68 protein-coding genes and 2 tRNA genes (1 of these 70 running past the window's edge) are annotated in these 52,589 nt (G+C 64.6%); 21 read left to right on the top strand and 49 right to left on the bottom strand.

The window, feature by feature from the left end; translation table 11 throughout:
* The 42 genes from NKH01_RS29880 to NKH01_RS29675 form a co-directional block, all read right to left on the bottom strand.
* A protein-coding gene (locus NKH01_RS29880; RefSeq protein WP_353023836.1) for a hypothetical protein crosses the window boundary here: on the bottom strand, window positions 1-912 show its 5' portion. Its footprint begins 498 nt before the window's first position; only the first 912 of its 1,410 coding nucleotides appear in the window; the start codon lies at window positions 910-912; the stop codon falls past the left edge of the window.
* A 128-nt stretch (window positions 913-1,040) separates the two neighbouring features.
* Window positions 1,041-1,808 (bottom strand): phage tail protein, encoded by a 768-nt coding sequence (locus NKH01_RS29875; RefSeq protein WP_353023834.1) that lies wholly within the window; start codon window positions 1,806-1,808, stop codon window positions 1,041-1,043.
* Window positions 1,809-1,820: 12 nt separating this feature from the next.
* The gene (locus NKH01_RS29870; RefSeq protein ID WP_353023832.1) at window positions 1,821-2,543 is read right to left on the bottom strand and encodes a putative phage tail protein; all 723 of its coding nucleotides are present in this window, start codon (window positions 2,541-2,543) and stop codon (window positions 1,821-1,823) included.
* On the bottom strand, window positions 2,536-3,612 hold the full coding sequence (locus tag NKH01_RS29865) for a baseplate J/gp47 family protein (RefSeq protein WP_353023830.1): 1,077 nt from the start codon (window positions 3,610-3,612) through the stop codon (window positions 2,536-2,538). The genes NKH01_RS29870 and NKH01_RS29865 overlap by 8 nt, the downstream gene beginning before the upstream one ends.
* Window positions 3,584-4,123, bottom strand: coding sequence for a phage GP46 family protein (locus NKH01_RS29860; RefSeq protein WP_353023829.1), 540 nt, complete (start codon window positions 4,121-4,123; stop codon window positions 3,584-3,586). Before NKH01_RS29860 ends, NKH01_RS29865 begins: the two co-directional genes overlap by 29 nt.
* Entirely contained in the window at window positions 4,123-4,572 is a 450-nt protein-coding gene (locus tag NKH01_RS29855; protein WP_352704903.1) for a phage baseplate assembly protein domain-containing protein, read from the bottom strand. The genes NKH01_RS29860 and NKH01_RS29855 overlap by 1 nt, the downstream gene beginning before the upstream one ends.
* Window positions 4,569-5,630 (bottom strand): phage baseplate assembly protein, encoded by a 1,062-nt coding sequence (locus tag NKH01_RS29850; protein ID WP_353023827.1) that lies wholly within the window; start codon window positions 5,628-5,630, stop codon window positions 4,569-4,571. The genes NKH01_RS29855 and NKH01_RS29850 overlap by 4 nt, the downstream gene beginning before the upstream one ends.
* 11 nt (window positions 5,631-5,641) lie before the next feature.
* Window positions 5,642-6,778, bottom strand: coding sequence for a DNA circularization N-terminal domain-containing protein (locus tag NKH01_RS29845; RefSeq protein ID WP_353023825.1), 1,137 nt, complete (start codon window positions 6,776-6,778; stop codon window positions 5,642-5,644).
* Window positions 6,778-8,577, bottom strand: a complete 1,800-nt coding sequence (locus tag NKH01_RS29840; protein ID WP_353023823.1) for a phage tail tape measure protein — start codon at window positions 8,575-8,577, stop codon at window positions 6,778-6,780. The genes NKH01_RS29845 and NKH01_RS29840 overlap by 1 nt, the downstream gene beginning before the upstream one ends.
* A 139-nt stretch (window positions 8,578-8,716) precedes the next feature.
* Complete coding sequence (locus NKH01_RS29835) at window positions 8,717-9,022, bottom strand: hypothetical protein (RefSeq protein ID WP_353023821.1); 306 nt, start codon at window positions 9,020-9,022, stop codon at window positions 8,717-8,719.
* Between the two features lies 1 nt (window position 9,023).
* Complete coding sequence (locus tag NKH01_RS29830; RefSeq protein WP_353023819.1) at window positions 9,024-9,389, bottom strand: phage tail tube protein; 366 nt, start codon at window positions 9,387-9,389, stop codon at window positions 9,024-9,026.
* A 39-nt stretch (window positions 9,390-9,428) separates the two neighbouring features.
* Entirely contained in the window at window positions 9,429-10,943 is a 1,515-nt protein-coding gene (locus tag NKH01_RS29825; RefSeq protein WP_353023817.1) for a phage tail sheath subtilisin-like domain-containing protein, read from the bottom strand.
* On the bottom strand, window positions 10,943-11,149 hold the full coding sequence (locus NKH01_RS29820; RefSeq protein ID WP_353023815.1) for a hypothetical protein: 207 nt from the start codon (window positions 11,147-11,149) through the stop codon (window positions 10,943-10,945). The genes NKH01_RS29825 and NKH01_RS29820 overlap by 1 nt, the downstream gene beginning before the upstream one ends.
* A 3-nt stretch (window positions 11,150-11,152) precedes the next feature.
* On the bottom strand, window positions 11,153-11,908 hold the full coding sequence (locus NKH01_RS29815) for a hypothetical protein (protein WP_353023813.1): 756 nt from the start codon (window positions 11,906-11,908) through the stop codon (window positions 11,153-11,155).
* Window positions 11,905-12,336 carry a hypothetical protein gene (locus NKH01_RS29810; RefSeq protein ID WP_353023811.1) on the bottom strand — a complete coding sequence of 144 codons (432 nt, stop codon included), beginning with the start codon at window positions 12,334-12,336 and terminating at the stop codon, window positions 11,905-11,907. Before NKH01_RS29810 ends, NKH01_RS29815 begins: the two co-directional genes overlap by 4 nt.
* Window positions 12,333-13,355 carry a major capsid protein gene (locus tag NKH01_RS29805; protein ID WP_353023809.1) on the bottom strand — a complete coding sequence of 341 codons (1,023 nt, stop codon included), beginning with the start codon at window positions 13,353-13,355 and terminating at the stop codon, window positions 12,333-12,335. The genes NKH01_RS29810 and NKH01_RS29805 overlap by 4 nt, the downstream gene beginning before the upstream one ends.
* A 51-nt stretch (window positions 13,356-13,406) precedes the next feature.
* Window positions 13,407-14,072 (bottom strand): head decoration protein, encoded by a 666-nt coding sequence (locus NKH01_RS29800; protein ID WP_353023807.1) that lies wholly within the window; start codon window positions 14,070-14,072, stop codon window positions 13,407-13,409.
* Between the two features lie 36 nt (window positions 14,073-14,108).
* Complete coding sequence (locus tag NKH01_RS29795) at window positions 14,109-14,639, bottom strand: hypothetical protein (protein WP_353023805.1); 531 nt, start codon at window positions 14,637-14,639, stop codon at window positions 14,109-14,111.
* Window positions 14,640-14,641: 2 nt separating this feature from the next.
* Entirely contained in the window at window positions 14,642-15,565 is a 924-nt protein-coding gene (locus NKH01_RS29790; RefSeq protein WP_353023803.1) for a S49 family peptidase, read from the bottom strand.
* Window positions 15,556-15,843, bottom strand: a complete 288-nt coding sequence (locus NKH01_RS29785) for a hypothetical protein (protein WP_352810051.1) — start codon at window positions 15,841-15,843, stop codon at window positions 15,556-15,558. The genes NKH01_RS29790 and NKH01_RS29785 overlap by 10 nt, the downstream gene beginning before the upstream one ends.
* Window positions 15,843-17,453 (bottom strand): phage portal protein, encoded by a 1,611-nt coding sequence (locus NKH01_RS29780; RefSeq protein ID WP_353023801.1) that lies wholly within the window; start codon window positions 17,451-17,453, stop codon window positions 15,843-15,845. Before NKH01_RS29780 ends, NKH01_RS29785 begins: the two co-directional genes overlap by 1 nt.
* Window positions 17,435-19,549, bottom strand: a complete 2,115-nt coding sequence (locus NKH01_RS29775; protein ID WP_353023799.1) for a phage terminase large subunit family protein — start codon at window positions 19,547-19,549, stop codon at window positions 17,435-17,437. Before NKH01_RS29775 ends, NKH01_RS29780 begins: the two co-directional genes overlap by 19 nt.
* Window positions 19,546-20,175, bottom strand: coding sequence for a hypothetical protein (locus tag NKH01_RS29770; RefSeq protein ID WP_353023797.1), 630 nt, complete (start codon window positions 20,173-20,175; stop codon window positions 19,546-19,548). The genes NKH01_RS29775 and NKH01_RS29770 overlap by 4 nt, the downstream gene beginning before the upstream one ends.
* 142 nt (window positions 20,176-20,317) lie before the next feature.
* Window positions 20,318-20,854 (bottom strand): phage tail protein, encoded by a 537-nt coding sequence (locus NKH01_RS29765; RefSeq protein ID WP_353023795.1) that lies wholly within the window; start codon window positions 20,852-20,854, stop codon window positions 20,318-20,320.
* A 94-nt stretch (window positions 20,855-20,948) separates the two neighbouring features.
* Complete coding sequence (locus tag NKH01_RS29760; RefSeq protein ID WP_353023794.1) at window positions 20,949-21,785, bottom strand: hypothetical protein; 837 nt, start codon at window positions 21,783-21,785, stop codon at window positions 20,949-20,951.
* Window positions 21,786-22,141: 356 nt separating this feature from the next.
* Window positions 22,142-23,944: a DNA primase family protein gene (locus NKH01_RS29755; protein WP_353023792.1), complete on the bottom strand. Its 1,803-nt coding sequence runs from the start codon at window positions 23,942-23,944 to the stop codon at window positions 22,142-22,144.
* 17 nt (window positions 23,945-23,961) lie between these two features.
* Window positions 23,962-25,206: a P4 alpha zinc-binding domain-containing protein gene (locus tag NKH01_RS29750; protein ID WP_353023790.1), complete on the bottom strand. Its 1,245-nt coding sequence runs from the start codon at window positions 25,204-25,206 to the stop codon at window positions 23,962-23,964.
* A gap of 1 nt (window position 25,207) precedes the next feature.
* Window positions 25,208-26,428: a phosphoadenosine phosphosulfate reductase domain-containing protein gene (locus NKH01_RS29745; RefSeq protein ID WP_353023788.1), complete on the bottom strand. Its 1,221-nt coding sequence runs from the start codon at window positions 26,426-26,428 to the stop codon at window positions 25,208-25,210.
* Window positions 26,425-26,808 (bottom strand): hypothetical protein, encoded by a 384-nt coding sequence (locus NKH01_RS29740; RefSeq protein WP_353023786.1) that lies wholly within the window; start codon window positions 26,806-26,808, stop codon window positions 26,425-26,427. The genes NKH01_RS29745 and NKH01_RS29740 overlap by 4 nt, the downstream gene beginning before the upstream one ends.
* Window positions 26,805-27,563 carry an HNH endonuclease signature motif containing protein gene (locus NKH01_RS29735; RefSeq protein ID WP_353023784.1) on the bottom strand — a complete coding sequence of 253 codons (759 nt, stop codon included), beginning with the start codon at window positions 27,561-27,563 and terminating at the stop codon, window positions 26,805-26,807. Before NKH01_RS29735 ends, NKH01_RS29740 begins: the two co-directional genes overlap by 4 nt.
* Window positions 27,564-27,619: 56 nt before the next feature.
* The gene (locus NKH01_RS29730; RefSeq protein WP_352810033.1) at window positions 27,620-27,859 is read right to left on the bottom strand and encodes a hypothetical protein; all 240 of its coding nucleotides are present in this window, start codon (window positions 27,857-27,859) and stop codon (window positions 27,620-27,622) included.
* Window positions 27,859-28,104, bottom strand: a complete 246-nt coding sequence (locus tag NKH01_RS29725) for a hypothetical protein (protein ID WP_353023782.1) — start codon at window positions 28,102-28,104, stop codon at window positions 27,859-27,861. The genes NKH01_RS29730 and NKH01_RS29725 overlap by 1 nt, the downstream gene beginning before the upstream one ends.
* Window positions 28,092-28,385, bottom strand: coding sequence for a hypothetical protein (locus NKH01_RS29720; protein ID WP_352649871.1), 294 nt, complete (start codon window positions 28,383-28,385; stop codon window positions 28,092-28,094). The genes NKH01_RS29725 and NKH01_RS29720 overlap by 13 nt, the downstream gene beginning before the upstream one ends.
* On the bottom strand, window positions 28,378-28,677 hold the full coding sequence (locus tag NKH01_RS29715) for a hypothetical protein (protein WP_353023780.1): 300 nt from the start codon (window positions 28,675-28,677) through the stop codon (window positions 28,378-28,380). The genes NKH01_RS29720 and NKH01_RS29715 overlap by 8 nt, the downstream gene beginning before the upstream one ends.
* The gene (locus tag NKH01_RS29710) at window positions 28,670-28,930 is read right to left on the bottom strand and encodes a hypothetical protein (protein WP_353023778.1); all 261 of its coding nucleotides are present in this window, start codon (window positions 28,928-28,930) and stop codon (window positions 28,670-28,672) included. The genes NKH01_RS29715 and NKH01_RS29710 overlap by 8 nt, the downstream gene beginning before the upstream one ends.
* Window positions 28,927-31,638, bottom strand: coding sequence for a DNA methyltransferase (locus tag NKH01_RS29705; RefSeq protein ID WP_353023776.1), 2,712 nt, complete (start codon window positions 31,636-31,638; stop codon window positions 28,927-28,929). The genes NKH01_RS29710 and NKH01_RS29705 overlap by 4 nt, the downstream gene beginning before the upstream one ends.
* Entirely contained in the window at window positions 31,635-31,835 is a 201-nt protein-coding gene (locus NKH01_RS29700; RefSeq protein ID WP_353023774.1) for a hypothetical protein, read from the bottom strand. The genes NKH01_RS29705 and NKH01_RS29700 overlap by 4 nt, the downstream gene beginning before the upstream one ends.
* Window positions 31,832-32,356 (bottom strand): hypothetical protein, encoded by a 525-nt coding sequence (locus tag NKH01_RS29695; protein ID WP_353023772.1) that lies wholly within the window; start codon window positions 32,354-32,356, stop codon window positions 31,832-31,834. Before NKH01_RS29695 ends, NKH01_RS29700 begins: the two co-directional genes overlap by 4 nt.
* Complete coding sequence (locus tag NKH01_RS29690) at window positions 32,353-32,856, bottom strand: GcrA family cell cycle regulator (RefSeq protein ID WP_353023770.1); 504 nt, start codon at window positions 32,854-32,856, stop codon at window positions 32,353-32,355. The genes NKH01_RS29695 and NKH01_RS29690 overlap by 4 nt, the downstream gene beginning before the upstream one ends.
* Complete coding sequence (locus tag NKH01_RS29685; RefSeq protein ID WP_353023768.1) at window positions 32,853-33,344, bottom strand: hypothetical protein; 492 nt, start codon at window positions 33,342-33,344, stop codon at window positions 32,853-32,855. Before NKH01_RS29685 ends, NKH01_RS29690 begins: the two co-directional genes overlap by 4 nt.
* A 118-nt stretch (window positions 33,345-33,462) precedes the next feature.
* A complete protein-coding gene (locus NKH01_RS29680; protein WP_353023767.1) occupies window positions 33,463-33,672 on the bottom strand; it encodes a hypothetical protein in 210 nt (69 codons plus the stop codon).
* Complete coding sequence (locus tag NKH01_RS29675; RefSeq protein ID WP_353023765.1) at window positions 33,669-33,974, bottom strand: hypothetical protein; 306 nt, start codon at window positions 33,972-33,974, stop codon at window positions 33,669-33,671. The genes NKH01_RS29680 and NKH01_RS29675 overlap by 4 nt, the downstream gene beginning before the upstream one ends.
* Here NKH01_RS29675 and NKH01_RS29670 point away from each other — a divergent pair.
* Window positions 33,955-34,470, top strand: a complete 516-nt coding sequence (locus NKH01_RS29670; protein WP_353023763.1) for a hypothetical protein — start codon at window positions 33,955-33,957, stop codon at window positions 34,468-34,470. The two genes, NKH01_RS29675 and NKH01_RS29670, sit on opposite strands and share 20 nt — an antisense overlap.
* Window positions 34,471-34,987: 517 nt before the next feature.
* Window positions 34,988-35,125 (top strand): hypothetical protein, encoded by a 138-nt coding sequence (locus tag NKH01_RS29665; protein ID WP_353023761.1) that lies wholly within the window; start codon window positions 34,988-34,990, stop codon window positions 35,123-35,125.
* A 143-nt stretch (window positions 35,126-35,268) separates the two neighbouring features.
* On the opposite strand, the gene NKH01_RS29660 is transcribed toward NKH01_RS29665, so the two are convergent.
* Window positions 35,269-35,520 (bottom strand): hypothetical protein, encoded by a 252-nt coding sequence (locus NKH01_RS29660; RefSeq protein WP_353023759.1) that lies wholly within the window; start codon window positions 35,518-35,520, stop codon window positions 35,269-35,271.
* A gap of 227 nt (window positions 35,521-35,747) precedes the next feature.
* Between NKH01_RS29660 and NKH01_RS29655 the strand changes: the two genes are divergently transcribed.
* From NKH01_RS29655 to NKH01_RS29575, 17 genes are all read left to right on the top strand, one after another.
* Entirely contained in the window at window positions 35,748-36,005 is a 258-nt protein-coding gene (locus tag NKH01_RS29655; RefSeq protein WP_353023757.1) for a hypothetical protein, read from the top strand.
* Window positions 35,998-36,516 (top strand): hypothetical protein, encoded by a 519-nt coding sequence (locus NKH01_RS29650; RefSeq protein WP_353023755.1) that lies wholly within the window; start codon window positions 35,998-36,000, stop codon window positions 36,514-36,516. Before NKH01_RS29655 ends, NKH01_RS29650 begins: the two co-directional genes overlap by 8 nt.
* Window positions 36,513-37,247: a hypothetical protein gene (locus NKH01_RS29645; RefSeq protein ID WP_353023754.1), complete on the top strand. Its 735-nt coding sequence runs from the start codon at window positions 36,513-36,515 to the stop codon at window positions 37,245-37,247. The genes NKH01_RS29650 and NKH01_RS29645 overlap by 4 nt, the downstream gene beginning before the upstream one ends.
* Window positions 37,244-37,447 (top strand): hypothetical protein, encoded by a 204-nt coding sequence (locus NKH01_RS29640; protein WP_353023752.1) that lies wholly within the window; start codon window positions 37,244-37,246, stop codon window positions 37,445-37,447. The genes NKH01_RS29645 and NKH01_RS29640 overlap by 4 nt, the downstream gene beginning before the upstream one ends.
* Entirely contained in the window at window positions 37,447-37,692 is a 246-nt protein-coding gene (locus NKH01_RS29635) for a hypothetical protein (protein ID WP_353023750.1), read from the top strand. The genes NKH01_RS29640 and NKH01_RS29635 overlap by 1 nt, the downstream gene beginning before the upstream one ends.
* Entirely contained in the window at window positions 37,692-38,165 is a 474-nt protein-coding gene (gene ssb, locus NKH01_RS29630) for a single-stranded DNA-binding protein (RefSeq protein ID WP_353023749.1), read from the top strand. Before NKH01_RS29635 ends, ssb begins: the two co-directional genes overlap by 1 nt.
* A 10-nt stretch (window positions 38,166-38,175) precedes the next feature.
* On the top strand, window positions 38,176-38,499 hold the full coding sequence (locus tag NKH01_RS29625) for a hypothetical protein (protein WP_353023747.1): 324 nt from the start codon (window positions 38,176-38,178) through the stop codon (window positions 38,497-38,499).
* A gap of 108 nt (window positions 38,500-38,607) precedes the next feature.
* Entirely contained in the window at window positions 38,608-38,952 is a 345-nt protein-coding gene (locus NKH01_RS29620) for a YfdP family phage-associated protein (protein WP_352649891.1), read from the top strand.
* A gap of 29 nt (window positions 38,953-38,981) precedes the next feature.
* Entirely contained in the window at window positions 38,982-39,944 is a 963-nt protein-coding gene (locus NKH01_RS29615) for a DUF2303 family protein (protein WP_353023745.1), read from the top strand.
* Window positions 39,941-41,071, top strand: coding sequence for a DNA polymerase III subunit beta (gene dnaN, locus NKH01_RS29610; protein WP_353023743.1), 1,131 nt, complete (start codon window positions 39,941-39,943; stop codon window positions 41,069-41,071). Before NKH01_RS29615 ends, dnaN begins: the two co-directional genes overlap by 4 nt.
* Entirely contained in the window at window positions 41,071-41,715 is a 645-nt protein-coding gene (locus NKH01_RS29605) for a hypothetical protein (RefSeq protein WP_353023741.1), read from the top strand. Before dnaN ends, NKH01_RS29605 begins: the two co-directional genes overlap by 1 nt.
* Window positions 41,708-42,289, top strand: a complete 582-nt coding sequence (locus NKH01_RS29600; RefSeq protein ID WP_353023739.1) for a hypothetical protein — start codon at window positions 41,708-41,710, stop codon at window positions 42,287-42,289. The genes NKH01_RS29605 and NKH01_RS29600 overlap by 8 nt, the downstream gene beginning before the upstream one ends.
* A 4-nt stretch (window positions 42,290-42,293) precedes the next feature.
* On the top strand, window positions 42,294-43,298 hold the full coding sequence (locus tag NKH01_RS29595; protein ID WP_353023737.1) for a phage Gp37/Gp68 family protein: 1,005 nt from the start codon (window positions 42,294-42,296) through the stop codon (window positions 43,296-43,298).
* Window positions 43,295-43,801, top strand: a complete 507-nt coding sequence (locus NKH01_RS29590) for an ASCH domain-containing protein (RefSeq protein ID WP_353023735.1) — start codon at window positions 43,295-43,297, stop codon at window positions 43,799-43,801. Before NKH01_RS29595 ends, NKH01_RS29590 begins: the two co-directional genes overlap by 4 nt.
* Window positions 43,798-44,163, top strand: a complete 366-nt coding sequence (locus NKH01_RS29585; protein WP_353023733.1) for a DUF4326 domain-containing protein — start codon at window positions 43,798-43,800, stop codon at window positions 44,161-44,163. Before NKH01_RS29590 ends, NKH01_RS29585 begins: the two co-directional genes overlap by 4 nt.
* Window positions 44,160-44,411: a hypothetical protein gene (locus tag NKH01_RS29580; RefSeq protein ID WP_353023731.1), complete on the top strand. Its 252-nt coding sequence runs from the start codon at window positions 44,160-44,162 to the stop codon at window positions 44,409-44,411. Before NKH01_RS29585 ends, NKH01_RS29580 begins: the two co-directional genes overlap by 4 nt.
* Window positions 44,404-45,618 carry a hypothetical protein gene (locus NKH01_RS29575; RefSeq protein ID WP_353023730.1) on the top strand — a complete coding sequence of 405 codons (1,215 nt, stop codon included), beginning with the start codon at window positions 44,404-44,406 and terminating at the stop codon, window positions 45,616-45,618. The genes NKH01_RS29580 and NKH01_RS29575 overlap by 8 nt, the downstream gene beginning before the upstream one ends.
* A gap of 71 nt (window positions 45,619-45,689) precedes the next feature.
* On the opposite strand, the gene NKH01_RS29570 is transcribed toward NKH01_RS29575, so the two are convergent.
* Together NKH01_RS29570 and NKH01_RS29565 are read right to left on the bottom strand one after the other, a co-directional pair.
* Window positions 45,690-45,763 (bottom strand) — tRNA-Gly (locus NKH01_RS29570).
* A 67-nt stretch (window positions 45,764-45,830) separates the two neighbouring features.
* Window positions 45,831-45,915: transfer RNA gene (locus tag NKH01_RS29565), tRNA-Tyr, on the bottom strand.
* 201 nt (window positions 45,916-46,116) lie between these two features.
* Here NKH01_RS29565 and NKH01_RS29560 point away from each other — a divergent pair.
* Window positions 46,117-46,965: a TrmH family RNA methyltransferase gene (locus tag NKH01_RS29560; RefSeq protein ID WP_023717511.1), complete on the top strand. Its 849-nt coding sequence runs from the start codon at window positions 46,117-46,119 to the stop codon at window positions 46,963-46,965.
* An 86-nt stretch (window positions 46,966-47,051) separates the two neighbouring features.
* On the opposite strand, the gene NKH01_RS29555 is transcribed toward NKH01_RS29560, so the two are convergent.
* From NKH01_RS29555 to gcl, 3 genes are all read right to left on the bottom strand, one after another.
* Window positions 47,052-47,939 carry a 2-hydroxy-3-oxopropionate reductase gene (locus NKH01_RS29555; protein ID WP_353023728.1) on the bottom strand — a complete coding sequence of 296 codons (888 nt, stop codon included), beginning with the start codon at window positions 47,937-47,939 and terminating at the stop codon, window positions 47,052-47,054.
* 228 nt (window positions 47,940-48,167) lie between these two features.
* Window positions 48,168-48,965 (bottom strand): hydroxypyruvate isomerase, encoded by a 798-nt coding sequence (gene hyi, locus NKH01_RS29550; RefSeq protein ID WP_352484572.1) that lies wholly within the window; start codon window positions 48,963-48,965, stop codon window positions 48,168-48,170.
* 23 nt (window positions 48,966-48,988) lie between these two features.
* Window positions 48,989-50,770, bottom strand: a complete 1,782-nt coding sequence (gene gcl / locus NKH01_RS29545; RefSeq protein ID WP_353023726.1) for a glyoxylate carboligase — start codon at window positions 50,768-50,770, stop codon at window positions 48,989-48,991.
* A gap of 202 nt (window positions 50,771-50,972) precedes the next feature.
* On the opposite strand from gcl, the gene bhcR reads away from it, so the two are divergent.
* Window positions 50,973-51,830, top strand: a complete 858-nt coding sequence (bhcR, locus tag NKH01_RS29540) for an HTH-type transcriptional regulator BhcR (RefSeq protein ID WP_353023725.1) — start codon at window positions 50,973-50,975, stop codon at window positions 51,828-51,830.
* Between the two features lie 42 nt (window positions 51,831-51,872).
* Here the strand turns inward: bhcR and NKH01_RS29535 are convergent, their stop codons facing one another.
* Window positions 51,873-52,229, bottom strand: a complete 357-nt coding sequence (locus NKH01_RS29535; RefSeq protein ID WP_023717507.1) for a hypothetical protein — start codon at window positions 52,227-52,229, stop codon at window positions 51,873-51,875.
* Between the last annotated feature and the right edge of the window lie 360 nt (window positions 52,230-52,589).

The following is a 52,589-nucleotide window of genomic DNA, read 5'->3' as shown; positions in this document are numbered from 1 at the left end:
CGCCGCGCCCTTGGGCACTCGCGCCAGAACCTTCGGCGCCGTCGCATAAAGCAGGTCGCCCGCCACCAGGCCGGCCGGCGCCGCCAGGAACAGTTTTTGCCCGGCGCCGTCGCCGATGACCAGGATGTTGTCGTCGGTATCCCAGCGGATATCGCCTTCGGCGGTCGGCAGCGGGTTTGAGCCTTGCCGCAGGACGCTGCTGAGCGCCGCGCCGCTGGCCCTGAAAAAGCCCAGCATGCGCCAATTGCCGGAGCCGAGCGACTGCACCCACGCGGTATCGCCGGCCTCGGTCGCAAGGTCGGCGCCGCCGAGCAGAATCATGCTGGTGGCGTTATGGGTCAGCGTCAGCGCTGCGGCAAAGGTCAGGCGGCGGATGGCGCCGGCCTGCGCCGAGCCGAAGGACGAGATCGCGTCGGTGCCGGTGATGCGGACATTGATGCCTGTGGCATCGCCGAGATCGGTGGTGGCGGCGCTGGCGATGTCGGTCGACATGGCAGACAGATTGTCGGCGGCATCGATCAGGCTCGCAGCACCCGTGCCGCCATGGTCGATATCGATCAGCCCGTCATTATTGGCGTCATAGATGGCCTTGGCCATCATGCCGTAGCCGCCGACATCGACGCCGGACAGGATGTCCGTGACGGCCGCACCAAGATAGAGCTCCAGCACGGTCTTCAGCAGCGCCGGGTCGGCCGGGTCGAGGGTCGCGAGATCGACGCCGGATGCGATCAGCACGACGCGCAGATTGGCGATGATGCGGTTCCAGTCATCGGCGGTCAGCTTGGTCGAATCGCCATAGGACAGGCCGTTGCGCGCCCAGGAGAAGCCGTCGACATGGGCGGTGCCCATGCCCGTCGGCGGCGTCAGTTTCTTGACGACATCGAGTATCCCAAACAGGTCGGGTGCGGCCATGGTTTACAAGTCCGTTGAAGGAGAAGAATTCGGGCGAAGCCCCGCAAGGCCGACCGGCCGTCGCGCCTCATCATGGCGCGCCCCGCCGGAGCCGCAGGCCGCGAAGCGGCCGATGCGCGGCGTGAGGCCTAAGTTTTAATAATGTAAAGCACGGCGCGGTTGCGCGGCCGCGTTTCTGCGTCGCCGGTCACGACGTTGACGATGTCGACATAGGGATTGCCGCCGCCGCCCGGATCGAAATCGCCGGTGACGATTCTCTCGCCGAGCTTCGAGGCGCGGACAAAGCCGACCTGCGACGGATTGGTCGCCGGCGACGGATTGCCGGCCTGCTTGAGCGTGACGGGATCGCCGGTTAACGGATCGACGCGCTGGACGGTGTCGTTCTGCGGCCGCGCCGTCGCATAGTCCTGCAGGCTGCCGAAGACGCGGCCGGCGTCGATGCCGCGGCCGTCGTCAAAGCCGCGCAGGAATTCGCCGCGGAAATCGGGCAGGTTGAAGGTGGTGACCGCATCGCCGGCGCCCCAGCTGGTGCCGATCGCCGCGAACAGATCGGCATAGGTGGTCCGGCTGACCGCCTGGCCGTTGCATTTCAGCCAGCCGGTCGGCGCCGTCGCGGCAGCAAACATCGAGACCGAGCCGGGCGGCACCTCGATCGACGGCGTGCTGCCCGAAACAATGTCGGCGATCAGCGCCTGCAGAGCCTGCCAGAGCTGCGTCTTGTCGGCGGGATCGGGTGTGAGACCGGCTTCGACGATCACCTTCAGGATCTCGTCCTGCGGATCGTTGAAGACATCGGCTGGCGGAATGGCACCGGTCAATCCGGCCGCGCGGTTTTCGTTCCAGTAAGGAATGCGCACCTCGGATGGCGGCGCATTGCGCGGATTGACGAATTTCATGGCGGCCTCTTTTCAGACAGAAAAAACGATGGTGGTCCAGGCTGGCTTCAGCGCGTTGAACAGGCAGATCAGATCGTCAGGCAGGCCGAGCCGGCCGAGCGGCGTCTCGCCGGCGCGGCCATCGCCGGCGCGGAAATATTCCACCGAAACGCCAGGCACGCTGACGATCCAGACATATTCGACCACCTCGCCACCGGCGATTGCCTCAGGGCCGCCGCAAGTCGAGGCGCCGGCCCGGAACGGCGTCGGCTCCTGGATCGAGATGGCATAGCCGGCATCGGCGGCGAGCCTGATGAAATCGGCCGGCGTGATGGTGCCGCCGGAGCGGATTTTCAGCAGCAGTGAGCGCATACGCGCGTCGATCGTCTGGTCCGGCCCGAGGCACGGATCGGGCAGCCCGTATTCGATTTCCCAGTCGTCGAGCGAATTGACCAGCGTCACCGCCGTCGATTCGAGCGCGACGCCGAACAGCGCCCGATAGGCATCGGCAAAGGCCGAGCCGACCGCGCGCCAGAACCGCGACAGCACTGACAGAGGATCGAGCGCCTGGTTGTCGGGCGTGCCCCATGCCGCACCCTTCGGCAACAGCGCCGTCAGAAAACCCTCTGCGGCCTCATCCGAGGGATCGGACAGGACATCGCCCTGCGGCGGCGCACCGATGAACGGGTCATCCGGAGCGAAATGGAAGAAGGCAAGCTCCTCCTCGCCCGGATAGCGGGGCCAGCGGTCAGACATAGTTCACAGTGCCCAGCACCGGCATTTCGCCGCCGACATAGATGATGTCGCCGGACGGGTTGATCAGAAAATGCCGATCCTCGCCGACCGCAAGGCTGATCGCCTCCGATATCCACGAGCGCGACAGGGTGAATGGTGCCGAAGCAACGCCCGGCCGGGCGCGCCTGACCAGCATGGCGGCAATCGAGGCGGCGATCGCCGCACGCGTCTGCACCGTGTCGACGGCAAGATTGGCGATGGTGATGTCGAGCGGAGCCGGGATCGGCGCCGAAACCGACAGGCCGGCACGGATCAGTCGCCGCGTTTCCAAGGCATCCTGCACCAGAGCGATGTCGCCCGCTTCCGGGATGCCGTTGACGCGGCCTTCGAACAGGAACCAGACGCCGACCGTGCCGGGCGCGTCGGCGAACGGAAAGGCCCAGGCCTGGGTGACGCCGGGCACGGCACGGGCAAACTGCTCGTAGTCCGAATAGGCGCCGCCCTGTGGCGGCCGGCGCTTGCGGTCGAGGATGCGCGCGCGGAGGCTGGCATCCGTCTCCGTATCTGCACCGCCGCCAATGCCGCCACTGGCCACGGTCGCTTCCAGCTCGAGGTTCGGGAACTGCGTCGGGTCGGCGCGCTGCAAAGTCTCGCCGGCGGCGATGTTGGTGGCGACGCCATAATCGTCGGACAGGACGGTCAGCGTCAAAAGCCCTGTCAAGTCTGACCGGGCATCCGACACCGAGCGATAGAGCCGGTTGCCGGCGATGAAGGCGATGCCGGCCGGGTAGATGGTGTCGGCATAGCCATTGAGCGTCACCACGCCTTCGGCCCGTGCCATCGGCCGGCGATAGATGCCGAGTTCGGCACCGTGCCGTTCCAGATGCTGGACGCTCGCCGTGGTCGCGAAAATCTGATCGTAAAGCCAGGCGGCGCGCAGATGCATGTCGTGCATGCCGGCGGCGACGGTCTTGACGATTGCGGTCAAATTGTTCGGCCAGACCAGCGCATCGGTGCCCGGCAAATAGCGCCGCAAGGTGCCGCGCAGCCGGGTCGAAATCTCAGTTGGCGAGAGGACGGTCCAGGCCACGCAATTGCTCCCACAGGACGCCGAAGCGGCGATCGAAGACGACCGCGCCATCGCGGTCCTTCAAGGTGATTTTCAGATCGATGCGCCGCTGCGCCGGGTCGGCCGTACCAGTCACCTCGGCCGAGGACACCGCGCCCTGGTCGATCAGCGTCTGCAGGGCGGTGCGGGCATAGTCCTCGGCACGAAGCGCCGTCGCATCGTTTGCCGTGGAGCGGCGCAGCAGCCAGAGTTTTGAGCCGATCACCGTCTCGCCGAGATCGGTGCGCAGGTCGAAACTGTCGCCTGGCCAGCCCCGGTTTTGCTCTTCGGGCGGCAGCTCATCCGGCTCGACGCGCGCATCGGTCATCAGGCAGAGCAGCACGGCGGTGGCAAGTTCCGCCTTGGCGCGCAGGCCCCCGGCATTGGCCTTGTCGTCGCCGGCTATGGCCCAGTCGCCCGACGTGCCGTCCCATAGCGTATCGGGCGACAGCAGCGGTTCGCCGTCGCCGGTGAGTGGAACGATCCTGATCATCAGTGCGTGTGGTGCGGTGTGTTGCCGCCGGCGTCGATGATCGAGCCGGTGGCGGTGATGTTGCCGTCGACGTTAAGGTCGCCCTTCACATTCCAGGTGCCGCCGGTCAGCGTGATGGTTCGCGAGCCGAAATCCATGGTCACGCCTCCGGCGAACAGTTTGATGATGTTTCCCGACGCATCGTAAAGTGCCGCGGCGCCATCCGGCAGGTCGGGCCTGTGTTGCGCGTGCTCGATGCCCATGAGCATCGCCTGTGTGCGGCGGCCAGGCATAACCATGGCAACACCGATCGCACCCTTGGGCGGACGACTGGCGGCGCCATGCGGCTGGACGTAGAGCAGATCCTTGAACGTCTCGCCGGCAAGTCCGCGACCGGAGATCAGCAGCTGGCCGTTGTCGAAGCGCGAAGAGTCGATCTCGAAACGCGTCAGGTGGGCGGAGGATTTCATTGCGCCGAATACTCCGCCTTCGGCTCCGGCGCCGACCAGCCCTTGCCCGATTTCGACCCGGACGAAGTTCCGCCGAGCGCGCGCGGATCGGTCAAGGTCAAGGTCGCCCGCGTGCCGTCACCATCGGCTTGCGTGTCCTGCGTCAATTCCACCGACTTGATGACCATCATCTGATCGAGATAGACGCGCGGATGGCGGACATAGACCAGAAAGTTCGGCGTCCAGATCATGCCGCCGGCATCGCGCCAGCCGGACACGGTGATGGTTGCGTTGACCGCGAGGCCGGCTGCCGCGCGCGCCTCCCATTCGACCGCGTTCTTCATATGTTTGGTCGTCGCCTCGCCATCGAGAACGACGATCTTGGGCCGGCTGCGGCCGACCGATGGATCTGCGGCCTTGGCCTCCGGCCGCAGCGCCTGCGGTGTCGTCCCGCGCGATTGCTGGCCGCGGACGATGACGGGGTTGAACCTGCCCTCGCCCGAAAATTCCGCTGCGGCGGAGATGATGTTGACGCCAGCCGCCAGGCCGCCGCTATGCGACCCCTCCGGCTTCTGAACGATGCGCAATTTGCCTTCCGGCGTGTCGTGGATGATCGCCGCCTCGGCGCGCGCCAGCGGCTCCAGTGTCGAGTAGAGCGATTCTCCCGGCTCGATCTGATGCTTAGCAATGGTTTCGAACGATCCCTTCGCCTCGATGCCGATGCCGCAATTGTCGAAAGCCTCGCCGATGCCCTTGATGTCCTTGTTCTCGACCAGGCCGGTCTTGTGCAGGATCGAGGTCTCGACCGCGTCGACGGTGCGGGAGACAAGTGAAATCGTCGCCTTCCAGTCGTCGGCCCCCTGGTCCGGCCGGAAGTCGCGGACATAGCCGGTCAACAGCAGCGTGCCTCCGGCCGACAGGCTGGCCTTGTCGTCAGGCCACGGCGGCGCCACACCGGGCGGGATGTGCCCGGTGACGACAGCCGACCGCACGGCCTCCTCGGCCGAGATCGAAATGCTGATGTCCTGCCATGTGAGCAGCAGGCCGCCGGCCTGGATGGAGATCACTTCAAGCGGCACGCCAATCCCCTTTAAGGCGCGATGGCTTCGAAGCTGATCGGCATGGCCGCAGGCGTGGCAACGCTGTTGCGCTGGACCAGCTCGCCGGCGCGGCCGGCGTCGCCATAAAGCGCGTAGGCCAGCACCGTCGCCGGCAGCGATATTTCGGTCTGCACGCTGACCAGCGGCGCCCGATTGGCGGCAACGGCACTGAGGTCGGATGCCGCGGTCGCCGCGATATCCGACAGCCATTCGCTGACCGCAACGTCGAGGCCTGTCGACAGGGCCTCGAGGACGGGATCGACGACCGGCGCAATGCGGTCACGGGCACGGCGCGCATCTTGGCGCGAGAGATAGTCGCCGGCGGCAAGCGCCTGGCAAAACCCGGCGGCGAAGGCGGCGGCCGACACCAGGGCGAAGACATCGGTGCCGGAAGGCGCAGCCGCAACCGCGAAAGCTTCAGTGGCCTCGATCGGGCTCGCCGCATCGGCAATAGCGCCGACCGTGGAGACGATCGCCGCGGCAATCGGCCCGGCCTGGGTGACCGGCTCCGACGACAGGCGCGTAATCGTCGCAATCTGATCGGCAATGACAGGTCGCGTTTCGGCCGGCATCTCCGCCGCATCGGCGACCGAGGCCATCGCTACGGCGGCAGATGCGGCAGCAAGTGCCGAGGGTGCCGCCTGACCGGGCGCGACATCGCGCATGCGGAAAGCGGCGGCAGACGCGATCATGTCAATGCCGGCGGCGATCTTGCCGGCAATCGCAAAGGCGCCGGGGACGGCAGCGAAAGGCAGCGCCGGCAGGCCAGCCGAAACGAACTCGACCTCGAAACCGACATAGCCGGCTCGCGCCCGTTCGCGCGACAGCGACCAGCGCGGCACCCGCACCAGCACTGGGCCGCCCATCGGCAGCACCAGCGTCGCAGCGCCCGGCGCGTTGAGCGCAGCGGTGAAGTTGCGCGCGGCGGCATCGGCAATATCGCCGGCGACATAGGCCGACAGGCTGAAGCGCCTGACATCGCCGCCCATGTCTTCGGTGACATGCAGATCGGAATAGGCGATCGGCGAGATGGCGACACGCCGGCCGCCTTCGGCGGTTTCATTTTCGACAAAGAACGGCACGCCGCGAAATGAAGCGGGCCGGAACGCCTTCAGCCAGTCACGCATCAGCGCGGTCCCATCAAATGGCCGGCGTTCGACTTGCCGGTGTCGGCGCGCACCGCCTTAAGCGAGCCGATCGGCCGCGACAGATCGGCGGCAGCACTGCGCGCGGCACCGGCAAGCGCATTGGCACCGGCGACGATCGCCGCCTCCAGCTGGCCGGCCACGGCGGCAAGGGTGTCGGCACCGGACTTTATGCTGTCGCCGGCCTGCTTGCCGCCGTCGACCACGGAGGAGGCCGTTTGGACGCCCGCTCCTTTAAGGTCGGCTGCCGCAGCGGCCGTGGCCCGCTCCATCGGGCCAAAGTCAATCTCGTTGCCAAAATGCCCTGCAGGCTTATCAACCTGAACACTGTTGCGCGCTGCCGCGGCGTGCCCGCGACCGTAGAGACGATATTGATCGGCCACGCTTGGCGCCACGGGACGCGGTGTCGGGATCGGTGTGCGCCCCGGCTGGTCCTGGCGCCGTGACGGCAGTTCCGGGCTGGCGCCCATCGGCCCCTTGGCGGCAAGCAGTCCTTCCGGAGAACGCCAGCCGCCCTTGAACGCCGTCAGCCCCTGGTCTTGATTGTCGAAGCCGTTGCGCAGCCACCACATGCGCTTCTCCCAGAAGCCCATGCCCTGCTTGTCGAGCTCGGCGTTGATGAACTGCGCCTTGTCCATGTTGGAGCTGACGAAGTCCATCGCGCCGGTCGCGGCAGGCGCAATGCCAGACCCGATCGAGCGCATCATGCGTTCCCATGACGCGCCCATGCGATCGATCTTCGACTGGTTGTCGTCGAGGATACGGCCGAGATCGCGCAAGGTCGAGCCGTCGACATGGTCGAGGTCGGTAACGAATTGGTGGAAGGCGTCCTTGCCCTGGACAAGGGCGCGCATGCCCTTCTGCACCTGCAGATCGGTGAACAGCCGCGGGATCTTCGACAGGTCGCCCTTGGTCGCCTTCTCGGTCAGCTCGATCATGACATCGAGCAGGTCCTTGCCCGACTTGCGGGCCTTGTCCAGTTCCTCCGGAAGATTGATGTGAAACTTGGCGAAGTTCTTGACCGTCTCCTTCGATTCCATCTTCTGCAGCACGTTCTGCAGGTCGGTCGCGGCCTCTGAGGCGTCACCTTCACGGATGCGGATGGTCTGCAAGGCCGAGGCGAGCCGGCCAAGGCCTTTCTCGCCCTTGTAGCCGAGCGCGGCGAAGGCCGGTGCAAGGCTGGGGATATATTGCGCCATGTCCTTCAGCTCGAACTTACCCTGCTTGCCCGAAGTGACGAGGATGTCGAAGGCGCGCTGCATCTTGTCGCCAGCAATGCCGAAATTGGTGCCGATCGAATCGGCCGTGGTGGCGATGTCGGTGATCTCAGCGCCAGCGGCCTGCGCCGTGGCGGTGACCGCAGGCAAGAAGGCCAGCGCATCGTCGAGATCGCGACCGGCGGCGACCAGCGTTTCGAGGCCGGAGGTGACGCTGTCCTGTGTCGTCGAATAATCGAGCGCGGCGCGATCGACGGTATGGAACATTTCCGCCAGCTTTTCCTTGCCGGCATCGGCATTGATGGCAATGCGGTTCAAGCGGCGTTCGGCGCTGGCGAAGTTGGTGACCATGCCGGCTGCGCCGCGCACCAGGCCGTAGGCGACCAGACCTCGCACGGCGTTGGCGGCCAGCATGCTGTTGCGCGCCATCAGACCTTGCGTCCTGTTGAACGCCAGCGCTTTCTGATTGACCTGGTTGAGCTTGCCGGACAGTTGCCCGAAAGCGCCCATCGGGCCAAGCTTCGCCGACAGGCGCAATATGGCCTCGATCGTGCGGTTGCTCATTTTTTCGGCCTGCGCTTCAGGAATTCGATGCCGCGTCCGTGCAGCACGGCGATCTCGGAAAACGGCATCGGCAGAACGACGCCGGGCTGCCAGCCGAAATAGAACATCAGGTCATCGGCCTGGATGCCGATGACGTCACCTACTCGGTGCCCGCCTGCGCGGTACGCATAAAAAAACCGATCACCGCATCGCGCACCAGCCTGGCATCGGCCAGCTCGAGCACGCCAAGCTTCTCGATCCCCGGCGACACGACGCAGCGGCGGACATAGGCGGCGACGGTGTCGACATTTTCGATGACGACATTGTTCCCAGCGGCGCGCTGCACCTCGTAGGGCTCGCCAAGCGCCAGCAGATCCTCGAAGCGCGGCTCGCGCACGGTGACGGCCTCGAAGGCCTCGCCATGCGCCTCGTAGCGCCGCGACAACGGAACGATCTTCTCGGCCATGTCAGATCTTCCGGTAGACGCGGGCGATCAGCGCCACGCCGGTGACTTCGCCGGTCGCGCGGTTGATCGTCGGCGTGCCGGTGAAGGCGGCTTCGGTCCACAGATGCTGGACACCGGTGAAGCTTTCGTTCAGCGTCACGTTGAAGCCTGACGCCCGCATCAGCCGGTTCCAGTCGTCGGTCGGCAGATCCTCGAAGGTGAGGTTGGCCTTGAAGCCGGTCGGCTCGACCGTGCGATAGGGGGAGCCGTCCTGGTTGGCGGCGCCGGTGATCTCGACATTGGACGGCATGATCTCGGCCGCGCCGCGCACCACGATCCGATCGCCGGTCGAAAGACCGAACGTCATTTCTCCGCCGAAATTCTGCATCGGTTTTTCCTCTCAGTTGAATGGATGGTCAGGCGGCGATCAGGCGGCGCGATACTGGCTGTAAAGCATCGCGTTGGCGGCGATCACATCGAGCGGGTTGACGCGGTCGATCGGCGCCATGATGTCGACGCGGTTGGCGCTCTGGCTGTTGCGCTGGACGATCAGCCGGTCGGCAAAGCCGCGGGCGTTTTCCAGCACGCCGCGGTTTTCCAGCGTATCAGCGGCATGCACAAGCGTCGCCTTGATCGACTTCGGCGTCGAGATCGCGCCGAGGCCGCCGGGGTTTTCGTCGGCAAGCGACTTCTGCCCGTGCTCGTAAGAAAGCTGCGCGCGGAAATAGCGCAGGATGGCGACGAGCTGGCCGATAGCCTGGATGTCGCGGAAGGTTTCGTCCGGCTGCGAATTGGCGTCTTTCTGGTAGGTAGTGACGATCTTGTCGATCGCCACGCCGCCATCGGTGTTGACGATGACGCTGGAAATGCCGGAGCGCAGCATGGTGTTGCGGCCGGCATAGGTCGGCACCAGCGAGCGGTCGCGCGGCGGCCGCTCGCCCTGGACGACCAGGCCCTTCTGGTTGCGCGAGACATTGCCCGTGGCATCGTCGGACAGCCATGGCACGATGCGCGCCGTGCGGGCAGCGGCGGCCAGCCAGGCGGGCGTCGGGTTGCCGGCGGCGACAGGCAGGCGCGGATGAATGGTCAGATGGCGATCGTTGAGCGCCAGGCCGATCGTGGTCAGCGCAGACAGCGTGCCGGCCGCGGTTGTGAAGACATGGCCATAGACCTGGCGGTTATAAGCCCAGCGGCCGGACACATCGTTCATCGCCGTCGTGTAGCGGGCGATGTTGGTGGCATCCGAGAAGGGCGAGACGATCCAGTCGAAGGGATCGTCGCCAAGCGCCGCCAAAGCCGCCGACAGATCAGGGCTTCCGGTCGGCACCACGGTGTTGGTGATAGTGACGGCCGCACCGGCGAAGGCGTTGCCGGCGACGATCGTCGGCACATAGATGTCGTGGTCGACAAATATCAGGCCGAGATGGCGGGCGGTGATGGTCACCGTGGCGGTGGCGACGGTGGCGGTGACCGACAGCGAAGCGCCGGTCAGGGCGTTAAAATAGGCGTTGATGGCGGCGGCAAGGGACGCGGCGACGGTGTTGACGCTGTCGCCGGCCGCGATCTGCACCTGGACCGGCTCGCCTGCGATTTCGACGGTGGCGACGCCGCCGCCGGCCGGAACCGAATTGACCAGGATGGTGTCGACGCGCGCCGTGCCGGTGGCGGGCGCCGCCATGATCCAGGTCTCCTGCGTCGGCGCGTTAAGGAAGGCGACGCGGGCCATTTCGGCCAGCATCGAGCCGGCGCCGGCAAGGGCCACCGCCTCCTGCGCCGAGCCGACCGGCGTCGGGGTGTTGTCTGCAATGAGCGCGCCGGTGTTCTTGTGGCCGATCAGCAGCAGGCGCGAGGCCGACTGGTAGCTGCCGCCGGAGGTGACCTCGAAGGCAAACAGCGGCGCGACCAGGCCGGCGCCCGGAATATTGTTGAACAGGATGCCCATCAGTTCTTCTCCTTGCGCTTTCCTGCCGAGGCAGGCGCTTCGATTGGTTTGTCAATGATCAACGAGCCGTCATTGATGAGCTGCATCCAGGCCGGGTCCTCGCGGTCGACGGTCAGCCCTTCGGCCGGGAAGTCCAGGCTCGGATTGAACGGGTGCGGCATACGGTGCGCGGCATCGGCGAGTTTGACGCGAACGAGGCTGGTCATGGTCTAATCCTCGATTTCCGGAAACGGCGGCGCGATCGACGCTGCAGGCCCCATCTCGCCGGAGATGCCGGCCTGCTTCACTTCGAAGGCGATCGTCTCGATGGTCGGCAATGGGGCGGCGGCTGCGAACTGCGCCGCCATGTTGTCGAGCGTCGCCCTGGCGTAGGAATTGGCGGGCAAGAGGGCCGCGATGCGCGCGGCCGGCTGCGGCAGCCCTGCCCCGCCTGAAAAGTCGTCGTCGGGTATCTGGCAGTCGAACAGCATGGTCGTGCGCTGCCAGCGCAGGCCAAGTTCGGGGACGGCGAAGCCTTCCTCGTCGATGCTCTCGACCGCCATGACGATCTGGCGGAAGAGCGTACCGGTCGGCCCTTGCGTCAGCACGTAGCGCACTTGTGCGCAAAGCGCCGACAGCACGATGCGCGCCTTCGGATCGGAGCCGGTCATGGCATCGGTGTAGGCCGAGCCGTCCTCGTCCGTGGCCGAGACGCAGAGTTCGGCGACCACCTCGAGCATGGTGCGGCCGTTCCTCGCGACGCTGCCCTGCCCAAGGCCGCGGCGCGGCGATTCCGACTTGCGGGTGAATAGCGACAGCACCGGCGTGTATTCCTCGCCGGCGTCGAGTTCGTCGAGCGACGGCCGGCGCGAATCGAAGACGCGGTGGCGCGCCAAGGTCGGCAGCGCCGTTTCGGCCAGCAGTGCTGCGGTCGGGCACAGGCTCTCGACGGCCGCCAGCCGGGCGATTTCGGCAGCGATGGTCATGGCCGGCCCTTGGTGCGGTTGACGAAGATGGCCAGGCGCTTGCCGCCGTCAACCGGAATGGCCGCAACGACGAAGCGTCCCTTCTCAAGGCCGGTCTCGACGTTGAGCCAGACGATCTGGTCTTCGACCTTTACCGGTTCGAGCCATTCGGTCGACAGCGCGGTGACGACAGCCTCATGGGTCGGCATTTCGCGCGCTCGGTCGCGGTCCGAAGACAGGATGGACGGATGCGAGAAGCCGGGCGCGAGGGCGGCCGGGCCGAAATGGATCGAACCCATGAAGGCAAAGCCGGTGCGATCCGGATCGGCCATGCGGGTGTCGTTGACGCCAACGCGCCGCGCCGTCGGCACGACGCGGAATGTCTCGCGGTCGAAGACTTCGGCGACGGTCGTTTCGAGCGCCGCCGAAGCCTCGTTCCAGTCGATCAAGTACGCTTGCCCTTCATCAGCACCTTCGGCCTAACGCAATATTGCAGCGCATTGTTCTGGACTTCGATGTCGATGCCCTTGCCGTTCTTCATCTCGATCTGCTTCATGTACAGGCGCTTGCCCAACGTGTTGACAGTCTCGATGTAGTCAGCGGGCGCATAGACGGTCTTGAAGAGGCCAGGCGCGCCGGTCGGGAACAGATGGCACTTGTTGGTGTCGATGAACTGGGTACCGCCGACCGAGCCGCGATAGTTCTCCCACATGATGTCGCCGAACATGAAAGTGCCGAAGACGCCGGACTGGCCGCTGTCGACATAGCCGGCGCGCAGCGACGAAGCTTCCTGCTGCTGCAGGTAGCTCGCTCGCACCTCAGGATGCGCGATCAGATCGTCAAAGAACGCGTCGCCGCATTCTGCGCGCACGCCGGAGAACGGCACGCCATCGAGATTGCCGGCGATGGTGCGATAGACACCGGCGCATTGCTTGCGCAGCACACCAGCGACCGGTGCCGCATTGTCCAGGTCGAAGTCGATCTCGGCTTCCTGCGACACGCCGAACTCGGTGAACAGATTGAGCGTCGTGCCATCGGCGTAAGTGACGATGCCCTTGATGGCGCCAATGCGGTGATATTCCTCGGTCGCGGCGAAACTCTGCGAATGGATGACCATCCGCTCGTCGACCTTGCCCATTACCGTCTCGAGTTCGGTTTCGGAACCGAAGGCGCGAACGCCCTGGACCTCATCGGCCATGATGGCGTCGTCGATCTGAAAGTGCGGAACGGCAAGCATGCGCAGCTTGCGCTTGGTCTTGTCGATAGTCTGGCCCGGACCGCCGCGCGGGGTCGGCGCCACCAGCGTCAGGATGCCGTTCTTCTCCTCGATACCCACGGCAAGCGTGTTGACCGACGTGGTGTTGAATAGCCCGAGCCGGGAAATGTGGCCAGGCACAAAGGGCGTGCTGTTGATCGCGTCGGTCAGCGAGAAGACCGTGAACGGATCGGAATGGAAGATGTCCAGCATTGGAATGGTCTCCTCTGGATGCTGACTGTTTTTGCGTTGATGGGTGAAGCGTCAGCGAACGATGATGCCGCGCGACGCGAGTGCCTGAATACCGTCGGCGAGATCGGCGGCAGCAATGCCGCTCTTCCACGTCAGGGTCTTGCCGTTCACCTCCGAGTGACGGGTGATCGCGCTGATCTTGGCGCTCTCGCCGACGCCGGTGGTGGCCGGATAGAGCGCCAGCGCCGCCGCAACTTCGAGGCCGTCCGATGCGGCAGGATCGTGAGCGCCATACTCGAAATCGTCGGCATCGGCCGCGACGGTAACAGTGAAGCGGTCGCCGGCAACGAAGTCCGTCGCGTCGGCGATGGTGAACTTGATTTCCTTGTTGAAGGCGACGCCGACCGTCGCCTTGCCGATCGACTTGCCGGACGGGTCGGTCACCTCGAAGGTGCCGCCGTTGGTCGCCGGCTCGGTGCAGATGACGTTATAGACGCCGTCCTTGACCTTGGACGAGACGGCGGGACTGGCGAGCGTCAGCGCGCCGGAACCAGCGGTGTTGCCGGCGTCGGCCGCGGCGGTGGCGACAACGCCGGCGGCGACCGCACGCTTGCCGAGTACCGAACCGGGTACGATCGTCTGCGATGCGGCGATGACGATGTTGTCGCGCGAGAAGTTCTTGTCGCCCTCGCTAAGGACGAACTCCGCCGGGTGGCGGCCTTCGGTGAAGACGGTCATTCGACCCTCCTGTGAGTTTGAGGTTTGAGGACGGAATTATTGGGACGGCTGACGCTTGGCGCGGAAGGCCGCCCAGTTCCCGCCAGCGGCGGGTGCCGGTTTCTGCCCCGGTTGCGCCAGGCCGGCAGCGGCCAGACGGGTCTGCTCATAGGCGGCGGCGTCAGCGCCGCCTGCCGGCTTGCTCGCCGCGACATTGGCGACGACGAAGGCGGCGACATCCGCGCCGGACATCGCCGGCGACTTCGCCGCCAGGTCGAGGGCGGCCGACATGCGGCCGGCATCGCCCTTGACGCCGTCGGCGCCAAGCGCCGTGGTCAGGCGCGCGGTGGCGGCGTTCATGCCGGCGCCGTGGCCCTTGGTTTCAGCCGCCGCAACGGCCGCGTCATGCTCTGCCTGCGAAATGCCCGCTGCGGCGGGCGCCTGATTTCCGGACATTCCGGTCTCCTTTGCCCGCGGGGGGCTTTGGGTTTCGATTGACGCTTGCGCGCCGGTGGCATCCCCGATCAGGGGAATTTCGTCGGCCGGTGCGGACATGGCTTCGCGCACCGCCGCCAGAATGCTGGACATGATCAGTCCTTTCCGTTGACTGCCGAGATGAAGGCGGCGAAGGCCTCCTGGCCGTTGCCGACCGCATCGACCAGGCCGAGCCGCAAGGCCTCTGCGGCGTTGAAGCATTCGGCTTCGGTCTTCAGCGCCGCCGCCTTGCTGAAGCGCTTGCCCCGTCCGGCCGCCACGATGCCGGCGAACCGATCGCGCATGACCTCGCATTCGGCCTGCCAGCGTTCGGCGAGGCCGGCAGGCAGGGGCTGGTAGGGATTGCCGTCGACCTTGTGCTTGCCGGCATGAATCAAGGTGACCTTGATGCCGTCCTGCTCGAGGTTGCCGCTGAAATCGGCATGCAGCATGACGACGCCGATGGAACCGGCGCCGCCGAATTCCGGCATGATGACCTGGCGCGCCTGGCTGGCCAGCATATAGCCGGCCGAATAGGCGAAATCGGTCAGGATGGCGATGGTCGGCTTGGCCTTCGACAGGTCGCGAATGGCATCGGCCGTATCGAAAGCGCCGTTGCCCTGCCCGCCGAAGCTGTCGATCTCGAAGACGACGCCTTTGACGTCGGCCCGCTTCTTGGCGCGGGCAATCTGCGTCTGCAGGCCCTGATAGGAGGTCTCGCCGGAAGACGAGCCGATATAGCCGCCCTTGTGGACCAGCGTGCCCTCGATCGGGATTATGGCAACGCCCTCGACCATGTCGAAGGTGGAAATGCCCTTGCGGTCGAAGGCGCGGCCCAGGCCGTCGCCGATCACGCCGGTCGACGGGCGACCGTTGGCGAAGGCCACGTGATCGACCGCGCCTTCACCATTGACCAGCGATATCGAATGACCGGTCAGGCGCGGCCCGAGCAACCGCGCCAGCGTCTCCGCCTTCTGCGGATGATAGAGCAGCGGCTGGTCGAAGACCTGCCCGCAGATCCTGTCGAGGGCTACTGACATGAGCCACCTCCGACGAAGCGTATCGTCTTGGCGTAGCGCGAACGCTTGCCCTGTTTGGCCGAGCAGGCCGCGGCAAGCCGCATCAGCTCGGCGTCGAGGGCGGCGACGCTGCCTACCGAGACGCGCACGCGCTGGTGGGTGACCGGCGAGCGCACCTCGGTTTCCTCGACCCGCTCGCCGGCGATCAGCTTCAGCTTGGCCGCATAGAGCGCCTGATAGAGCGCGCACGGGTCCTCCGCGTCGACAGTGACGCCGGCGATCTTGACCAAAATTGGCATTATGCGGCGGCCTTTTTAACCGGCTCTTCGGGCGCGGCGGTGTCGGGCGGGCCGGCATTGCGCGGCACGAAGGGCGAAGGCATTTCGGCAGCGACATATTTCTGGTGCTCGCGCACGCGCTGCTCGAACACTTCGTCAGGGTCGTAGCCGAGTTCGGCGCATTCGCTGGCCAGCGTCGAGGTGCCGTTGACCAGGCGCTCGGTCGCCGCCTTGGCGCTCTTGCCGTCATCGGCCGATGGCTTGGCCGGCCCCTGCCACAGCGCCCAGCTGACGCGGTCGCGATTGGCGGCGAAGGCCTCATAGCCACCCTTGAACGGGATGCGGCCTTCGCCGATCTCCTCGTCCAGCCAGGCTTCGTAGATCGACTGTGCGATCGGCGCAGCGATCCGCTCGCGGCGGCGGGTGACGACGGGCCAGATCGACGAATTCTCCATCCGCACGCTCGAATAGGTGGCCGCGGTGTGGTTCATGGTCAGGCCGCCGAAGGTGATGCCGATGGCCCGCGCCATATCGCGCGACAGCTCGTCCGACACCGGCAGGAACTCGGGCCCGGGCGTGCCCGTGGTCAGCAGCTTGAGTTCTTCGCCGGGCGCAAGATGCGAGACCTGCGGGTCGCCGCTGATCGAAATCTTGCCTTCCGCCGCGCGGCTGAGAGCGCCGGCGAAATAGTCGTGGAAATCTGCCTGCAGATCGCTGTCGTCGGGCAGCGCTTCGATCGCTTCGAAGGCTTCCTTCGATGGGTTGGGGCTGGTGAGTGCCGCGGCGAAGACGGTCTGCAGGATACCGGTCTGGATCTTGGCGTCGACCAAGATCTCGTGCTGGATGTGCTTGCGGAAGGCCGGCGCGATGCGCGAAATGCCGCGCACGTCGGTCGCATCCCAAGGGTCGAAGACGTGCATCACCTGCAGCCGGCCGGCCGCGTCATAGGCGCGATAGTCGCGCTTGGTGCGGATGCCGCCTTCCTTCTCCTCGAAGCGGTAGGCGATCGGCCGCCCGTTCGCTTCGTGGATGACGCCCTGGTAGAGGCCTTCATAGTCGTTGGTGTCCTGCACCAGCGCCGTCGGCGGCACCATGCAGACCTTGGTGCCCGTCGAAATGCCATAGCCGCGACGTTGCGCGATCGGCATGTAGGAGATCACGCCGGTGGCCTCGCCATAGGCCATGTCCCAGCGCAGCGCGATGTCGATCATCTGCGGCACGGTGAACTTGCCGCGCATGTCGCATTCGCGCGGGTTCCAAGCATAGCGCTTCCAGCGCCGCTTGATGAGCTTGATCAGCTCCGCCGTCTCGGCATCGCTGTAGCCGAGCCCTGACAGGTCAGGCGTCGGGTTGAGGACCAGCTCGACACCGACGGTATCGGCAAGCACCTGGTCGGCGGCGCCCTTTAGCCGGCCGGAATTCTGGATCAGGTCGATGGCGAGGCCGGCGGCGCGTCGCCAGGCGAGGCGGATTTCATCGCGGCTGTCGCGCAGGATCGCCGGGCGCGTGTTGATGATGGCCGAGCGCGAATCGCGCAGGAACGCGGCGCCGGGGAGCGGACGCGCGGAAACATCCGTGCCCGCCTTTCGTCCCAGGAGCCGGTCGATCAGTTTCACGTTCGCTTCGCCCATTTTTCACGGTTTGCCTTGCGGCGCGCGTCGCGCTCCGGATCGGCTTTTCTGGTCTTGCCCTTGAACGGCCCGTCCTCGGCCGCTTCGAACAGGTCAGGCTCGGCCGGCTTGCCGTGCAGTTCAGTCAACAGATCGGCCCAGCGCTCGGCATTGAGCCGGCGCTTGTGCTTCAGATGCCAGGCCAGCGCGAAGGCGTAGACCGTGGTGTCGAACCAGTCATTGGCGCGGCCTAAAATCTTCTTCCACTCGCGCGGCGCCTTCGGGCTGATCAAATTGCGCGCCCGCCGCGAGACCGTGGCGCGCGCTTCCTCGTCCGGATCGACCAGCCGCTCCGCCGTCATCTCCTTGGCGAATTCGTCGTCGCAGAGCTCGTTCGACAGGTGGATGGTGTTGCGCGGCCAGCTGCCCTTCTCGTCGGGGCCGAGCACGAAATTGGCCAGCGCCGCCATCACCGAGGTCTTGATGTCGTAAAGCCCGACCGGATAGAGCATCACCTTGGCGATGATGCGCTTGCGTTGGTCGCGAATATCCTTCTTCACCGGCGTGCCCAGCCATGGCAGGCCGATCTGGTGGCGGCCGTCGAGCGCGTAGACGTTCGGCCGCGAGGCGCAGAAGCGGTAGACGCGATCGGTGGCGAAGCCCGAATCGACGCCGGAAATGTCGATGCCCTTCTCGCCGCCGCCGGCCGTGCGATAGGTCTTGCCGAGCGCGTCGGCGAGTTCGATCCAGGCGTCGTCGACCTGGTCCGGCGCGCCCATGAACACCTGGCGGTCGATCAGCCAGGCGCGGTCGCGCGGCCCGATCGCCCAGACCGACCATTTGATGCCGTAGCCCTGGACGTCGGCGGCCGAGACGATAATGCCGGCCTCGGCTGGGATGGTGCCGCGCGGGAACGGGAACTTGCGCGCCGCCTCGACGATCTTTTCCCATTCGACGGCGACGCCGCCGGGATCATAAGGCAGCGCCAGATCCTGCTGGTAGAAGGTGCGCAGCTTCGTCGTGTCGCCTTCGGCATCCTTGAAGCGGTGCCATATATCGGCGAAGCGCTCGCGCGGCGCGTAGGCCGCCCACAGATGATAGCTCGGCTGCCAGTCGCGGCAGCGGCCCTCGCACGGGTCGCAGCGCCAGCGGCCGATGTCTTCGGGCGCGATCGCCTCCGGCACCTTCTCCTCGCCGTCATGGACGCGGCGGGCGATCCAATGCGCCCGCGCATTCATCTCGGCCTTGTGGCCGTCGAGGATGGCGCCGTTGCAGGCGATGCAGGCCATGTGCACCGGCAGATTGGCCGCCGGGTCGGCCTCGCGCATGTGATCGAATTCGAGCACCTGATAGATGCCGCAATGCGGACAGGGCACGTAGCTGTAGCGCTGGTCGCCGGCTTCGAAGTCGCCGGAGATCGCGCATTCGCCGGTGACGCCGGGCGTCGATCCTTCCCATTCCTTGGCGAGGTCGCCATACATCTTCTGCCGGGCGCGGGCCTGGTCGCGCGGGCTGCCGCGGCCGTCCACATCGCGCGGGTAGCCGGTGACCTCGTCCATGGCGAGATACTTGATCGACACCATCTGCAGGCCCTTGGAGGAGCCCGCATTGACGATCTGGCAGAAGCCGCCGGCGTAGCGCTTGAACGAGGTGGTCGAGCCCTGCTCGTCGCGGCTGTTGACCGGCATCACCTTGTGCGCGATGCGCGGGCTCGCCTCAATGGTCGGCTGCAGCTTGACCCGGTTGAACTTGGTCGCTTCCTCGAGCGTCGGCAGCACGATCATCATCGAGCCGGGCGCCTGGTCGACGATGAAGCCGAACCAGTTCTCGATCGCCGTCGACTTTCCGAGCTGCGCCGCCCAGCGGCAGGTGACCCGGCGCGCCGGATGGTCGGGATGCAGGCAGTCCTGCGGCTCGCGCAGGTAGGGAACGCGATCGGTCTTGAACGGGCCAGGCCAGGGCGATCCCGATTCCGGCGAGACGACGCGGTAGCGGTCGGCCCATTCCGAGATGGTCAGGTCGGCGACTGGCCGGCTGGCGGCCTCAAGGCCGGTGAACAGGATTTCGGCGCCATGCGGCAGCTCCGGAAAGGACAGCCGCGCGTCGTGATAGCTCATTGCAGGGCGGCCTGGTCGAATGGCCCGGTGTCGCCGGATGCGCGCTCGCGCTCGTGCTGGTCGAGCCGCTCGCGGATCTCGCGGTTGAAGTCGTCGAGGCCGACGCGGACAAATCCTTTAAGCGCAATGCGCGCGACGCGCTCGTCCCAGCCGTATTTTACCGAGAGGCTCGCCGCCTCGCTCTCGATCGCCCGGTCGAAGGCGCTTTGCATCAGCGCGATCGCGTCGCGGCCGGCCTTGTCGACCTCTGCCGTGGGCGTCAGTTCGCCGCGACGCTTGGCGAGGTCCATCTCGCGCATCTCGGCATCGGCCTGCGCCTTGCGGGCGAAGCCGTCCGACTGGCTGCCGGCGAACCGTGAGGGCGGCTTGGCTGGCTGCTTGCCGACGCCTGGAGCGGCAACTGGCAGCGCGCGAAGGCGGATGTTCTCGCCACGGTGCGCGACCAGCGCGCCGTACTCGACCAGGTGGGACTTACCCTCCTCGCGCGTCGGCAACGCTTGCGCGTGCTGCTTCAGGTAGCGCGACAGGGTCGAGCGGTCGATCCGGTCACCAGCCGCGCTCAAACGCGCCGCGGCGTCCGTGATCGAAATCCACTCGCCGGCGTCGGCGTCGGTTTCGATGACCATGCGTGCAGTGTCCCGTGCGGCACGCGTGCATCACACGTTCTTGCGTGTACCGCTTTCCGACGCGCCTACTAGAAAAATCCCGGGCTCCCCCGGGCCCGTATGGGTCGGAGACGCTGGTACGGTCCCTACACCGGGGGTGGGGTCAGCGGGGCAAGAGGCGATCGACCTCATGCAGGTAGCGAGGCATCAGGTTCTGTTCGATGATCTCGGTCAGCACCTGGAGGTAGACCTCCGGGTTGTTGGTGATGTCATGCGCCGGGTTCGGACCGAACAGCTCGCGGATGGGCAGCCTTGCCTTGCCCTGCCGTTTGAACACACCTTCATGGCCGCTCTTCATGCCGGCGATGAAGGCGGAGCGATATGATCCTCTCAATCGCACGCGCACGCCGGTGGCCGTCTGGGTCGCACCGAGCTTATAGAGCGGTATCCATCCAGAGCGGACGATCACATCCGACGTGTTGCCGCCGGCATTGAACTGCGCCGTGGTCACCGCCCTGACCCGCGATGGCGGGATATCGATGCGCTCGGCATCGCGCTTGATGATGCGGCTGCGCGCCATTTCGGTGACGCGGCGCATGGCGCGAGCAGCGGCCTTGGCCTTGATCTGTTCGGGCAGTCGGGCAATGGCGCAGCCGAGCTGCGCAAAGTCGGACGCATCGACATGAAGCTCGACGGTCACGGCCTTTTCCCAAATGAAAAACCCCGGTCGCTTGGGGCGCCGGGGTGATTTCTTTTTTACCGTCTTCAGGTGTATGTCAAGTTTCTCCCGCACGTCAACAAGCAAAGGCAGTTTTTTTCGCGGCCCGCTCTGCCGCCCTTTCGACGATGGCTATGCCCGCTCGATCGGCATCCAGCCACGGCGTCATCGAGCGATCCGAGAACACCAGCCTGTGCCCGGTCAGCTGCAGCGCGATCTCGGCCTCGAGGCGGCGCAGCGCGGCGACCCAGATCTGGTAATCGAGCCGGCCGAGGATGTCGCCGGTCGGATCGGTCGAGAACTCGAATTTGCGATAGGCACCCTTCACCGGCCTTTGCTTGCGCTCATCATAGCCGTGGACCTCAAGATCGTATGTCTGGCCATTGACGTCGGTTACCCGCTTGGTCACGAACCATGCCGGCTTGCCGCCGCGTTCGATCATCCTGACCTTGGACGGCTCCGCGACAAAGTCCGGCTCGCGGCCGAGGATGGCCGTGCCGACGACAAGGCTGACGATGCCGGCGGCGCGCCGCTGCGGCGTTCTGACCATGTAGCGCTCAACGGCCTTGCCGACGGCCGCCTCGGCCATGCCTTCGCTGTCCGGCCAGTCGGCCAGCGCGTTCCAGCCTGCCGGCACCGCCACGTCGCAGCGCGACAGGCCGGCCACCGCGCGCCCGACCGCCACCGCGTCGTCATGCGGCTCGCCCTGCTCGATCCAGTAATTCTCGGTATCGCCCCTGCCCTTGTCGACGATGGCGCCCAGTTCGGCAAAGCTGGTGATCTTGCCCCATGACGAGGCCTCCAGCATCCGCCAGGCCGAGTTGGCATTGTCCAGCCCGTCAACCCCGCCGCCCTTCGGCAATTCATGGACAAAGGCCCAGGTCAGCAATTCCTCAATGGTCACGGTTTTCATATTTCTAATTCCCTTGCGATAGTTTTCGAGAGTTTTGCGATAGTTTAGCGATAGTTTGAGACGATAGTTTATTGAGGGATTTCAATTCGTTGTCAGGAAGACGCGGGAGTTGCGACAGTTATTGCAGCCCATAGACGCAAGAAATTCGTTTCCCCGCTCCCCTTCCCCACCTCTATAGACGGCGGAAAACTGGTGCAAACTGGTGCAAGCACTTGATTTCATTACTCTATTCTCGCTGTATGAACTGTCGCGAAGTGTCGCGAACTATCGCAACTGTCGCGCCGGAAAACCGAATGAATTCAAGGCGCGCATGAGTTTGCGGGCATGCGCAACACGTCTGGAAGGGGTTGCGGGGATCATCGCAGATGGCCCTCGAAATCGGATGAACCTGAGCCGAGATTGCCCTGCCTGGAGGCCGGCACGTCGACCAGCCTGACGCCGCGATAGACGACGACGCGACCGTCGATGCGGTCATATTTCTTCTTCATGATCAGGCCGAAGGCGGTCAGCGAGATCGGCTTGCCGCCCTCGTCGACGGTGAAGTCGACATAGGCCTGGTAAAACTCCTTGGCGGTCAGCTCGGCCGCGCTGTCGGGGATGACGCAGCGGGCGCAGAAGGCAGAGGTGCGGTCCATCTCGTCGCGGTATTCCTGCGTCTTCAGCCGCACCGCGTCGGGGATGACCAAGCCTTCGCGCAGGAAGATCATCACCCCTTCGATCAGCCAGTTGAGGATGCCCGGATATTCCGGCACGAACTCGGCCACCACTTCCTCGAACTCGCGCTGGTCGGCCTCGGCGATGATCTTCGACCAGTGGATGACGGCCATGCGCCGCCAGATGCCGTTGTCGGTGCCGGTGATCTTGGGATAGCCGTTGCCCGACATGTGACCGGTGAACACCGGCTTGAAGTCGAAATAGCCCTCGAACAGGTCGCGCACGGTGAAGTGCTCGCCGCCGGTCAGGTCCTTGACCAGGTTCTCCCTGAGATCCTCGCCTTCCGGCAGTTCCTTCACGCGCAGGAAGCGTCGGCCATAGAGCCGCGCCATGTCGGGATTGGCGGCACCGCCCGCCTTACCCTCGCCGATGAACGATTCGGATGGCAGGGTGACGGCGACCTCGCCGAGCAGCCTGCACAGCGTTTCCATGTAGACCGACTTGCCGTTGGCACCCTTGCCATAGTGGAAGAACAGTTTTTGCACGGTGACGCCGACCAGGCCGAGGCCCGACGCGACCTGGACCATGCGGCGCACTTCGTCGAGCGGCAGCTTGTCGCGCAGGAATTCATCCCAGCGCGGGCATTTCGCCTTCGGGTCATAGGGCACCGGAACACGCTGCGTGATCATATCCTGCCGCCGATGGCCCTCGACAACCTTGAGCTCGGCATCGGCAACATGGATGAACTCTGGCAGCTCCTCGCGGCTGTCCTGTTCTTCGAAGTCCGGGGGATCATCGAAAGCAGGGTTGCGGACGCGCTTCGTGGTGCGCCGAAAGCAAAGCGTATGGCCGGCAAGCGCCACCTTGAGCGGGTCGGCGTTGAATTCGTCGGGCCCGCGCTGGATATGTGGCGCCGCACAGGCCAGCATCGCCTCGAGGCGGCCCTTGTTCTTCGAGGAGACGGCATGGTTCATGCGCCGGCTGACGCGCTTGGCGAGGTTGGCGTTGGCGGTCGCGGCCAGCTTGGCGAGCTTGCGCTGCACCGGCGTGCGCTCCTCCTCGGCGATCTTCAACGCCTCGGCGCCGCGCTCGATCGCGTGCTTCTCCGCCGGCGTGTGATCGATATATTCGACCTCGAGCGCGATGCGGCCTCCGACATTCTGCGCCACCGCCAGCGCGCGCGGCTCGCCGGTGTCGATATCCCAATGCGTGCCCGTCCACACCGCATAGGCGGCCTTGCGCGCCTTGGACTGGGCCCGCACCAAGAGATCCTCGCCGAAATGGGCAAGCAGCCGCTCGGCATTGTCTGTGTCGGAATGGTCGAGGCCGGCGCAGGCCTTGACCACTTCCAGGTCGACCTTGCTGCCATGGCGGGGGCCGGTGCCCGGCTCGCCATCCTCCAGTTCCGCGACACCTGCATCGAGATCGAGCGGGGTGCGGGGCAGCCCGGCGGCTGCCGCCTGGCGCGCAGCTTCCTCGAGAACAGCCGCGACCTCGTCGGGCATGCTTTTCTTCTTTTTGGTCACAAATCCCCCGCAACGGCCGCGGCCGCCATGCTCGAAAAATCATACCCCTCGCGCGGCCACACGATCGGGATCAGCCGGCCCCGCCGCGCATGCCGCGCACGGGCCCTGGCCATGGCGGCCGCCGTCATCACCAGCTCGGAATCGCCATCGGCCAGCAGCACCAGCTCGCCGACGTGGTCCGCCACCCACATGGCATCGTCGGTGTCCTGGTCAGCCTTCGGCACCGGCCCAGCGATCATCACCGGCCGTGGGACGCCTTTGGCATCAGGCTTCTTCAGAGCCGGATGGGCAAAGCGCGACGAGGGATCGGCCGGGCCAGCCAGATTGCCGAGATCGCCGGCGGCGAAATAGAACGTGTCCTCGCGCCAGCCTTCCCAGACACCGAAGGCGACGCCGTTCTCGATGCCTTCGCCGCCGACCCAGCGGCTGCATTGCGGATGGCCGGCGATCGGGATCAGGCCGCCCTTCTTCGAGCCGCGCATCTTCTTGGCCGGCAGCAATTCGCCGGTTGTCGGATCGACCAGATCAGGCCGGAACTTCGGCGGCCGATCAAGGTCGATCCAGGTGATATGGCAACCGATCGGCACCAGGTCGGGCATGATGAAGGGTGCGACCATAGCCGGGCCCGAATACAGCGCGGCCGGACTGCCGCGCTCGTCCTGGCCGTGCCAGTAGGTCACGTCGGCGCCAACGCGCAGCCAGGTGGCGTCGGGATAGCCGCCACAACGATGCCGCAGATAGAAGCGGCCATGCATCTGTGGCGCTTTGCACAGAGCGGCCAGCGACTGATAGATGCCGCGCGCCTTCTGCCGCTCGCGTTCGCGAAACTCGTCCTGGCTGGCAGCCCGCTCGGCAAAGGCGGCCTCGTTCTGCAGGCGCCGCTCTTCCAGCCGCATCTTGCGCGCGTGGCGATCCTCCTCGCTTTCGCGCTCGCCCTCCTCCGGAATGTCTCGGCCGAGAACGATCGAACAGGCCTCGAGAAGACCATCGCGTCGCCTGACGTCGAGCCCTTCGCAATGGGCGGCCATGCCGATAGCATCGTTGCCGCCGATGCCTCCGGCGCGGCAGTTCCATTTTTTCTTGCTGGTGTTGAAGGCAAAGGTATCGGTGCCGCCGCAATGCGGGCATGGCTGCGGATGCTCGACGCCGGTCCGCTTGAACTTGAGATTGAGGATCTTGGCCGCGGCCTCGATCGACACCGCGCGTGCGTCTTCGACGAAGAGTTTCGTGGCTTCGCTCATGTCAGAACAGAAGCGGCTGAACAGAGCCGTCCCTGAAAACCGTGCCCATTGGCGTATCCGCCGTCGGCTCGTCGCCCTCCCATCCTTGCGGCCAAGTCTCGGCAGCGATCAGTTCCCGAATTCTGGCCTCTTCCTCCGCATTGAGCATATCGATCACGGGCCGACCGATCTGAAGCGCGACTTCGTTCACCTGGTTCTGAATGCCAAGCAAACGATCGAGGCCCATCAGCCGAGCTTTGAACGTCAGCGGCCCCATGCGTTGCGGATTAGCCGCAGCTGAACCATCCTTGCGGAATTCAAGACCTGTCTTTTTCAGCCGATTTTTCGGGAGCCGCAGTTCGCGATAAAGGGGCTTGAGGCCCTTGAGCGGGGCAAGGTATGCCCAAGCCGGAGTTGCTACGATGGTGTCGAGTGCGAGATCCTTGCTGGCCAATGGACAGCCAGCACAGCCAGTTCTGGCGTTAATCTCATTCGCCTCGTCGCCACCATAAGCATCAGCGATAGCAGCTGTCGCCCAGCCGCCATATTCCCGCATCGGCGCATAGATGCGCAACCAGTCCCACACATTGCAGACACGCCAATGGAGCAAAGGCGCCAGCGTCGCCAGGCGGCCTCTAATGCCCTTCGCATTCGGTAAGACTTGCTGGTACCACCCCTGCCCGCATTCGGCGCCGTCTTTACCACAGGACATGGCGATGCGCTGATCTCGGATTGCGCTTTCACCCTGCCGCACGCCGGTGATCATAAGGATGTTGCCGGCAAGCTCGTCGAGGCGCGCCTCAAGGGCCTCGGACATCGGATCGATCTTGATCTGGCGTGTGCACCATCTCAACGTATTGTTGTTCGGCGGCGGCACGCCACGACCGAGGATATAGACCAGAAAGCGCTTATCGAGTGGGGCGCAGACGACTTCGCAGCGAATGCCGCGTTCGGCCAGCTGCTCCATGATCCGCGCGGCCGCAATGGCCAACGGCGGAAGTTCCTGCCGCGTGTCGGCATAGAACACGGTAAGCGTCTTTGGTGCCGCAATCCGGCCGACATCGATCAGGTGCACGATCAGCGTCAGCGTCGCGCTGCTGTCTTTTCCGCCGGACCATGCGATGCCCCAATGTGGATGATCGGTGCCATAAGCCTGCAGCGACTGCAATGTGAGTTCGATCGCCTCGTCGTAGACGAGACGCTTTGTTCCTTCGAAGAGAGTCGGCTGAAGGGGCGAGATCATGCGACCAAACCCCTTGCCCAGTTCAAGATAAGCGCCGCAGTAGGGCCATCGACATCTTCGAGGCGACCCTCGATCTCACGGACGGCATAGAACAGGGCGTCGGCCTTGCTCTCGGCGAACTTCCCCCATTTCGCGCCGACCTTGTAGCTGCTGCCGCGACTGTCGCAATTGAAGCTCGTCGACCACATCCACAGGCCGTTGTCGTGGCGGTGAAGCTCGATTGTCGCCTGATCCCAAGCCATGCGCTTGTGCGGCAGGACGAACGTCGCGTCGGGTTCTCCTTGCAAAACATGCCCGTCCTTATCGACGGGCAAGATTACCGGCGGTCTGTGCAGGGCATCGAAGAGGCTGGGTTGGCTTTGAGAGGCGAGCGATGTCATGCAGCGCGACCTCTAAACTTGTCCCGCACGCGATGCTCCAGTTTCGCCACGGCCATAATTGTCGGCTTCAGCGCGGCTGGCGCTGCATCGTACCGGCGGCCAGATTTCCCATTGAGCCGAGGCAACAGCCCAATCGGCACCAACTCCCAATTCGAGGGATCGGTATTCGCCTTGTCGCCAAGACATTTGAGAACATGGCCTTCCGGCACTGGGCCGTTTGCCTTCTCCCAAAGCCAGCGATGCTTGTGGACGCGCCACGTTGAGGCGCCCGTCCACGGGTTTGGCTGGTCGGTGACGATCCAGACATAGCCATCGTCGTCGGTCGATTCGTGCCCCGGACCGCGATAATTTTGCGGCAGTTGACCCTTCTTGAATTGCGTCTCGGCCGAGTTCGCGTTGAAGGGCATCTTTTTGCCCTTGTTGTACGAAACATGCCCCTTGTCGAAATGTCCGGTGCGGCCGGTTTTCCAGCCCATGCGCTTGCGCAAAGTGTGCAACTTGGCGGGCGTGGCATCATCCCGGCCGAACGACTCCTGGAATGCGGCGCACCAAGAGTTGACTTCCATCGTGCAATTGTCGCGCAGCCACGCGATCTCGGCGGCAGAGTAGCGCAGGTGGCGGCCCGCAAACCGGCCGGGCGCGCGGCCCACCTTCCACCCCTTGCGCTTGCGAAGCCCGTGAAGATGCGCGGCGGACACATCCTGACGGTCGGCCATGGCGCAGAACGCCCGATGGTAGTCGCTGATGACCATCATGCGATTGCTTTCCAGCCACGCCATCTCGACGGCGGAATAACTGATGCGGCCACCTCTCATGAGCTCTTGCCCTCGATTTGCGGGAGGTACGGCGCCGGGTCAGAGCCATACTCGGCGACAAGTTCCGCTGCCCTGATCTGCAGAGCGGCATTGCGGATGATCTGGTCGGCGACAGCGACAATGGCCTCACCCCGCGTCGCTTCCTGCTCGATCTGCTCCTTAGTCAGGTCTTCGTCGGACAGGCGCTCAAGCTGCGCGAACAGATGATTGTTGAGGTCAGACAGCCTGTTTTTCATCACATGCCCTCCGCAACGACATTGACGTCGCCGCCGCGCGTGAACGGGCGCGCCTTGTCGAGGATCTGGTCGATCGTGCCGCCGGACAGGCCGAGCCGCGCTTTCACCTGGTTCGGGCTGAGCCCCATCTCGAACAGCAGCCGGATGCCCTCCGCCTGCATGGCGAGCGGCAGCTTGAACAGCTGCTTCGGGTCGATGCTGCCTGGTTTGCCGAAACCCGGCAGCGGCTTGGTCATAGTGGCCATTCGTCGGGCTCCCAGCATGGTTTGTGATAGGATTGGATGGAGACGAGGCCGGCGACGCCGAACATGAAATCGGCGCGGTTGCGGATCAGCCGGCCGCCCTTGCCGTCGTCGACCGTGTCGAGCCGCGAGCCGTTGACGACACCGTGCTGGCGCATCTCGCGGTCGATATCGGCCGTCGTGGCATGCAGGCATTCGAAGACGACGACGAAGGCTCTTGATTTGGGCCCGAAACCGTTGACCAGCTGCACCCAATAGACGTAGCGCTTGGGATCATCAGCCATCTGCCCGCCCCTCTGTTTCAGTGCTCTTCCCGTGAAACACATCCGGTGTTTCACGCTCCGGATCGGCGGTTTGCGGCGGGTCGTAAAAGGCGCGGAAGGAGAGCTTCAGCCAGTCGCAGACGGCGATGGCCTTGGGCGCCGACACGCTCTGCCCGTTGCAGACGCGCGACAGGTCTGACGCGCAGACGCCGATCTCGGCGGCGCAGACGCGCCAGCCGCGACCGTCATCCTCCAGCCGCGCGCGCAGCAGGCGGCCGAGCCCGCGAAAGTCGTATTGGGCCAGCCTACCCATGCCGGTACTCCCTTTTCAGGAAGAGCGCCGGCTCCTCGCCGATCCAGTCGCACAACGCGAAGAACTCATAGCTGCCGGGATAGCGCCCGCGGGCGGCGCGCAGCACGGCGTCAAGCTCGACCTCGGCCTCTTTGGCGACGCGCCGTTGCGTCTTGCCGCGATGGACGCGGCGCGCCTCGAGGAACATGGCGAACACGTCGAAATCGACATGGCTGGGATCGAAGGCGTCGGTGACGATCGGCGCGAGGTTCATTCCGCAGCCTCGTCCATTTCAGCAGCGGATTGCTCGGCCGCCATCAGGTCGAACAGGCCGGGCCCCTGCCCGCCTCCGGATGCGATCTCGGCATAGGTGACGCCGTCGGCGAAATAGTCAGGGTTAAGCTCGACCGCGACAGCCTTGCGGCCCATGCGCAGCGCGCAATAGGGCACGGTCATGATGCCGCCGAACGGGTCGAACACCGTCTCGCCGGGCATGGAATGCTGCTCGATCGCCCGCTCGACAATGTCGAACTGCAGCGGGCAGAGATGCATTTCCCGGCCCTTCCGCTGCTGCAACATGTTGAGCGTGCGCATGCGCGCCACGTCGGTCCAGATCTCGGGATGGTCGCTATGCGGCGGCGCGATCATGAAGGTCGGCGGCAGCCTGCCTTCGGCGTCGAGCACCTCGGCAAATTCGACATGCAGTGCGTGGTCGTAGACGTTTTCTTCCGCCCATTTCTTCCAGCCGCGATAGATCAGCTTGGCGTCGAGTTTCACCAGGCGGCGCAGCTCGTCGGGCAGCAGCGGCCGGTCGCCGCTGGAGCGCCACACGCCGTTCGCGTCGATCTGCCAGCGGCCGCGCGAATAGCCGGTGCCGGGTACGCTGCGCAGCGCGCGTTCGAACATCTGGGTGTGCACGCCCTCGCCCAGCGGCAGCGCCTTGTCCGGCTGCTCGGTGTGATCGGTGAAGGACAGCGGCTTCTGCTTGACCACAGGCTGGTCGGCGTAGCCGTTGGAGCGGTCGGTCGGCAGCTTGCGGAAGGTCAGCGTGTATTCCGGCATGCCGTTGCCCTGCCGGGTGCCATCCTTGCATTGCTCGCTCCAGCCGAGCCGATAGGTGCCGTTGTTTTCGCGCACGACGTCGGTGCCGATCGTCACGCGCGACATGAGGGCGAAGCCGTGCCGGCGGAAATGCGCGGAGCAATCGTCGGAGAATGGATTGACCGTCTGGAAGCCGAAGCCGTTGACCCCGCCCGGTACGATCCGGTCCTTGACATGGATGACGGCAAGCCGGCCGGGCTTCAGCACGCGCAGCAGCTCGGGCGTCAAGAAATCCATCTGCGCCCAGAAATGCGCGTCGCTGTCGGTGTGGCCGAAATCGTTGAAGGACGGGGTGTATTCGTACTGCGTCGAGAACGGGATCGAGGTGACGATCAGGTCGACGCTGTTTTCAGCCATCGACCGGGTTTCCTCGACCGTGTCGTTGTGCACGATCAGGTAGTTTTCGCCGCGCGCTTCGCGCCGGGTCACGCCCATCGAGCGCTTCAGCGCGCCGTCCATGGCCTGTTCGGCCAGCCCGTATTGCCGGATGATGGCCGACATCTTTTCGGCCTGGGCCTCGAACTCGCGCCATTTGCGCTCCAGCTCGCGCCTTGTGCCGCGCTCGGCCTCGGTGTGGATCAGGTCGGCGCGTACCCGGCGCGTCTGGCCGAAGCGCTGGGTGCGAAACAGCGACTGGAAGAAGTCGTGGAACTTGAAGCCGATGCCGAGATAGATGTTCCACCAGCAATGTTTCTGGAAGTTGCAGCCGGAGCCGCTGATCACCGGCTTGGTCGCCAGTTCGGCGAACTCGCCATGGGCGAAGCCGACGACGCGCTTTTCCTTCAAATCGTCGTCGAGCGTGCCCCACACCGCCTTGACGGTCGGTATGGCCTTCTCGATCGCCACGCGTTCGGCCTCGAGATCGTGCCAGATGATGCGGTGCGCCGCCGGATCCTCGGCGCGGATTTCCAGCATCTTTTCGACCCGAGCATCGAGACTGCGCTTTTTCTCCCGCGCTGCGTCGACGACGCCATGCGCGGCGTCGGCGAACATGCGCGCCTGGCCCGACCTGTCCGCGCCGGCAGTGCTATGGTCGGACGGGATTTCGTGCCAGCGCACGTCGATCTCGGGCAGTTCATAGCCCTCGTCCGAATAGCCGAGGTCGGACGGTTTCTGCACGAACAGCGCCCAGCTCGCCACCCACAGCCAGAACTCGTCTTCCTTGTGCGGATGCAGCGTCAGCCGGTCGGCCTTGGTGCTGTCGCGCTTGAAGAAGCGGGTCTTGGCCTCGCCGACATCCATGACGCCGAGAAAGGCCGCATAGGCCAGCAACTCGATATACTCGTTCGGATCGGGGATGGCGGTGGCGACGAAACGATAGCGCACGCCGGCATGCTTGCGGCCGGTCTTGCGATCGTCGCCGGCAAAGGTCGCCATGAATTCGCGGAACGTTTTCGTACCGCCGAAGCCGCGCAGGCAGGCCGCCTCGTCGAGCGCTGCGGCGGTGAACAGGCAAGGGTCGAGCTTGCCGTCGCGGATCGGCTCGTAATTGGTGAGGTGGATCAGCTTCCTGCCTGGGCCGGGCTTGTTGGCTTCTTCCATCTGGCCCGGGCGGTTGACGAACTTCAGCTCGATGTCGGGGTGCCGCTCCGCCTGCTCCAGGAAGAATTCATGCCTGACGCCGAGCGGCACCACCTGCAGCGCGTGGCCGCCGGCATGCATCATCGACTGGCGCAGGATCTCGAGTTGCGTCGACGTCTTGTGCAGGCCGAAGCGCAGGAACAGCGCGCGCCGGCCGCCGCGGCATGCCCAAGGCACGATCGCCTGCGTCATCGGCTTCAGCAGCGGATTGATCGTCGCCTTGTCGACGTCGAAGCCGAGCGACGGCGCCAGCCGCACTTTTGCTTTCAGGAATTCGGCATAATCGGGATGCGCCGTCATTGCAGCATCCCTGCGCTCGGCGCGACGTCGCGCTTGCCTACACGGACCCCAAGCGAACCGTCCGGTAGCCTCACCGGCAGCAAGCGCCCGTCGTCAAGCATTGTCTCGATGGTGCAAATAAGGTCGGGCGTGGCGCCTTGGGTAAGCGCATCATCCAGCACCAGCCGCTTCAGTTCCGGGTCGACCAGCGTGCTCATGCATCGCCCCTCGGCTCACACGGCGCATGCTTGCCGCCGCCGAAGACGTATTCGCGCCACGGCGTCCAGCACCATTTGCCGTCGCGGTTGCGCAAGAAACCCCATTTTCGGTTCGACTTGCCCTGCCAGACGATGGTGACGATCTTGCCCGGCCGGTGTTGCGGCGCCGCCCGGCCGGAGCCGAAGACGAACGGATCCATGATGGCGTCCATCGTCGCCGGCAGATCGTAGCGACCAAGCACGCGATGCGTGTGTTCGGCCGGCCGGTACGACCAGCGCCAAGCCGGCACGACATGGCGGAACACCATGTAGCCGGCTCGCGCCAAAGGCAGCGCGACCTCCTCGACATAGGCGGTCAGCGGAAAGGTCCAGAAATCCCAGGGATGATCATGCGGATCGGGGTCGGCATCGCCGCGATGGAAGATGTGCAGGCGCAGCCGGCCGATCCGGAGGCGCGTCAGGAACGGCGTCGCGTGCTCGCCATCGACGCCATAGATGGTTTCAAAGCCGAAGGGGTTCATGCCGCCACCCTCGGCTGGCGTTCACTCATCAGATGCCGGCGGCAATAGCGCGTCTCCAGCACGTCAGCGCGTTCGGCGCCGCAGACCGGCATGTCGGGGACGCCCGGCGCAAACCAGTCGCCGGCATAGTGCAGGCAGCGGTTCGCCATCACCGCGGCGAGGAAGGTGATCGGCAGCGTCGCCGGCAGGTTGGCGACAGGTTCGGTCTTGAACAGCCGCTCGATTGGCGGCGGCTCGACAGAAGGAGCAGCGACGACGCGGCGCACCGGCCGATATCTCCGCTTGGGCGGCGTTTCGGTCTTAGGCGTCGCCCGGCCGATCGCCTGGTTCTTCGGCTGGCCGAGCAACTGGCCAAATTTGCCCTTGCCGCGCTGCAGCTTGCCGATGACGGCGTTGCGGCTGTGGTCTCCCGGAAGGCGCGCCGCAATCTGCGCGGCGGAAAGCCCTTGGCCTGCCAGATCGCGGAGCGCCTGCAGGTCTGCGGCGGACCAGTCGCTCATGCGGCACCGCCGACCAGGCTGAGGCCACCGGCGCCGCGCGCCGCAGCCGCCGCCTTGCGCAGTTCGGCAACCGCGATTTCCAGTTTCGAAGCGCCCCGGTCGATGCCGGCAAGCTCGGCCGGCGTCAGCCTTCCGTCGGCAAAGGCCATGGCGGCGGCGGCGATCAGCTCGCCGAACTGCACGACGACATCGGCATGCGCCGCCATCATCGTGGCGTTGGCGGCACCCGGCGCATCGGCATCCGCAAGACGGCGGCCGTTCAGTTCCGCCATGACGCTGGTGACCAATGGCGTGCCGCACTCGGCTTCGAGCAGAAGCACCGCCGAAAGCGGCATCAGCTCGGGATCGCCGGCATTGTTGAAGCGGCCCATCTGGCTCTTCGACAGCGAGGCGATGGCCGCTGCGCGCTCGATCGTGCCGCAGCGTTCGATCAGGTCGCGCTGCGCTGCCTTGAGGCGGTAAAACCACTGACTGGAAATTTCGGCCATGTTCGCACCTGCTCCGGGCACAGTTTTCCCGGCGTGGGAAATGCAGGCTGCATTTCCCATGGCGGGACGTAGTGGAAAGCGGTTCAACTCGCGGGCATGAAAACCCGCATTCACAGCCTCACGGCGGCTCCCTCGGCAGGCGCAGCATCCGCCTCGCCTCGTCGCGCAGCAGGCGCGCCAAGAGATCGGCAGGGTGCTCGCGGGCGAAGGCGGCCAGCAGTTTCAACAGCCGCAGGGTCCTTGGCGGCAGCCGGCGCACCGGCTCAGCCGGCGGCGGCAGCAAGGTTAGCGAAGGCGAGCAGCGGACCATGCGAACGAATGATGTCATTCGGCCGCCTCGCTGCGAGAAAGGTGGCCGGTCCCGGCTTGGGGGAATTTCTCGGGACCGGCCGCGACGCCACCGGGGCGAGCGGCATCGAAAACACGGCGGGCCGCGAGCCATTCATAGGTCACGCCGGTGACGCCTTTGGCCTCGCTGGCGCAGATCACGTTGGCCCAATGCTCGGGCGCAATGCTCTCGCGGTCGCGCATTTTGCGAGCCGCCTCATAACCGCAACCGACATCGGCGGCGAACTCGCCAATGGTGCGCCAGTTCGCAATGAGGTCAGAAATGGATGACGGCTCGCTCATGAACCCAGTCTCGTACATTACGTACGACACGTCGTCAAATGAAAATCGTACACCTTGGACGATAAAGATCGGCCAAACTGTACGAATGACGGAACAGAAGCACCGGTTGATGCAGGCGATCAAAGAGGCTGGCTACGACAAGCCGACCGACGCCTGGCGCGCGCATCGGCGCGCCCTTGAGATTAGCCAGGATCTGATTATCAGCAACACGAACGGAAACCGGCCGATCTCCAAAAAGGCTGCCGAAAAGTATGCACGGGTGTTCGGACACAGCCCCGGCTGGTATCTCTACGGCAATAAAGGCGAATCAGATACGACGAATGGCGCTTCCAAGCCCGCCACGCCGGATATGGTCTCGCAGCTCGCCGAAGTGTTCGCCGACCTTGTGAAGGCGCCACCAGAGACCCAGAGCCGCGCGCTCAAACTGCTTCAGAAGACAGTCTATGGTCAGGTCGGCAGCAAGTCGCGAGAAATGAGTACAAAGCAGTCGTCATGATCGATCTCGACGCTCCAATCTCCGCCGTGCATTTCCCTCATGACCTCAGCGATTGAACGCGTATCACGATAGATGCGCTTGGTGATTGCAGCCGCTCTCGACTGAGGCGAAGTCGCAATCGACCGCAATTTCGCCATCACCTCGTCGCGCGTCCTCTCGCGCGGTCCATACTGGATCAAGATCCCGCCTCCAAAACCCATCGGCCCCCGAATAGGAACAATTTCCTTTCGGTCTGTCAACACCGATCGGGCTTTTCCCGGTGTCCCATTTTGATACGAGTACAACCCTTAATCATCGATCACCAGTTTAATTCAACCTGTAACGAGACCCTGTGGATAGCGGGGACAAATGTATCACCTGTGATATATTTATAGCAAAGGCGTACCTATTCCGGGTTGCGTGCCTTTCGTCCATAAGTCGCGGCATGCCGCCGCAAGATCGCACCATTATCCACGTCAGAATCACGCCTTCCCTTTTGAAGCGCCTCAAGATTGCTGCGGCCGAGGGCGAGCGGAGCATGACTGCAGAGGTCGCCGCCAGGCTGCAGCGTTCATTCACGGACGATGATGAGAATCGGATCAGAGCCGTGAAGTTGCTGACCGAGGCGGCGTCCATCCTCGACAAGGGCGACCTCGACAAGGGCGACAAGGCGTAGCGCCCATTTCTACCGCTGGGCAGATCAACCATTCGTACAAAACTGCCGACCGGCAACAAATCGTACAAAACGTACTTGACCGCCAATCGTACATTTAGTACGACACTCCATCGCAGCAGCCGATGGGGTATTCCGTGCAATCGTCATCGTTTCAGAAGCATCGGCAACTTGGTGCCCTTGGCTCCGTAAAGCCGCTTCCCGGCAGCACAGGCTTCGTCGAAAGGCTTGAGGGCCCACGCGATCCGGGATCGTTCGTAGAACGCGCGCATGGCGGCCTTGTCGCTTTTTCCGACATTCAGGATGCCTGCCCAGTTCCCGACCATGTTGGGGTCGAGCTGGAGGCTCGGGCACAGCTCGTCGAGCGCCGCCGCCTCGCCAACCATCGCGGCGAACATCTCGTTATCGTCTGCTCGGCCCTGCCCGGCCCAAGCCGTCAGCAGCGCCGCCGCGATTATCGATCGTCGCATCTAGCCCCTCCGCGCAATCTCGGCGTCATCGAAGGTGAACGCCTGCAACACTCGCGAGGCTATCACGAGGATTACTCGCTGGCCAAGAACCTCGCCTCGCTGGCGGCGGTCACGGCCATCCTGTTTTGCGCCGCTGTGATCTTCGGAGCCGCCTGATGAACGTCGGCGAGCATCCTGAGGGCATGTCGGCCGAAAGGCGCGATCTGATCGAGACGCTCGAATGCCTCGGCTACGACACCATGCCGGGCGTTCAACGCGATTGGGCCGACTGGCGCGACCGCCTGTCCGACGATCAACTCCGGACGATCATCACCAACATCGAAAGCCGGTTCGAAGACCAGGCGGCGCTTGCCCGGCAGGCAGAACTTCTTTCCGCAACTGAACGGGTCCAGGAGGCCAACTGTTATGCTTAATCAAGCTGACTTCCGCTCGCCGCAGACGCGGCCGGTGTTTCCCGAGGATGCGGACGACGCGCATCCGCGCTGCCGTGAAATGGCCGAGGCGATGCGCGATCTGTTTGCGGTCGGCGGCGGAGTGCGCGGCAAGGACCTGGTCGGCGCGGGCTTCACCTGGGCCGAGATCGCCGAATTCAGGGATGCGGCAGCAAAACTGGCAAGCACCGCCAGCGTGCGGCAGGTCAACGCCAGGCCCGATCTGATGGCCGACATCATCGAGAAGGCGCGCGCGCCACTGCCGAACCGGCCGCCGCTGCCGCGCGACACCACGGAAACGCAGGCGCTGCTCATCGCGTGGGGCCGCTATTGCACGGCACGCGCCGCCCTTGTGCTCGACCCATGGTCCGGCCAGCGCGAGCGCTGCCTGAAAGTGCTGTCCGCCTATCTCGACAGGCTGCCGATCTTCCCGGCCAGCCGCGAGACGGTGGTGCGCGCCGTCGAACAGGCGCTGCCGCAGGTGGCGCAATGAACCAGGAGGTGCGGCACATCTCCCAAAAAGTCGACAAGGACGCGCGGCGGATCGACCAGCAGTCGGCCCGCCGTGTCCCCGCCATGGTTCCGGCGTTCCGGCCCGACGGCACAGCGTTCGATCTCGTCAATCCGACGGCGGCAGACATCGACTTCGCCGACATGGCCAATGCGCTGTCGAAGATCGCGCGCTTCAACGGCATCTATCGCTGCGCCGCCTTTTCGGTGGCGCAGCATAGCGTGATGGGCGCCGACGCCATCTTCCGCGAGACCGGCGACAGCGTGCTTGCCGGCTATTTCGTGCTGCATGACGGCCACGAATATCCTTTCGGCGACGTGACGCGGCCGGCTGTCGACCTGATCCAGTACCATGTGGCGAAGCTCGCGGCCGAGGCCAAGCTCGATCGGCCGGCGTTCATCGAAAAGCTCGTCCATCGCGCCATCGGCGAAGTCAAGCGATGCATCGACCTCGCCATCTATGAAGCCGCCAGGCTGCCCGACATCAACCGCATGCCGCTCTATGTCCGCCAGGTCAAGGACATGGACGATCGCATGCTGGTCGCCGAAGCGCATGCACTGTTCGGGCCGAAAGCCGACCAGAAGTGCCTGCCCAAGGTGGCGTCGGCGCCAAGGCTGACCGGAGCGATCGAGCCATGGGGCGCGATGAAGGCCGAGATCGCCTTCCTCGACCGGCTGGAGCGCTATCTCGGCATTGTAGTGAGGGCGGCATGACCAGCGGCCGTTCCGACCTGATCGACCTGACGCTGGCGCTGCACGCCACAACCAGCAAGGCCGTGCGCGTCTCCGAAACCGGCGACGATGCCAAGGCGGTGTGGGTGCCGCTCTCCGAATGCGAGATGGTCAAGAAGCCGGGCGGTCTCGTCGTCATCACCATGCCGGAATGGCTGGCGCTGTCGAAGGGCTTCATCTGATGAGCGAGCCCGCGCATTGGCACGACACGGTCGGGCGCCTTCGCGGCAACGAACCGCTGCGCCTGCTGATCGGCGAGCGGCTCTACAGTTCCAGCGAGATCGTGCTGGCCGCCCCGTTCGCCGCCAGCCTGCGCAAGGGCCTGATCGCCGACATCGAGGCGCAGATCGCCGCGCTGACGCCGCCAGACCCGAACGCGCCAGCCTGCCATGCGCTCATCACCCTACCCGACGAAAGGACCGCCTGATGGCCGGAAGCTTGAACAAGGTGCTGTTGATCGGCCACCTCGGCGCCGACCCGGAAATCCGCCACCTCAACAGCGGCGACATGGTGGTCAATTTCCGCGTCGCCACGTCGGAAAGCTGGCGCGACAAGACGACGGGTGAGCGCAAGGAAAAGACCGAGTGGCACACCGTGGTCTGCTTCAACGAGAACATCTGCAAGGTCGCCGAGCAGTATTTGAAGAAGGGCATGAAGGTCTATGTGGAGGGCCAGCTCTCAACCCGCAAATGGGAAGACCAGTCGGGCGCCGCGCGCTACTCGACAGAAGTGGTGCTGCAAAAGTTCCGCGGCGAACTGCAGATGCTCGACAAGGCCGACCACCCAGCGCGCAGCCCTGACGACTATGGCACCCAGCGCGGCGGCTCGGCGCGTTCGGAACGCGGCCCCGACCAGCAGCAATCCAGCTCGCGCGAACTCGACGACGAAATCCCGTTTTGAGGAGAGGACGATGCAGACGCACGTCAAGCGTAAGGTCAATGGCAGAACGCTTATGGTTACAGTCGCCAAGGCCAAAGCGATGGACCGCGCGCGCAAGATCGCCGTCAGCGGCAAAGGCAATGCTGTGCCGGCCTACCAAAAGCAGATCCTGCAGTTGCAGTCGGAGGTCGAACGTCTCGAAACGCGCCTCTCGCAATATTACCAGGAGCTGACGGCCGCGCTCAATCGCAACGTCCGTGCGCATGAGACCATCAGGGTCTTGAGCGGCCTGCTGACCGAGGCTGACGCGCAAGTGATCGCGCGCCGGCAGCTCGACGACGACATCCCCTTCTAGCCCGCGACTGCGGGCCGGCGATCGTTCGCCGCCCCGGTCCGGAGGCCAGCCTGCCGGCACCTTCGGTTCGGTCACACTCGACGGCAGGCGCACGGCCGTGAGGACACCATGAAGAAAATACGCGATGCACAGACCATCATCGGCATGCTGGAAGGCGGCGAAGTCGCCGCCGCCATGTCGACCGAGATCACGGAGACGCTGGCCAAGCTGAAGGAGCTGTCCGGCGACCGGCCAAAAACCAAGATCAAGGGCAACGTCACCCTCAAGCTCAATCTCGAGGTCGAGGCCGGCACGGCGACCATTTCATGCGAGATCGATTCGAAGCGGCCGAAGCCGGCGCGCGGCTCCTCCTTCTACTGGGTGCTGGATGACGGCTCGCTGTCGACCGAGCATCCGCAACAGACCGACATGTTCGGCGGCCCGCGCGCGGCCGCCGATCGCCAGCAGTCCTGACCAGCACCAACCCGAGAGGAACCTCTGCAATGAACACCAAGACCACGCCCGAGACGGCGGAACTAATAGCGCCGGCCGCCGGCATCGACATCAAAGCCATCGCCCAGCTCGGCGCCGACGCCAGCGCGATCCAACTGGCGACGCTTGCCGCGCCGGAAGGCATGGTCGGCGTGCCCGCATCGATCCCCGTGGCCTTGATCAACGGCCGCCAGCCAGAGGCGCGCGCCGTCGCCAGCCTGTTCGAGGCTTTCCGCCAGCACCCTGCCCGCAAGGCCGGCCAGGCGACGGCGCAGACCTTCGAATCGTTCTGCGAACTCACCAATCGGCACAAGACCGCCAACAGCGTCATCTTCGCCGATGCAGACTGGCGCAACCCGTCCTTCACCGCCGTCATCGACTATCACGAGAACTCGTCCGGCGGCATCGCCGCCTTCGGCAAACATCGCATCCACTATGCCTTCCCGCTGTCGGAGGAATGGAAGAAGTGGATCGAGATGAATGGCGAGCCGATGAAACAGGCGGAGTTCGCCTATTTCCTCGAGGATCGCGTCGCAGAATTGTCGGCACCGTCAGAGCACGAGCGCGCCACCTACGAACAACAGTTCCAGACCAAGATCGCGACGCCGGCGCAGGTGGTCGAACTGTCGCGCGGCCTTAAGGTCAACATCGACACCAAGGTCAAGACGGCGACGACGCTGCAGAGCGGCGAAGGCCAGATCGCCTGGGAAGAGGCGCACAACGATGTCGACGGCAAGCCGCTGAAGGTGCCGGGCCTGTTCATGCTCAATCTGGCCCCGTTCTTCATGGGCGAGAAGGTGCGCATCCCGGTTCGCCTGCGCTATCGGCCGTCAGGCGCCATGATCATGTGGTCGTATCAGATCTATCGGCCCGACCAGGCGATCAACGAGCATGTCCGCGACACCCTGGCCGAGGTGCGCAGCAAAACGGACCTGCCGGCCTATGAAGGCACGCCGGAGATGACGGCGTCGTGAAAAAGCCAGACACCATCATCCTGTCGCGGGAGGCTTTGCTTCCCGCGCTCGCCCTGGTCGGCAAGGCCGTCGAGCGGCGCACCACCATTCCGGTGCTGGCCAACGTCCTGCTCGCGGTCGATGCCGCGGCGGGCACACTCACCATCACCGGCACCGACCTCGATTGCGAGCTGCGCACGTCAGTGCCCTGCCAGGCCGGAAGGGACGAGGCCTTCACGCTGCCGTCGACGCTGCTGCACGACGCCGTGCGCAAGATGCCGGACGGTGCCGAGATTGCGATTGCCGCCGAGAAGGATTTCGCCACGCTGAGCGCCGGACGCTCGCGCTTCAAGATCCAGGTGCTGCCGGCCTTGGACTTTCCGACCATGGAGGCCGGCAGCTTCAGCCATTCCTTCGAACTCGAAGTGGGCACGATCGCGCGCATGCTCGGCACCGTCGCCTTCGCCATCTCGAGCGAGGAGACGCGCTATTACCTCAACGGCATCTACTGGCATGCCGGCGAACAGCTGAACGCCGTCGCCACCGATGGCCACCGCCTGGCCAAGTTCAGCATACCCGTGCCCGAGGGTGCCGCCGGCATGCCCGGGATCATCATCCCGCGCCGCACCGTCGACTTGATCGGCAAGCTGATCGGCGACAAGGGGAAGGCAACCGTCAGCCTGTCCGACACCAAGATCCGCGTCGAGACCGGCGGCGCCGCCCTGCTGTCGAAGCTGATCGACGGCAGCTTCCCCGACTATGTCAGGGTCGTCCCGACCGGCAACCCGAACCATTTCACCATCGACCGCGAAGCGCTGGCCAAGGCGGTCGACCGCGTGGGCACCGTGTCGAGCGAGCGCGGCAGCGCAGTGAAGTTCGCTTTCGAGGCCGGCGGCAACCTGACGCTGACCACCAACAACCCGGAAGCCGGCAGCGCCAATGACGAGGTGACGATCGAGCATGGCGAGGGATCAAGCGTCGAGATCGGCTTCAACGGCCGCTACTGCCTCGACCTGCTCAACGCAGCCGCCGGCAAGCGCCTGGTGTTCAGCCTTGGCGACCCCGGCTCGCCGACGTTGATCCAGCCCGAAACCGCCGACGAGACCGGCCTCAAGCCGCTCTTCGTCCTGATGCCGATGAGGGTTTGATGATGGACGCGAACCGCGAACGCGAGTTGCTCGAAGCCAACAACCGCTACCAGCAGGAAGGGCGCGATGCCCGCGCGGCGCTGAAGGGCGGCTATCAGGACCGGGTCCACTCCTTCATGCTCGCCTGCTTCGGCGCGGATATCGCCGCGGACGGCATGGAACGCAACCACCGATTCCTCGAGGAATCGCTCGAACTGGTCCAGGCGCTCGGCTGCACCGCCAGCGAGGCGCATCAGCTGGTCGACTATGTCTTCGGACGTCCGATCGGCGAGCCTAACCAGGAGGCCGGCGGCGTCGCCGTGACGCTCGCCGCTCTCTGCAATGCCCATAAGATCGACATGGACATTGCTGGCGAGACCGAGCTGACCCGCTGCTGGTCGAAGATCGACAAGATCCGCGCCAAGCAGGCGGCGAAGCCGAAGCATGGGCCGCTGCCGGAGCGCACTGGACCATCGGCAGTCGACTGGGCCGTGAAGAAATGGCGGAGCGAAGTCGAGAACCGACCGCTGCAGAATGTGCATCGGCGCTCACTTGACGACACTTGGCGGCAGGTCATCCGGCATTTCGGCGGCGATGATGTCGCCCTTTGCGGGCCACCTCACGATCAACTTGTAGCAGACCGGGGAGACAAGGCCGATGCTTGACCTCCCAACCTTCCGCGCGTCGCGCAAATGGTGGCCGGCTGCCCTGTTCGATGAATCGATGCCGCCCGGTCGCGTTCGCGCCGAGGACTGGCTTTCGCCGACCGTGTCCGGCGTCACCATCATCCGCGATGAGGACGATCCCGACGGTGGTGTGGTGACCACGATGGAGCCGAGCGAGATCGTCGAGTTCGTCTGGCACGAGGAGCGCGGCTCGGTCGACATAACCCTGATGCCGGACGGCACCTGGCGCCTCGATGATCCGCGCGACGCCTTCACGCTGGACCTGTTCAAGCCGGGAGCGGTCCAGGCAGAGCCGGCCGCGTTGCCGCCATCGGCCCGCATCGCGGCGGCAAACTGGTTCGCCTGGGACGAAGACTACGAAACCTGCATGGACACGATGGACGAATTCGCCAAGGCGCTTGCCGACATGTCCGCCCCGGTCGCCGCCGACGGCGTGCGGATAACCGTCGACCTGGGCTATTGGTCGGACCACGTGAAGTTCCGCGTCTCGGCCGATGGCAGGATGCTGGAGGCGGTCGACCCGTCCTCCATAGCCGACCGCAGGGAGGCGTAGGAGGATGGCTGATCATTCCTCGATAGAGTGGACCGACGCGACCTGGAACCCGATCACCGGCTGCTCGATCGTCTCGCCCGGTTGCGTCCACTGCTATGCCATGAAACTCGCCGGTACCCGGCTCAAGCACATCGACAGCCGCAAGGGTCTGACGCGTGACACGGTCATAGGACCGATCTGGACCGGCGAGGTGCGGCTCAACAAGCAGTGGCTACATCAGCCGATCGCGTGGAAGAAGCCGCGCAAGATCTTCGTCTGCGCCCATGGCGACCTGTTCGCCGAGAACGTGCCGGACGACTGGATCGACATGGTCTTCGCCGTCATGGCGCTGTCACCCCGGCACACGTTCCAGGTGCTGACCAAGCGCGCGAAGCGGATGCGAGAATATCTCGACGCGCGCGGAGAACCGGTGGCCAAACGGATTTCCCGGCTCGCACCGAATAGTCTGGTCAGATTGCCACTGCCGAACGTCTGGCTTGGCGTCTCGGCCGAGCGCCAGAAGGAAGCCGACGAGCGCGTGCCCGATCTGCTGGCGACGCCGGCAGCGATCCGCTTCGTCTCGGCCGAGCCGCTGCTCGGGTCGATCGATTTCCGGTACCTGCAGCCCGGTGATCCGCCCGTCGAGATTGACGCGTTGAACGGCACACACGGAGTATTGCGCCCGCATGGCGGTCGTTCCGCGCGCCTCGACTGGGTCATCGTCGGCGGCGAGAGCGGGACGGGCGCGAGGCCGATGCACCCGGCCTGGGCTCGATCGATCCGAGACCAATGTGCGGTCGCTGGCGTGCCGTTCTTCTTCAAGCAGTGGGGCGCGTGGCGCGAGACTGACTGGCAGCTTTGCGCCCATCCGATGCCGGCTGGAACGATCGCACCTGCAAAACCCTATTGGATGGGCGCCGGCTACGGCCTCGATCGACCCAGCATGAGCTTGGAACAGGTCGGCAAGAAGGTCGCCGGCCGACTGCTCGACGGCGTCGAGCACAATGAAATGCCAAAGGTGGCGGCATGAGCGACCTGCCACGCCTCGCCCTTTCCGTCCGGCAGCCATGGGCATACGCCCTGGCGCAATGCTGGAAGCCGGTTGAAAACCGCTCCTGGCGCGCATCGAACCCCGACCTCCGGTTCCGCGGCGATTTTGCCATCCACGCATCGAGCGGCATGACGCGCGACGAATACGAGGATTGCGCCAGTCTTTGCGAAGCGATCGGCTTCCGTTGCCCAGCCGCAGCGGACCTGGAGCGCGGCGGCATCGTCGGCGTCGGCACCGTTGTCGACATCGTTTCCGAGTTCGACAGCCCATGGTTTTTCGGGCCGAAGGGTCTGATCATAGCCAACGCCCGGCCGGTCGAGTTCATCCCGGTTGGAGGCCGGCTCGGCTTCTTTGACTGGCGCAAGTTGCTGCCCTTCGCGAAACACGGCAAGCCGATCGAGCCGGCGAAGTGGATGCTGCCGGCACAGCCCAAAGCCCGCAACGCCGAAGCGGGCGAGGACCAGCAAGGCAGCTTGCTATGATCAAGCCAATCCGCCTCCGCCTCTCACGCGCCAAGGGCTTCGACTTGCAGGGCGTTTCCCTTGCCAGCAATAATCTGCCGGTAGTCCATGTCGGCCGGCCGGGCCCTTGGGGCAACCCTTTCATCGTCGGCAAGCATGGCGACGCCGCCTATTGCGTCGATCTCTACAGGGCGCTGCTCGCTGGCCTTCTCCGCGTCGGCGCCGATCCCGACATTGAGGCGCTGGAGCGAACACGCCGGTTCGTAGCCGAGAACGCCGGCGACCTGCGCGGCAGGAACCTCGCATGCTGGTGCAAGCCAGGCGCGCCCTGTCACGCCGACGTTCTGCTCGAACTTGCCAACCGAGACGGGGCGGCGAAGTGAAGCCAGACGAGCGATTCGTACCGCGCTTCATGACTGACCAGCAGCTGCGCGCCTGGTTCGGCCTGTCCGAGCGCGCGCTCGACCGGCTGCGCGCAACGCGCCATTTTCCGCGCCGCGACGAGCTTGTGAACAAGACCGATCGCCGTTCCGTCGAAGTTTTCTTTGACCGCCGCGCCGGTTTGGACTCTCCTTCGCGTGCCGGCGGCATTCCCGCCGCCGTGGACGGAGAGGAAAATTTTAATGACTGAACAGCGAAAGGACCGGCCGGGCTACAAATACCGGCCTAGGGCGGACGGCAGCCGCGCCCATTACTGGGTGCCGCAGCGCGCTTGCAGGAAGGCGCCGAAGGCGCTCGACCCGCGGCCGATCACCGATGAAGCGATCGCCCAAGCCAGGCTTGAGCATCCGGACGTCACAACCGACGACCAGGCCATCTCGAAAATCTGCCAGACCTGGACCGATGAATTGCTCGCCGATCTGGAGGGCCACGGCAAGAGCCCGGAATATGACGGGTCGGTCACGTCGGCGGTCCTGATCTACAAGACACATCCGCAATCGCCCTATCAGGCGCTGAAGCACTCGACCCGCATCCGCGACTATGATCCATCGCTGAAGCTCATCGTCGACACCGTCGGCAAGCGCCTGGTGCGCAACCTGGTTGGCTCCGATTTCCGCCGCTGGTTCGAGCAATGGGGATCGAAGGGCCGGCGCCGCCGCGCCCATGGTGCCATCAGGAAGCTGCGATCGGTCCTGTCGTTCGGCACCACCGAACGCCTGGACGGCTGCGCCCAGGCGCGCGAGATCCTGTCGCTGATGGAGTTCGCCACGCCGGACCCGCGCCGCATCAAGATGGAATACAGGCATGCGCTTGCCATCTGCGCCAAGGCGATCAGGCTGGATCGGCCGTCGATCGCGCTGACGCAGGCGCTGCAATGGGATACCGCACTGCGCCGCATCCATATCATTGGCGAATGGCTTCCCCTCGAGGCAGGCGATGCCGGCGGCATCGTGCGTGGCAACACCAAATGGCGCGGCCTGACGGTGGCCGACATCTCCGCCAACAATGTCCTGACCGTGCCCATCACATCCAAGAACAAGGCGGCGACCGAGCACGATCTCAGCAAATGCCCTTTGGTGCAGATGGTGCTGAAGCGCATCAAGCTGCCCGCCTTTGGGCCGCTGATCGTCTCGGAAGTTACCGGCCTGCCCTATCGGGAAAATTATTATGCCACCGACTTTCGCGAGATCGCCACGGCGGCGAAGGTGCCGGCAAGCGTCTGGTCGATGGACACCCGCGCCGGCGCGATTTCGGAAGCCGAGATCGCCACCGACCTAGAATCGGCCCGCAAGATGGCCGGCCACACCACGACCAAGACGACGCAAGGCTACGTCCGCAACGGCGACCTCGACAACAACCGCAAGGTGGCCGAGGCGCGGGCCAAGCTAAGACAGTGACACGCCTGTGACACGCGTGACACGGCGCATTTTTTGGAAAGCGATTTCATCAATGATTTCAAGTGGATGGCTGGAGCGGGTAGCGGGAATCGAACCCGCATATTCAGCTTGGAAGGCTGCTGCTCTACCACTGAGCTATACCCGCGCCTTTCAGTCAAGCATCGGATACGCTCCGACGCTCGCTCTGCGTTTCAGGGCTTCCGGGCCGGCAGTGGTGGAGAGGGTTGGATTTGAACCAACGTAGGCATAGCCAACGGATTTACAGTCCGTCCCCTTTAACCACTCGGGCACCTCTCCAGTCTGCCGCCGGAGCCATGCAACGAGGCATCGACGCGTCGCGGCCGCCAAAGCAGCCCTTCCGCGAAGCGCCTTATGGCGGCAGCGCCCAAAACTGTCAACCACAACAGCCCGGCAAAAAGCGCTGAATTTCGCACCTCGCCTGACAAGCACCTTGTGCAGCTGTATCCATCGCCGGACGACACGGCTATAGAGGCCGCCATGAGCAACGATAACAAATCGAAGACCCCGAAAGATACCCACTACGCCAAGCTGCGCCGCGCGCATCGCGACGAGAAGAGCGGCGGCGCGCCGGCGTTCAGGCCACGCCAGCCGGTGCCGCCCGGCGAGAACGCGGCGGACGGGCTGGTGCGGCTTTACGGGCTGCACACGGTGCGGGCCGCACTCGACAATCCGCGCCGCAAGATCAAGAAAATGCTGGTGACGCGCAACGCTGCCGAGCGGCTGGCAATCGCCGATCTCGGCGCTTTGCCCTTCAAGGCGGAGTTGGTCGAACCCAGGGACATCGACAAGGTCACCGGCTCGGATGCCGTGCACCAGGGCGTGCTGATCGAGGCCGAGCCGCTGAAACCGAAACGCCTCGATGCGCTCGGCGACACCAGGTTGGTGCTGGTGCTCGACCAGATCACCGATCCGCACAATGTCGGCGCGATCCTGCGCTCGGCGGTGGCCTTCGGTGCCGGCGCACTGATCACCACGGCGCGCCACAGCCCGCAGGAATCCGGCGTGCTGGCGAAGTCGGCCTCCGGCGCGCTCGAGCATATCGACCAGATCGAGGTAAAGAACCTCGCCGATGCGCTCGGCCAGCTGCACGATGCCGGATTCCAGACCATCGGTCTCGATTCGGATGGACCGGCGGAGCTTGAAAAGAGTTTTTCCGGCGACAGAATAGCGCTGGTGCTCGGCGCCGAAGGCAAGGGCCTGCGCCAGAAGACGCGCGAGACGGTGACGACGCTGGCCCGGCTCGACATGCCCGGCGCCATCCGCTCGCTCAACGTGTCGAATGCGGCGGCGGTGGCGCTTTATGCGGCGAGGAAGTTTCTAGGTTAGGGAATAGGGGAATAGGGGAGTAGGGGAAAGCATATTCACGGTATTCGCTAACTGCACGTCTCTACTCCCTTATTCTCTCCTATTCCCTACTTCCCTACTTCACATCCCGCCATCCGCTCCAGCGCTCGAACAAGCGCCGAGTGATCCTCCTTGGCCCCGCCATTAGCGGCGCAGGAATTGAACAATTGCTGCGTCGTTGAGGTGTTGGGCAGCGCCACGCCGAGGGCTTTCGCGCCTTCCAGCGCGAGATTGAGATCCTTCTGGTGGAGTTCGATGCGGAAGCCGGGTGCGAAGCTGCGCTTGATCATGCGCTCGCCGTGCACTTCGAGAATGCGCGAGGCGGCCAGCCCGCCCATCAGCGCTTGCCTGACCTTGGCCGGATCGGCGCCGGCTTTCGAAGCGAAGACAAGCGCTTCGGCGACGGCCTCGATGGTCAGCGCGACAACGATCTGATTGGCGACCTTGGTGGTCTGGCCGACGCCGTTGGGCCCGACCAAAGTGATGTTCTTGCCTAGCTTCTCGAAGATAGGCTTGGCGCGTTCGAAGGCTGTTTCCTCGCCGCCGACCATGATGGTCAGCGATGCCGCCTTGGCGCCGACCTCACCGCCCGACACCGGCGCGTCGAGGTAGTCGCAGCCGAGATCATTGATCTTTTTTGCAAATGCCTTGGTCTCGATCGGCGAGATCGAGCTCATGTCGATGACCAGCTTGCCTTTGGTCAAGCCGGACGCGACGCCATTCTCGCCGAACAGAACATCGGCCACCTGCGGCGTATCCGGAACCATGGTGATGACGATGTCGGCCGTTTTCGCAACGGCGTTGTGGCCGGAGACGGGCTTCAGACCCTTGGCGACGAGATCGGCCGGCGGTTTCGAGCGGTGGTCGCTGGCGAAGACTTGATAGCCGGCACCGAGCAGATGCCCCGCAATCGGCGCGCCCATAATGCCGAGTCCGATGAAGCCGATGGTTTCCATGTCTTTCTCCGTTTCTTGTTAAGGCGGCGTTCCTGCGCGCCCCCCTCTGGCCTGCTGGCCATCTCCCCCACGAGTGGGGAGATCGGCAGTTCGCACTCCGGCCCTTAAACTTTCCCGACCTCGAAAATTGGCGAAAGCGGCGGTGACATCCAATCTCCCTCCTTGTGGGGGAGATGGCCGGCAGGCCAGAGGGGGGCGCGCAGGAACGCGACGTGCGATACGTAGCGTCTATGCCGCCGCACTCCCCTGCCCGGCCCCGTCCCGAAACCACCCGAGCCCGGCTTCCGTTCCGCCCTTCGGCTTGTACTCCGCCCCGACCCAGCCGGGGTACCCGATCCTGTCGATGTGCTTGTATAAAAAAGGAAAATTGATCTCGCCCGTCCCCGGCTCATGACGGCCAGGATTGTCCGCAAGCTGGATATGCGCGATGCGGTTGAGGTTTGCCTCGATGGTACGGGCGAGATCCCCCTCCATGATCTGCATGTGATAGATGTCGTATTGCAGGAACAGGTTCTTCGAGCCGACGCGGTCGATCAGCGCCAGCGCCTGGTCCGAGTAATTCAGGAAGAAGCCCGGGATATCGCGGGTGTTGATCGGCTCGATCAGCAGCCGGATGCCGGCCTGCTCCAGCTTTTCCGCCGCGAAAGCCAGATTTTCGGCGAAGACGTCTTCCAGCACGGAGCGATCGACGCCCTGCGGCGCGATGCCGGCGAGGCAATTGACCTGCTCGCAACCCAGCGCGTGCGCGTAGGTGACGACCTTGGCAATGCCTTGCCGGAACTCCGGGATGCGGTCCGGCAGGATCGCGATGCCGCGCTCGCCCTTGGCCCAGTCACCGGCAGGCAGGTTGAACAGGACCTGCGTCAACCCGTTCTGCTTCAACCTTGCCGCAACGACATCCGGCGCATGGTCATAGGGACCGATATACTCGACACCCCTAAAGCCCGCTCGGGCGGCGGCATCGAAGCGGTCGAGGAAGTCGTGCTCGCCAAAGAGCATCGAAAGATTGGCTGAAAACCGTGGCATGGCAGTAATTCCTCATAAAACAGCTAGTCGAGCATGACGATCGCCGTCGGCGCGTCTTCGTGATGCTCGGCAAGCTCCTCGAACTCGGTGATCTTGTCGATTTCGGTGCCCATCGAAACGTTGGTGACGCGCTCGAGGATGAATTCGAGCACAACCGGAACCTGGTGCTCGTTCATCAGGCGCTGCGCCTCCTCGAAGGCACCGGCGAATTCCTCCGGCTTGCGCACCCTGACGGCCTTGCAGCCCATCGCCTCGGCGACAGCGACGTGGTCGACGCCGTAGCCAGCTTCGGCATCGCCCTGTCGATTGACGTTCTCGAAGGCCAGGCTGACTTCGAAATCCATCGAAAACCCGCGCTGCGCCTGGCGGATCAGGCCGAGATAGGCATTGTTCACGACGACATGGATGTAGGGCAGTCTGTGCTGCGCGCCGGCTGCCAGTTCCTCGATCATGAACTGGAAATCATAATCGCCGGAAAGTGCGACAATGGTACGGTCCGGATCGGCGGCGCGAACGCCGAGCGCCGCCGGCAATGTCCAGCCGAGCGGCCCGGCCTGGCCGCAATTGATCCAGTTGCGCGGCTTGTAGACATGCAGGAACTGCGCCCCGGCGATCTGCGACAGGCCGATCGTGGTGACGTAGGTGGTGTCGCGGCCGAACGCCTTGTTCATCTCCTCGTAGATGCGCTGCGGCTTCAGCGGCACCTGGTCGAAATGCGTCTTGCGCTTCATCGTCTTCTTGCGCTGCCGGCATTCGCCGGCCCAGCCCGACCAGTCGCGCAATTTCCCGGCCGTCCTCCATTCGGTGGCGACGTCGAGCAGCATTTTAAGCGCCGCACCGGCGTCCGAGACGACGCCAAGGTCCGGCGCGAAGACGCGGCCGATCTGCGTCGGTTCGATATCGACGTGGATGAATTTCTTGCCCTTGGTGTAGACGTCGACCGAACCGGTGTGGCGGTTGGCCCAGCGGTTGCCGATGCCTAATACGAAATCGGCTTCGAGCATCGTCGCATTGCCGTAGCGGTGCGAGGTCTGCAGCCCGCACATGCCAGCCATCAGGCGGTGGTCGTCGGGGATCGCGCCCCAGCCCATCAGCGTCGGAATGACAGGCACGCCGGTGACTTCGGCGAATTCGATCAACAGGTCCGACGCATCGGCGTTGATGATGCCGCCACCGGCGACGATCAGCGGCTTGTCGGCCGCATTGAGCATTTTCAGGGCCTTCTCCGCCTGAGCGCGCGACATTGCCGGCTTGAACGGCACCAGCGGCTCATAAGCATCGATGTCGAACTCGATCTCAGCCAGTTGCACATCGACCGGCAGATCAACGAGAACCGGCCCCGACCGCGACGAGCGCATCAGATGGAACGCCTTCTGCAACGCCATCGGCACCAGATAGGGTTCCATGACGGTAACAGCCCATTTGGCAACGGGCGCGGCGATGGCGGCGATGTCGACAGCCTGGAAATCCTCTTTGTTGAGGCGAGCCCGCGGCGCCTGCCCGGTGATGCAGAGGATCGGGATGGAATCGGCAGCGGCCGAATAGAGGCCGGTGATCATGTCGGTGCCGGCGGGACCCGAAGTGCCGATGCACAGACCGATATTGCCCGATCTGGCGCGGGTAAATCCTTCGGCCATATGCGAAGCCGCCTCGACGTGCCGCGCAAGGATGTGGCGGATACTGCCCCTCGCCTTCAGCGCCGAATAAAGCGGGTTGATCGCAGCACCCGGCACGCCGAAGGCACAGGAAATGCCTTCCTTTTCGAGGACGAGAACCGCTGCGTCGACTGCGCGCATCTTGGCCATGTCAGCCTCCACGGAATTGTTGATGGCCGATGATGCCAGTGCGCCGACTATTTTTCAATTTTTTCAGAATATTTTTTCATTTCTAGAGAGCGGCTCTTGTGAATTGAATTGATTGGCCTTTCTGTTTTCCATGAATTCGCTTCGCAAATCGATGAAAAACTTTTTCATTGCTTGCTTGGGCGAACAGGGGAAGAATGGATCCATGGAAACCACCGAAAAACGCCAGCGCGGCCGGCCGCGCGCCTTCAACGGACCGTCCGAGGCCGCTTCGGTGCAGTCGCTGGACCGGGCGCTTCGCATCCTGACAATCGTGGCCGACGGCAGTGGCCTGTCGCTGAGCGAGATCGCCGCCAGCTCCAGTCTGCCGGCATCCACCGCCTACCGCATGCTGACGACGCTGGAGAACCATGGCATGGTCGAGTTCGACGGCACCGACCAGCTGTGGTCGATCGGCGTCGAGACCTATCGCATGGGCGCGGCGTTCCTGCGCCGCCGCAAGCTGGTCGATCGCGCCCGCATCGTCATGCAGGAATTGATGGAGAAGACCGGCGAGACCGCCAATCTCGGTGTCGCCGAGGACGATTGCGTCGTCTTCGTCAGCCAGGTCGAGACGCACCAGGCGATCCGCGCCTTCTTCCGGCCGGGCACGCGCAGTTCTTTCCACGCCTCGGGCATCGGCAAGGCGGTACTGGCGCATCTCGAGCCGGAGCGCGTCGCCACTATCCTGCGCCGGGCCGGGCTGGAGCGCTTCACTGAAAACACGCTGTCCGACATCTCGGCTCTCGCCCGCGACCTGGTGACGATCAAGCTGCGCGGCTGGTCAGTAGACGACGAGGAGCGGCATCCGGGCATGCGCTGCGTTGCCGCCGCCATCTTCAACGAGTTCGGCGAGCCGATTGGCGGCGTTTCAGTCTCCGGGCCGACGGTGCGGGTCACGCCGGAACGGCTGGCCGAGATCGGCCCGTTGGTGCGCGATGCAGCTGCGGAGGTGACGAGGATGATCGGCGGCCTGCCGACCCCTCCCGGCCTTGGCAGCGAACCGAGCGCATGGCAGCGCTGACCAGCGCCGAATGGTGCGACATCTGCCAGGATGGCCAGAGAGCTAGGCCCCGGGCACCGCGCTCTTGGTCGATAGGTCGTAGAAATCAAGCAGCATCGCCAGCCCAACTCCGCAGGCGGTGAAGATGAGGCCGGCAATGAAGATGCGATTGGCGCGTTCATAAACGCGCCGTTGTAGACACGTTATGTCGAGCAGCAACCGCAGCGCTCGTATCTGCAGGGCAATGCCGATCAAAATCGGCACGACGGCGGCCAGGTGATAGATTTCCCATGGTATCGGGTTGGCGGCCCAATGCGTGATGAAGCCCAGCGAGAACGCCAGCAGGATGCCGACGGTGGTGATTGTGCCGTTGCGGAAAATCGTCTCGATCGGCTCTTCGTTCGGATCGTGCTCGCCCAAGCGCCCTCTCCCTGTTTCGGCTCGGCAGTAGATTGCTGTTCGGCTTGTAGATTAGGCTGCTGGGAAACCCCTGTACATCGGCAAGAGCCGAACGGCGGGATAAGGCAGTTTTCAGTGTTGGCGATTGGCGAAAGCCGTGCGGCAATCCAATCTCCCCCCTTGCGGGGGAGATGTCCGGCAGGACAGAGGGGGGTGCGAAGGATCGCCGACGTCGATGTTCAGCCACTCCAACTGGGAATTGGCGTAGGCTTGACTGTCATCTTTTGACAAGTAGTGCGGGACAGCACCCCTCTCTGTCCTGCCGGACATCTCCCCCTCAAGGGCAGGGCTATCGCATATGAGTGATGGCATTGATGAGAT

The sequence above is a fragment of the Mesorhizobium sp. M1403 genome, from assembly GCF_040317695.1.
Taxonomy (GTDB): domain Bacteria; phylum Pseudomonadota; class Alphaproteobacteria; order Rhizobiales; family Rhizobiaceae; genus Mesorhizobium.
The sequence above is the reverse complement of the archived record's forward strand: the minus strand, read 5'-3'. Positions and strand labels throughout refer to the sequence as shown.

Coding starts and splice junctions, on each gene's coding strand:
- hyi (WP_352484572.1), bottom strand. CDS start 48,965: ATGCCACGGTTTTCAGCCAATCTTTCGATGCTCTTTGGCGAGCACGAC.
- NKH01_RS29840 (WP_353023823.1), bottom strand. CDS start 8,577: ATGAGCAACCGCACGATCGAGGCCATATTGCGCCTGTCGGCGAAGCTT.
- NKH01_RS29585 (WP_353023733.1), top strand. CDS start 43,798: ATGATCAAGCCAATCCGCCTCCGCCTCTCACGCGCCAAGGGCTTCGAC.
- NKH01_RS29860 (WP_353023829.1), bottom strand. CDS start 4,123: ATGATCAGGATCGTTCCACTCACCGGCGACGGCGAACCGCTGCTGTCG.
- NKH01_RS29805 (WP_353023809.1), bottom strand. CDS start 13,355: ATGCTGGACATCTTCCATTCCGATCCGTTCACGGTCTTCTCGCTGACC.
- NKH01_RS29750 (WP_353023790.1), bottom strand. CDS start 25,206: ATGAGCGAAGCCACGAAACTCTTCGTCGAAGACGCACGCGCGGTGTCG.
- NKH01_RS29605 (WP_353023741.1), top strand. CDS start 41,071: ATGATGGACGCGAACCGCGAACGCGAGTTGCTCGAAGCCAACAACCGC.
- ssb (WP_353023749.1), top strand. CDS start 37,692: ATGGCCGGAAGCTTGAACAAGGTGCTGTTGATCGGCCACCTCGGCGCC.
- NKH01_RS29685 (WP_353023768.1), bottom strand. CDS start 33,344: ATGGCCGAAATTTCCAGTCAGTGGTTTTACCGCCTCAAGGCAGCGCAG.
- NKH01_RS29620 (WP_352649891.1), top strand. CDS start 38,608: ATGAAGAAAATACGCGATGCACAGACCATCATCGGCATGCTGGAAGGC.
- NKH01_RS29845 (WP_353023825.1), bottom strand. CDS start 6,778: ATGCGTGACTGGCTGAAGGCGTTCCGGCCCGCTTCATTTCGCGGCGTG.
- bhcR (WP_353023725.1), top strand. CDS start 50,973: ATGGAAACCACCGAAAAACGCCAGCGCGGCCGGCCGCGCGCCTTCAAC.
- NKH01_RS29745 (WP_353023788.1), bottom strand. CDS start 26,428: ATGATCTCGCCCCTTCAGCCGACTCTCTTCGAAGGAACAAAGCGTCTC.
- NKH01_RS29655 (WP_353023757.1), top strand. CDS start 35,748: ATGAACGTCGGCGAGCATCCTGAGGGCATGTCGGCCGAAAGGCGCGAT.
- NKH01_RS29725 (WP_353023782.1), bottom strand. CDS start 28,104: ATGGCCACTATGACCAAGCCGCTGCCGGGTTTCGGCAAACCAGGCAGC.
- gcl (WP_353023726.1), bottom strand. CDS start 50,770: ATGGCCAAGATGCGCGCAGTCGACGCAGCGGTTCTCGTCCTCGAAAAG.
- NKH01_RS29855 (WP_352704903.1), bottom strand. CDS start 4,572: ATGAAATCCTCCGCCCACCTGACGCGTTTCGAGATCGACTCTTCGCGC.
- NKH01_RS29735 (WP_353023784.1), bottom strand. CDS start 27,563: ATGATGGTCATCAGCGACTACCATCGGGCGTTCTGCGCCATGGCCGAC.
- NKH01_RS29595 (WP_353023737.1), top strand. CDS start 42,294: ATGGCTGATCATTCCTCGATAGAGTGGACCGACGCGACCTGGAACCCG.
- NKH01_RS29700 (WP_353023774.1), bottom strand. CDS start 31,835: ATGAGCACGCTGGTCGACCCGGAACTGAAGCGGCTGGTGCTGGATGAT.
- NKH01_RS29770 (WP_353023797.1), bottom strand. CDS start 20,175: ATGGTCATCGAAACCGACGCCGACGCCGGCGAGTGGATTTCGATCACG.
- NKH01_RS29730 (WP_352810033.1), bottom strand. CDS start 27,859: ATGAAAAACAGGCTGTCTGACCTCAACAATCATCTGTTCGCGCAGCTT.
- NKH01_RS29575 (WP_353023730.1), top strand. CDS start 44,404: ATGACTGAACAGCGAAAGGACCGGCCGGGCTACAAATACCGGCCTAGG.
- NKH01_RS29640 (WP_353023752.1), top strand. CDS start 37,244: ATGACCAGCGGCCGTTCCGACCTGATCGACCTGACGCTGGCGCTGCAC.
- NKH01_RS29590 (WP_353023735.1), top strand. CDS start 43,295: ATGAGCGACCTGCCACGCCTCGCCCTTTCCGTCCGGCAGCCATGGGCA.
- NKH01_RS29555 (WP_353023728.1), bottom strand. CDS start 47,939: ATGGAAACCATCGGCTTCATCGGACTCGGCATTATGGGCGCGCCGATT.
- NKH01_RS29695 (WP_353023772.1), bottom strand. CDS start 32,356: ATGAACCCCTTCGGCTTTGAAACCATCTATGGCGTCGATGGCGAGCAC.
- NKH01_RS29705 (WP_353023776.1), bottom strand. CDS start 31,638: ATGACGGCGCATCCCGATTATGCCGAATTCCTGAAAGCAAAAGTGCGG.
- NKH01_RS29775 (WP_353023799.1), bottom strand. CDS start 19,549: ATGAGCTATCACGACGCGCGGCTGTCCTTTCCGGAGCTGCCGCATGGC.
- NKH01_RS29670 (WP_353023763.1), top strand. CDS start 33,955: ATGGATGACGGCTCGCTCATGAACCCAGTCTCGTACATTACGTACGAC.
- NKH01_RS29660 (WP_353023759.1), bottom strand. CDS start 35,520: ATGTTCGCCGCGATGGTTGGCGAGGCGGCGGCGCTCGACGAGCTGTGC.
- NKH01_RS29635 (WP_353023750.1), top strand. CDS start 37,447: ATGAGCGAGCCCGCGCATTGGCACGACACGGTCGGGCGCCTTCGCGGC.
- NKH01_RS29825 (WP_353023817.1), bottom strand. CDS start 10,943: ATGGGCATCCTGTTCAACAATATTCCGGGCGCCGGCCTGGTCGCGCCG.
- NKH01_RS29625 (WP_353023747.1), top strand. CDS start 38,176: ATGCAGACGCACGTCAAGCGTAAGGTCAATGGCAGAACGCTTATGGTT.
- NKH01_RS29780 (WP_353023801.1), bottom strand. CDS start 17,453: ATGGGCGAAGCGAACGTGAAACTGATCGACCGGCTCCTGGGACGAAAG.
- NKH01_RS29600 (WP_353023739.1), top strand. CDS start 41,708: ATGCTTGACCTCCCAACCTTCCGCGCGTCGCGCAAATGGTGGCCGGCT.
- NKH01_RS29740 (WP_353023786.1), bottom strand. CDS start 26,808: ATGACATCGCTCGCCTCTCAAAGCCAACCCAGCCTCTTCGATGCCCTG.
- NKH01_RS29675 (WP_353023765.1), bottom strand. CDS start 33,974: ATGAGCGAGCCGTCATCCATTTCTGACCTCATTGCGAACTGGCGCACC.
- NKH01_RS29615 (WP_353023745.1), top strand. CDS start 38,982: ATGAACACCAAGACCACGCCCGAGACGGCGGAACTAATAGCGCCGGCC.
- NKH01_RS29830 (WP_353023819.1), bottom strand. CDS start 9,389: ATGCAGAATTTCGGCGGAGAAATGACGTTCGGTCTTTCGACCGGCGAT.
- NKH01_RS29870 (WP_353023832.1), bottom strand. CDS start 2,543: ATGTCTGACCGCTGGCCCCGCTATCCGGGCGAGGAGGAGCTTGCCTTC.
- NKH01_RS29680 (WP_353023767.1), bottom strand. CDS start 33,672: ATGACATCATTCGTTCGCATGGTCCGCTGCTCGCCTTCGCTAACCTTG.
- NKH01_RS29665 (WP_353023761.1), top strand. CDS start 34,988: ATGACTGCAGAGGTCGCCGCCAGGCTGCAGCGTTCATTCACGGACGAT.
- NKH01_RS29755 (WP_353023792.1), bottom strand. CDS start 23,944: ATGCCCGACGAGGTCGCGGCTGTTCTCGAGGAAGCTGCGCGCCAGGCG.
- NKH01_RS29820 (WP_353023815.1), bottom strand. CDS start 11,149: ATGACCAGCCTCGTTCGCGTCAAACTCGCCGATGCCGCGCACCGTATG.
- NKH01_RS29710 (WP_353023778.1), bottom strand. CDS start 28,930: ATGAACCTCGCGCCGATCGTCACCGACGCCTTCGATCCCAGCCATGTC.
- NKH01_RS29645 (WP_353023754.1), top strand. CDS start 36,513: ATGAACCAGGAGGTGCGGCACATCTCCCAAAAAGTCGACAAGGACGCG.
- NKH01_RS29790 (WP_353023803.1), bottom strand. CDS start 15,565: ATGTCAGTAGCCCTCGACAGGATCTGCGGGCAGGTCTTCGACCAGCCG.
- NKH01_RS29650 (WP_353023755.1), top strand. CDS start 35,998: ATGCTTAATCAAGCTGACTTCCGCTCGCCGCAGACGCGGCCGGTGTTT.
- NKH01_RS29720 (WP_352649871.1), bottom strand. CDS start 28,385: ATGGCTGATGATCCCAAGCGCTACGTCTATTGGGTGCAGCTGGTCAAC.
- NKH01_RS29815 (WP_353023813.1), bottom strand. CDS start 11,908: ATGACCATCGCTGCCGAAATCGCCCGGCTGGCGGCCGTCGAGAGCCTG.
- NKH01_RS29785 (WP_352810051.1), bottom strand. CDS start 15,843: ATGCCAATTTTGGTCAAGATCGCCGGCGTCACTGTCGACGCGGAGGAC.
- NKH01_RS29835 (WP_353023821.1), bottom strand. CDS start 9,022: ATGGCCGAGAAGATCGTTCCGTTGTCGCGGCGCTACGAGGCGCATGGC.
- NKH01_RS29795 (WP_353023805.1), bottom strand. CDS start 14,639: ATGTCCAGCATTCTGGCGGCGGTGCGCGAAGCCATGTCCGCACCGGCC.
- NKH01_RS29715 (WP_353023780.1), bottom strand. CDS start 28,677: ATGGGTAGGCTGGCCCAATACGACTTTCGCGGGCTCGGCCGCCTGCTG.
- NKH01_RS29560 (WP_023717511.1), top strand. CDS start 46,117: ATGAGCAACGATAACAAATCGAAGACCCCGAAAGATACCCACTACGCC.
- NKH01_RS29690 (WP_353023770.1), bottom strand. CDS start 32,856: ATGAGCGACTGGTCCGCCGCAGACCTGCAGGCGCTCCGCGATCTGGCA.
- NKH01_RS29875 (WP_353023834.1), bottom strand. CDS start 1,808: ATGAAATTCGTCAATCCGCGCAATGCGCCGCCATCCGAGGTGCGCATT.
- NKH01_RS29760 (WP_353023794.1), bottom strand. CDS start 21,785: ATGAAAACCGTGACCATTGAGGAATTGCTGACCTGGGCCTTTGTCCAT.
- NKH01_RS29800 (WP_353023807.1), bottom strand. CDS start 14,072: ATGACCGTCTTCACCGAAGGCCGCCACCCGGCGGAGTTCGTCCTTAGC.